Genomic DNA, 57671 nt, shown 5'->3' with positions numbered 1-57671 from the left:
AATATTGAATGGCTTGATTCTTATCCGGGTATTTTTCCGTATGTGCGCGGTGTCAAAGCCACTATGTATTCACAGCAACCTTGGACGATTCGTCAATATGCTGGCTTTTCAACGGCCGAAGAAAGCAATTCTTTTTATAAAGAATGTTTAAAGCACGGTCAAAAAGGCCTATCCATTGCGTTTGATTTGCCTACGCATCGTGGTTATGATTCGGATCATCCGCGTGTACAAGGCGATGTTGGGAAAGCGGGCGTTGCAATTGACTCAATTCTGGATATGAAGATCTTATTTAAAGACATTCCATTGGATCAAATGAGTGTATCCATGACCATGAATGGGGCTGTGCTCCCTGTTTTAGCTGCCTATATCGTGGCGGCAGAAGAGCAAGGTATAAAGAAAGACCAATTAACAGGTACAATTCAAAACGATATTTTAAAAGAATTTATGGTGCGTAACACCTATATTTATCCACCTATGCCAAGCATGCGTATTGTATCTGATATTATGGCTTATACAGCGGAATATATGCCTAAATTTAATTCAATTTCGATTTCTGGCTATCATATGCATGAAGCAGGGGCTACTGCCGTGCAAGAGCTTGCCTTCACGATTGCCGACGGCATTGAATATGCAAAAGCTGCTCAAAATCGCGGTATAGATATCGATACAATTGCGCCCCGATTTTCATTCTTTTTTGGCATTGGCATGCATTTTTTTATGGAAATTGCTAAATTGCGGGCTGCGCGTATTTTATGGGCGCAAGAAATGCAGCAATTGAATCCTAAAGATCCACGATCCTCTATTTTACGCATGCATTGTCAGACGTCAGGCGTTAGTCTCACAGCCCAAGATCCCTATAATAATATTATGCGCACAACAATTGAAGCGATGGCGGGTGTTTTAGGTGGCACGCAATCATTACATACCAATTCATTTGATGAAGCGCTTGCCTTGCCGACGCCCTTTTCAGCACGCATTGCACGTAATACGCAATTGATTTTACAGCATGAAGCGGGATTAACGCATGTTGTCGATCCTTTGGGTGGTTCCTATTACATCGAAAGCTTAACAAATAGCCTTGTGATAGAAGCACAGAAATTAATCAAAGAAATTAATGATATGGGCGGCATGACGAAAGCTGTCATTCAAGGTTATCCAAAATTATTGATCGAGGAAGCCGCCGCAAGAAAACAAGCTTTTATCGATGAAGGCAAAGATATTATTGTGGGCGTTAATAAATACAAAGTGGAAGAAGAGTCGAAAGTTGATTTGCTGAATATTAATCATCAAGATGTATTGAATACTCAATTGGAACGTCTCGCATTACTAAAAAAAGAGCGCAACCAAGTATTGGTAGATCAAACGCTTTTAGCGCTTGAAAATGGCGCTAAAGTTGAGAGCAGTAATTTGCTTGCGCTGTCTATTGAAGCCATCCGTGCGCGTGCGACCATTGGAGAGGTTTCAAATGCATTGGAGAAAGTATTTACGCGTCATAAAGCAATTATCAGAACAGCTGCGCATATTTATGGTGATGCATTGAAAGACAATAAAGAATTCCAGCACATTTTAGCCCGCGTCGTAGAATTTGAGCGTGAAGAAGGCAGACGTCCCCGAATTTTAGTCGCAAAATTAGGCCAAGATGGTCATGATCGGGGCGCTAAAATCATTGCAAGTGCATTTTCTGATATTGGTTTTGACGTGGATATGGGGCCGCTTTTTCAAACACCTGAAGAAGCTGCCCAAGATGCTATTGATCACGATGTGCATATGATTGGTGTATCCACACAAGCAGCAGGTCACAAAACACTTGTGCCGGAACTCATTGAATTGCTTAAGAAAAATGGACGAGTCGATATTTTAGTGATTTGCGGAGGCGTGATTCCACCCCAAGATTACGATTTTTTGTATCAAAAAGGGGTTAAGCTCATCTTTGGGCCTGGGACAACGATTATTGATTCGGCTTCGAAGATATTAGATCTTTTAAAGAGTAAAAAATAATATTTTAAAGTTTTTATTTATATAGTACAATTAAATTAAAAGAGAAATGGAGGAATCAAATGAAAATAATAATGGCTATTGCTTTAGTGGTTTTAGGGACATCTTTTAGTGCAAATGCTGAAAGAATGAATTTGAACCCAGAAGCTGTTGCAGCCCATATTGTGGCTTTAAATCAGCGGGCTGCAGAAAATGATACAAGGGCAGCACAAATTGCTCAACGTATTACGGAACTAAAAGCAGAAAAACTTGTAGAAGCTAGGAAAGCAGCACCAGGAAAACCGCAAGTCTCTCTAGATCGCGTTGACCCAGAAGCAGGTCCTATACATACAGCACGTCATAATGCTATTGCAGGCGAAATTTATGCTGCAACGAACGATAAAAATACAGCACAAAGAGCAGCGGATGAAGCGAGAAAGAGAATGAGAGATTTAAACAGTTACAACAAACATCATGAAAGGCTGGTTAAGCTTGACACCGATGCGAAGAATAATCCAAGAGGCATTAGTGAGCGCCCTATGCATGCGCGTGAAATTCATGCACTAGAGCAACACATACAAGACGTTAATCGTTATATCACAGAGAATAACTTACATACCCAATAATATTAGTTTGTTGGAAAAGTATAGATCGTCATTCATTTTATTGTGGTGAGTTTACGACTTTTTTATCTTTTGCTATGAAAAATAGGAGGAGTAAATGTTAAATTTTCACTCCTCTTTTTTCGTTATAATTTTTTTTTAATTAAGAGTATAGGCTCTCTATTTATTAACAGACTTATTTTAAATTTTTATTATTGAGGTTAATTAATCTGTTTCCTCAGCATTTATGTCTTTATTTATTAAAAAATAAACGAAGGATTTTTTGCCAAATCTTCCGTCATTTGTTTTATATTAGCGCGTTTTATATTTCTGTTTTTACTATCCTTTAAATCCTTGTATACTCAGGAAAGAAATTAAGATTCGGGTGTAAGGAATAAATATGAGACGATTCCCAGATGTAACTGTTGGCACAGCCCATTTTTCGACGCTTAAAACTTTTTTGGGCTATCTTTGGCCCAAAGACAATCCCAAAATTAAAACACGTGTTGTTCTTGCTTTTTCGTTTTTGTTTTTGGCAAAACTTGCTCATGTTATTGTACCTTTTGTTTATAAGGAAATCGTCGATTATTTTGCACCCGTAACAGGCGTCAAGCCTTTAGTTATTCCCGTTATTCTTATTGTGATTTATGGGCTCGTTCGTTTGTCGACATCATTTTTTACAGAATTACGTGATGTTACTTTTCGTTTTATAGAACAATGGATCACACGCTTTATGGGTTTGGCGGTTTTTAAACATCTGCACAAATTATCGTTACGTTTTCATTTGGATCGAAAGACGGGTGCTTTAAATCGCGCGATTGAACGTGGGATAAAAGGAATTGAATATTTAACTTTCTTTAGTACATTTAATATCCTGCCGACTTTATTAGAAATCATTCTTATTAGCGGCATTATAACCTTTATGTTTGGCTTTGCTTTTTCGCTCACCATCATTATTCCCTTGGTTTTATATATTATATTTACAGTTACTATTACCGAATGGCGCAATAAATTTCAGCGTGTGATGAATCAACAAGAAAATGATGCCAATGCCCATACAATTGATTCATTGTTGAACTATGAAACAGTTAAATATTTTTCGAATGAGGAAGCTGAAGAAAAACGTTTTGATGGCTTTTTAGAAAAATATCAAATTGCTGCTTTGTCTAATCAAAAATCCCTTTCAATTCTTAATTTTGGTCAAAGCGTTATTATTGTCTGTGGTATTACATTGGCGATGGTTCTCGCCAGTATTAAATTGTTAAATCAAACGATCACCATGGGTGATTTTGTGTTGATTAATACGTATTTATTCCAGCTTTATATTCCATTGAATTTTTTGGGGACAGCCTATCGAACAATTAAACAATCTTTGGTTAATCTTGAAGAAATGACATCATTGCTTCAAGTCTCGCAAGAAATAAAAGATCGCGATAATGCAATTGATTTGCCACCTTTAGGGGGTGAAATTAAATTTGAAAATGTATCTTTTCATTATGATCCAGACCGCGCGATTCTTAAAAATATTTCGTTTACGCTTCCTAAAGGTCAGACAATTGCGATTGTGGGCCCCAGTGGTGCGGGTAAATCAACGATTTCAAGGCTTATATTTCGATTTTATGATGTGACACAAGGATCTATTAAAATTGATGGGCAGGATATTCGTGATTTATCACAAAAATCTTTACGAAAAGCTATAGGAATTGTGCCACAAGATACTGTTTTATTTAATGATTCTATTTATTATAATATTGCTTACGGTAAAATTTTGGCGGATGCGTCTGAAATTCATCTTGCTGCAAAGCTTGCTCATATTGATCAATTTATTGAATCTTTGCCTCAAAAATATCAAACAATGGTGGGTGAACGAGGGTTAAAATTATCTGGTGGTGAAAAACAACGTGTAGCAATTGCGCGCGTTATTTTAAAAAACCCGATGATTCTTCTTTTTGATGAAGCAACTTCAGCGCTTGATTCAAAAACTGAAAAGGAAATTCAACATAATTTGAAAGAAATTTCAAAAGATAGAACAACATTGATTATAGCGCATCGTTTATCAACAATTATTGATGCTGATAAAATTATTGTACTTGATCACGGAGAAATTATTGAAGAAGGCACGCATCAAGAATTATTAGCCCTAGGTGGTCTATATGCAACGATGTGGGCAAGACAACAAGAATCATCAGGATTACGTGAAAAATTACAGGAAGTTGAGCAGGAAAGTCCGCTTGCATGATAGATCTGGATTCATTCATTCAGAAACTAAGATCATTTGATCGTGCTGGGATTGCACAAGCGATTACGCTTATTGAATCAAACAAAGAATCTGATCAAGATTTAGCAGATATCCTTTTTCAAAAGCTTTTACCAATTAAATCTGCATCTTATATTATAGGTGTTACGGGCGCACCAGGCGTTGGAAAATCTTGTTTTATAGATGTTTTTGGATCAAAATTGGCGGTACTCAACAAAAAAATCGCAATTCTTACCTATGATCCAAGTTCGATCCTTAGCGGAGGGTCATTATTGGGTGATAAAACGCGCATGATGCATTTGTCACAGCATAAAAATGTGTTTATTCGCCCATCACCATCTAAATCAACTTTAGGTGGATTAGGGCCTAAAACATTTGAAACCCTTCAATTATTTCAAGCACTTGGGTTTGATTATATTATCATTGAATCAGTGGGTGTTGGCCAATCTGAAATTGATTTAGCGTCTTTAGTTGATTGTTTTATTTTGCTTTTGGCCCCAGGGGGAGGGGATGATTTACAAGGTTTAAAAAAAGGCATTTTAGAATTTTGTGATATTTTATTGGTTAATAAAGCGGATCAGTCATTACGCGAAATGGCCGAACAAACGTTGCATGATTATACGTATGTTGCGAAAGCAAAAAAAATACCATTGCATCTTATTTCGGCTTTAGAGAATCAAGGAATTGATGACGTTATTGATATCATCAAACAGCAAAAACCAAAAAATCAAAAAAAACAAAAAGATTTTATTCGACATATTTTATTGGCGCAGATGATGGATTGTTTGGATAAAAAAATAAGTGACGATGATGTGCTTTCTAATGTGTTTAATAAGTATATTTTGTCTATTGAAAAAAACGCATTAACGCCACATCAGGTATTGAAAGATTTTTTGCCTAAAGTTATTGAATCATTGGGTATCATGAAGAAAAATAACTTGTCGTAAATTTTTCTTAAGAAATAATCAGTTTTAATCAAAAAAGGCTGGTCAAGCTGATTGTTTTTATGGTATAAAAATCTCGGATGGATGGCCGAGCGGTTGAAGGCACCGGTCTTGAAAACCGGCAGAGGTTTGCGCTTCTCGTGGGTTCGAATCCCACTCCATCCGCCAGTAAAAATATTTGTCACGTTATATACGTAAAGAAAATTACACAGTTCATAGTGCAAAAGACAAGAATAATATTCCCAAAAGATCGTAAGAAGCGTTTAATGTAATAAATTATGAATTGATAGTTCTTTGATTGATTGTATTGTTTTTTTAATAATTATCAGTGTGTTGTATTTTTCAAGCTGTTGGGGTCATGAAGTTTGAGATTTGTAATGTTTGAATGTTTTAAATATAAAGTTTACATTCCACTTATTCATCATCTGTTTTGTTATTCGTATACAAAAAAATTGGTCAAATATAGACTGAATTGGAGTTCAATTTAATGCAAAAAGATAATTCAATCGTTTCTCCAAGGGAGATCGACGAGATCACTTTAGCGCAAAAAAGCAATATAAAGCCTTTGTCTGGGAAGAGTGATGAAGCTTTAACGCGTGATTTTGGTTTGTCTAGGCATTCTAGGCTTGGATTTGCTATTGCTTTATTTCTTTCTGGTTGCGCTGCGCTTGCGTATCAAGTGGCTTGGCAACGCGCTTTGACTCAAATCATTGGCTCTGATGCCATTTCAATGGTTCTTGTTGTTACGATTTTCATGATTTGTCTTGGTGTTGGTTCGGAATTGGCGAAATTTCTGGTTGCCCGATCAGAAAGGCAAGCTTTAATATTATATATTCTTATTGAAACTGGGGTTGGTATTTATGGTGTTTTTTCAATTCCTTTATTGCGCACTGCTAATTTCGTCATGGGAGGTGGAGACTCTTTAGTCTTTGACTTTATGTTGAACTTGATATTGCTTGCTATACCTATTATTGGAATGGGGCTAACAACACCGTTAATTGTACATATAGCTAAGCAAAAACTACAAAATATCGGACGTACTGCAGGTGCACTTTATAGTTGGAATATAGCAGGTGCTGCAATTGGAGCTGTGTTAACAGGTTTAGTTTTTATGGAAGCGACTGGACTCATTGGAACAACACGCATAGCCGCAGCGCTTAATTTTGTTGCAGCTTTAATTGCGTTTGGGGCTCTTGCATCAACAAAAAAACATTCTAGTGCAAATGTGGCTCCCAAACTCGTGAAGACTTCTATTCCTTTGGGAGCCGCTACAGCGGCTGTGCTTTTTGGTTTTGGAACGCTTGCTATTCAGATGATATTTTTTCGTATTTTGTCTAGCTATTTGACGTTATCTACTATTGTATTTCCTGTTATGCTTTGCTCTTATCTTTGCTTGATGGCTTTTGGGCAGTGGGTTGGTGGACAATTAGCAGATAGGTATCATGATCGTCTTCCTTCGGTAGTTGTTTGTTTGTTTGCAATTGGAGCAATTTTATTTCTTGCAGCTCTTCGCTTTCCACCTGATTGGGCAGCACCATTACAAGCTTTACGGTTTTCTAGTTTTAATGGCCAGCTTATCGCTGCTGATTACCCTCAACTTGTTGGTGATCCTTCTCCTATAGTAGTATTTCTTTTTTCTTTGTTTTTAATGATAGCTGTTGTGCCTTGGTCTGGTCTCTTTCCTGTTATGTTTCGTCTTATTACCACTAGAGTCGAAGAGGCCGGAAATCGTTTTGCAAGAATGTATACTCTATATACGGTGGGTAATGTAGCAGGTGCCTTTCTTTGTGGTATATTATTCTTGTCTTTTTTTGGTACTGGTGGTAGCGCAACGGCTACTGTGTTGTTGGTTGGACTTGGGTGTTTTGTTTTGCTGCTGTCTAAGCGCATTTCTTATCAAATATCACGCTACACTTGGGGGATTTTTGTTTTAGGGACCACTACGGCAATATTGATGCCTCAAGATTATTATAAGACATTCAAGTTAGGTGGTTATTCGGTAACTGATGTTTTTGAGGGACGAACTGGAGTTGCAACAGTGGTGCCTACGTCACGCTTTTATACTATTATTGATATTAATCGGACGGCATCTGCGTCGGCATTGAATGCAGATCCAGTTCCTTCTGATATGTATCAAGCATGGCGCTGGAATCATACCGATCTTATGGCTTTAGATCCTACTTTTCGTCCAAAGACAATTCTTGTGATTGGAATTGGGCATGCATATTTAATCGATGCTATGCTAGATTTATCATTTGTAGAGAAGATTACAGTTGTTGATATTTCTTCTGAAATAGTAGAGGCTGTTAAAAAATATACTAAGAATTCTTCAAAGCGAATATTCAATGACCCGCGGGTTGAAATTGTGGTTGCAGATGGCCGACGCTATATTCAGTCCGCGATAAAACGGGGAGATAACTATGATCTTATTCAGAATAAAATCAATGAACCTTGGCATGCTGGGGGTGGGAATCTTTTCACTGAAGAGTTTTTCCGTGAGGAAAAAAAACTACTTAATTCAGGAGGGTATCTAAGTACGCGTCCATTAACGGGGCATCTTACAGATGGGTTGAAGATTTTTGGTAATGCGCTTTGGGCAGGTTATTATCACATGTATTTTAAGAATGGGCCTATTATCGAAGCAAGTTCAGCAATTATAACTTCAGATATCAAAACAGCTTGGTTTGCGGATCTTCCGGGGCGAGCTGCTCAAATAACTGAGGGTAGAGATAATCTTCGGGTGGTATATTTTTCTGAACTTCCAAAAGAGTTTGCTACTGATCCGAATACTGATGATAAACCAACATTTGAGTATTACTGGCTACGTCAATTATTAGGCAATTGGATTTCACCGCGTTTAAATTTGTGGGATATAGATCTAACCAAATATATTAAAGATGTACCTGTTTTAGTAAAGAATAGTTAATAAAGATTAACCTACGGAATAATCTTTAAAATGACGTAAAAATTACCTTGTAGATTGTTTTTCATCAATCTACCGGACAATTTTTATTCTTATGCTAGAAATTTGTCTCCCAACTTTGTTTTCTGGACTCGTTGAAGCGAAGCTTCATACGCCGATTCAGGATCCAAACAAAAAAACATGCTCGCAGAGCATGTCGTTCTTTTATTAAAAGTATGTCATGATATTCGATCATGATTATTATTTGGACCCTGAATCCTCATTCGAGCCCTTTGGGCTCTCATTGGTTCAGGGAAACAGTTGAGTTGTTGACAGGGTTCGAAAAATCATATTTTTTGTTCCGTAGATTGGCATGGCATACACTTATTCATTATATGCTACATGATTTTCAAATCAAATTTACCTACCTGAAAATATCAGTACACCACGTTTACCACCTGTCGATGGATTGTTTTGGATAAAGGTTAAATAGGGTAAATCTCTTAATCGATAGATAGCAAAAATGTAAGCGCCAGACATTGATAAAAGCGTTGAAAAGAAATAGCCATAACCATAAAAAGGAAAACCTAATTTAAGGCTAATAAATGAAAATACGGCATTTGAGAGGAAAAAGAAGAATTGTAATAATAACACTTCACGTTTCACTTCAAAGTAAATAAGAATAATGAGTATGTATAAGAATATTACTTGGAAAAGTGCACCTAAAACACCAATACGGAACATACCAATCTGAAGATAGTTCATGCGCAAAGCATCGATTAAATAAGGCGAAATAATAATTGTAATAATTGAGCAAGCGGCCTGTAATACAAAAAGATTTTTAGAATTTGTTTTGAGTACGCTTATGATTTCTTTATGGTTTTCTTTGATTTTAAAAAACGAACAATGTTTGATGATGTCTCGGTAATACGCAACATATTTTTCAAAAAAATTAGCTTCTAAAATCACGGTAAAGATAGAAATAGCAGGAATAATAGAAATATAGGCTAAAAACATTGCGCTGTCATAACCAGGATAAGCGATTAGATTATTGTCATAACGACGATGCTCTGGTGCGAACCACATAATCCATTTATCAACCCATGCACCTGCATTATAAAGAAAAATACCTAAGCCTAAATCCCAGTGTTTTTTAAAATAACCAAAATAGTTCTCTGGTATTCTAAAATGATAAGGATATTCAGCAAATATTTTGGTCGCAATGACGAATTGAATAAGGGCAAGTCCAATGGAAAAACCAAAAAGCATTCCATGGGCACCATAAGGGCCTGCTAAGTACCATGCGCCTAAAAAGGAAACAAGCATGCCAACAGCAAAAACAACTGAAATTGTAACGTAATCTTTAAGCGCTGTTAAAAAGACGCCAACAACAGCAATACCGCCCATTAAGCAAAAATTAATCACGGATAATAAAGCATAATCACTTGTCATTTTGGCATAACCAAAATAAAGCGGAACAGCAATGAGTGCACAAGCACCATAAACAAGTAAAAGTGATAGAAGAAGCACGCCAGGAATATCATCAACTTTTTTATCGTAGATACGATCAGATGTATATCGTGTTGCAATCACAGCGACGGGGCTTGAGACAAGAATAGCAAAGCAATTGTTATAAACGACAACAAGTCGAAAATTTTCGATTGCATCTACAGAGGATACCATTGTGCCGACAAGGTTTATTCCAAAAAGACAGATAACAGTGAAAAGCCAAGGGCCGGCCGCCGCAAAAGCTGAATAGCCAAAAGCTTGAACGACACCATTAATATCATCTTTTTGGACGAGTTTTCGAAGTGCAAAACCAATTCCAGCCATGTGTTCCTCCCTTTAGGGGTCTTTATGATTTAAGACGATATTGATCGTATAGGCTTCGATATTGTCGGTCGATATCTACTTTATTGTAATAAAGTCTAACGCGTTCTTTTATAGCGATCCTTGCAGTTTGCATAAGATGCTCATCTGTTAACAATTTATAAATAGCATGTGCAGCGTCAAGTGGATTGGAGAGTGACACAATGGCGCCGCCTGCGCCAAGATTGGGCTGCTCATTATCTCGGCCATAAATCATTTCACGGCAAGCACCAACATCTGTAGCGACAATAGGGACACCGGCTGCACCAGATTCTAGAATAACAAGGGGTTGCGCTTCTGAAATACTGGTTAAAACAATTAGGTCAATTTTACCAAGGTAATCGGTTAATTTAACGCGACCTGTAAATTTAATGCAATTGTGAAGTCCAAGCGAATCGATAAGAAGCATACATTCTTCGTAATAATCTTTATCTTCTTCAAAGGGCCCCATGATAAGCGCTTCTAAATCAGGAAGTTGACGGACAAGATTACCAACAGCACGTATATATGTTTTAATGTCTTTAATCGGCACAACGCGCCCGATAAGTGCAATAATGGGGTGATCTTGTTGGTCGCGTGGAATTGATGAAAATTTATTAAAGTCAATGCCATTGGGAATAAGGCGAGATTTTTGAGGAGGTGCACCATCTGCGATTTGAACTTGTCTGTTTCCTTCAAAAAGTGTAATAATTTCATTGCTTTGTGTATAGCATGCTTGTGCATAAGCATAAAATACATTCACCCAAATTTGATGAAGGCCATGATCTGTTTTGCCGATACCAAGACCAGATCCAGTATGATCATGCAGCCAATCAGCCATGGTGAGTTCTATGCGTCGTTCATTCGTATATATACCATGCTCGGTTAAGATAAGGGGACGTCCTGTTTCAATATGGATGCGTGCGCCTAAAATGCCGGCATAACCGGTTGCAACCGTGTGGTAAACGCTTGCCATTGGATAATCATCGATTAGAATTGAGTAAAGCCCGCCAACAAGTGCCCGCCAGGACCAAAAATAATCCAGGAAGGAACTACCAGGGACCCAATCAGAATACATTTCAGTCAGAGTATCCCACGCTTCATGTGAGTTGAGTAAAAAGTCGCTTCCTAAATGGTCTTTTAAAGGCGTAAAAACATCAACAAGTTTTTCGATTGCGTTCGTGCTTTCACCTTTTTGAAGGTTGTTTAAAAGAGGCTTTATAAAATTATAAAGTTCTTTCCCTTGTGCAATTTTAGGTGATCCTGGTTTTAGTTCTTGAAGATAGATATTTCGAAATTCAACAACATTTTGAGGCAAGTCATAACGCAATTCATGTGGGTAATTTCGGTCTGGAAGAAGTGCTACGATACCAAAATTTAGATCTGGGAATGAAAGTATCATTTCGTGAATCCAGGACGAAACACCACCTGCGACGTAAGGATAGGCACCCTCAACAAGAAAACATACATCAATGGGTTTAGCGGGTTGATAGCTCATGCAGGTTCACCTTGTAGAGTGCTAAGGTCAGGGTCGATATTGGAAGGGGTAGGCTTTATGGAATCTCCCATCCATAAGGTTATAAACTCTTTAACATTTTCTTGTAATTTAGTGAGATCAATTTTATCACGATGGTTTTGAATGAAATCTCTTAACGCGTCATACATCTTTAATTTAAAAAGACATTCAATAGTCCAAGCAAGGATTTCAGTGGTGTAAAGACCATCTTCAAGTATTTTTTTGAACCATTCATAGGCCTCTAATATTTTTCCTTGTTTTAAAAGCAATCTTCCTATGGCAAGAAGAACATGTCGATCATTATTTTTTATTTTATAGGCCTCTAAAAAATACATAAGTGATTTATTTTTTGTTTCTCTTTCGCGTTCTTTATCCATCAATCCTAAATTACCGTATTCATCAAATTGATCTGCAAGCTGGGCTGTTGATAAAAAGTTTTTGTTTTTTAAATAGTGTTCTTCTAGTTCGTGAAGTTTATTTACATATTTACGTTCAATGGCAGTAACAGCTGAAGCTGCTTGAACACGAACAACAGGATCCATATCTTTGAGTGCAATTTTGAGTGCTATTGCAAAAGAGGGATGAAAATTATGTGTGATAATTTGTATAGCTGCTTGTTTTTGTTTTGTATTGCCTTTTGAAATAATATCGATGAATGAAGAAACAGTGGCAGCTTCATCGGGTCTTTCTCGTCCTGATTTTAAATTGAGGTGAAGTTCATCAAAGGAAACAGTTATTGTATCGGGAAAAATAGACTTATACCATTCCATAAAGGACTGAGAGGATTTTTGAAAAACTACAAACATAATAACGGAAATAAAAGTACCAACGGCACCAAAAGGACCTAAAAAACAAGTGCTTAAAGTGAGCAACAAAGCAATGCGTAATCCAGAATGTTTATGATAACGTCTAATAACCCATAAAAAAAGTGCGCCAACAAGAAGAATATGACCTAACAATGTCAATAGGATGCCGATAACATCTTTGACAAGAAGGGTAAAAAGAACGCTTTCGATAATTGCTGATACAAGACCTATGAGAATAAGTTCAACTAACGCACTAAAATGGACAATATCTTGTGGACCAGATTCATCTGGTTCAGTCAGTCTAAATTTAATGGCCTCTTCGCGATATGATTCATACATTGCTTTGTCATAAGTTGTTTTTAAGATCTTCTTTTCGGCGCTTCTTTTTTCAAACCAACGAATTGTTGGGATTAAACAATTTTAGATGTAACGTTTAGGTCTTTAACATTTGAAGGATTGAGTACATCCAGCTCTTTCCAAGTATCGAGTTCGTTAAGTTTTAGAATTCGTTTTTCTTATATGAAGAAAATATACCTTCTTCATATTTTTTTAACTCAACTTCTGAACGGCGAAATTAAGATCCACATCCTTGATATCTTGCGTTTGGTTTTTCAAGAACTCTACTTTTAATTTGTCGACGACAACATTTGCGTTTTCAATGGGTGTTGCAGGTAAAAGAACAACAAAACTTTTATCTTTTTTATGACAATCAAAAGCAAGATCGATAGAACGTAAAACTTTTTCAACAGCTTTATTGATGGCTTCTGTCAGTGATGTTAATTGTTGCGATGTCAAGTTTGTTTGCTTGGGTGCTATAACCACCATCGTCATTGAAAAACCAACGCGTTTACCTAATGTACCTAAAAATTTGACAAGATAGCTCATAAAACCTTGCGATAGTAAATTACGTGTTGTATTCAAATAGCTATCACTTTGAATGGTTTGGATACGATGAATTTTACTGATTGAAACGCTAAGCCAATCACATAAAATTTTAAAATTTTCGACATTGGTAACGGTCAGTTCCAAAAAGGGAATTTGTTCAATTTTAAGCATGCCCACAACACGTCCTGCTTCTTTATCAAAAAGAGGTCCGGCGAGAACGCCTTCATTGCCCAATATTTGATGGTCTTGTGGATTTGCAACGCATAAAACGTTTTGTCTAAGAACGATGGATTGATAGAGATCATCATTAGGTCCAAAACTGGTTTTAAATTTGTCGGATTCTTGCCACCCTTCTTGTGATACGAGGGTCATTGTTTCAGGATTTTTTGCATCTTGTAGGTAAAGAGAGAATTTTTCAGGGGAGATAATATTTTTAATAAGTGATCCAATATTTTGATAAACTTCAGATTCATCCATACTTTCAACGGCTTTTGCAGATTCGTAAAGATAAATAACAGAACGCATATGCGTTGCAATGCGGTGTTCTAAGCTAAGTTTTACTTCATGAAGTCTATGATAAGCATCTGTTATTGTGTATATTTTTTCTTCTAGATCTTTTAAATTATATTCAAGCCTATCGCGCTCACGTATATGTCGCATTCGAAGTTCACCTAAAACGAGTGCAACAATAAACCATAAAACAGGTTGAACGATAATATTCGCAATATAAGCGTAAAGATCTTGGGACATTGCTTGCGCGGGTAAATTACCCAAAAGTAAAATAACAGCAGAGATCGTTGCCGTTAAAAGACCCACATTGGTACCATATTGCATGGTCATAATTAAGATGGGTAACCAGAATGGATGTGGAGACACCCCCCAAAATCGTTTGCCTTCAAAAAAAGTAAAATCTATTACTTCTAAAAGAAAGTAGAAGGCAAAAAGCTCAATATAAACAACAAGTCTAACGCCAAATAATTGCTTATCTTGAATACGGGTCAAAAGTGAAACTTTTGTTTCTTCTTGTTTTTGGGCTAATGCTCCGGCTTCTTGTGCCATTTTGACCCCCTATAATATGCTTAATATATTTAGTCGGGCAAGCGGTTATTCAGCTCGGTAACCATTTTAACGACAACACGTTGTGCTGTTTCGTTAGCACTATCACGGGTAAAAATACCACGACCAGTATCAGACGTGCTGCTTGCCCAAAGGACTTGACCGCTTGACCCTGAAACGAGCCTTGTGTTTATACCAACTGTTGGTTCTTCTTTGAGACCATGTTGATATCCAAATTCGGAAACGCTGCCAATAATCACAGCATGAACACCAAGGGCACGTGCAACTGCCTGTGCATAGGTTGTTTCGGTTAATTGTGCTGGATTTATTTTATTATTGGCCATCCACTTGCGGATACGACTCTGTTCAAGGATGCGGAAAATACCTTGGCGATAAAGTTCAGTCGTTAAAAGCTCGGATGCTATGATACCAGCATTGCGGTGTGTTGTTAAATTCTCAAAGGGGAGAATAGCAACTAACATTGCGCGTGTGGGAGCCGCATTATAATTGACAAAATTTTGATTATATCCACCACGACTACACGCAGATAAAATTAAAACGACAATGCCTAAAATTGCATGACGGAAGAGTGTTTTCACTTCTTGAATACGCATCTCTGAACCTTCTGTTTCACAGTCTTTTTAATATAAACTTATTTTGGCATAAAGCAAAAGGGAAGCATTTTGTTTTCAACATAGTCCTCCCAAAGTTTTTATATTTAAGACAATTGTTTTGTCCATTACGGCCTATTATGCCTTTAAATAATGTTACCTTAAAAATCTATTTACTAATAGATCTATTTCAGTAATAAAATTATTCAAAGGTTGTTTTATGTTACTAAAAACGCACAGTAAAACTAACACCTACTGAATTTACGTAGGCGCTGGAGCCCCTGGAGTTTAATATTTCACGATTTCCTTTTATGCCAAATTGAAAGTTTGGAATAGGTTCATAATAAAATGCAAGTCCCATTATGGGGCCGTGTGTTCCAAAACGATCAACACTATATCCGCCTACGGCTTCTCCAAAAATATAATCCGTGAGTAACGATCCAATACGGCTAGACAATATGTGTGCTTCTCTCGTTTGAATTGGAAGTATAGTATAGGGTGTTCCGTCTTCTGCAATTGCTCTTTTACGTTTTAATTTATACTCTGCAATCACAGCATAACCTACTGACAATGTTGGATTTTTTTCAAAGATTACATAATTTAAAGCACCATTTGTACGAATGGAGCTAGCAACATTTTGCTTATAGCGTAGATTAAAACGATTAAGAGAACCTGTTGCATCTAAGTAAAGACGCTCACCGAATTGTTGGTCATGCTCTAAGTTTACATTATCTACGCTTCCGCCATTAACTATTTGCTGAACATAGTTCCAATCATTGGCATGGTAATTGGCACCAATTCTGGTATTGGCATGTTTCCAACCGATTGTGTAAGCGGCGCCACCACCAATGCTTGAATTTTGAGCATATATACCAATTTGCGCTTTATCCATATTATCGAAATTATATGTTAATGCTGTAAAACCTTGGCGTCTGCTTCCTTCAAAATCAAGAAGTTGGCCTTTTCGATTGATAAGGCCTGCGTCTGTAAGAAAACGTTCTTCGTAGACGCTATCAATTTGTGCACTTGGACCTATAAGATATCGTCCACTTAATCTTCCAATATATTGCGTTTCGCCGCCTTCAACGTGCCACCATTCAGGTTCTAGTCTCGCATAAGAACCATATTCGTGATATTGAAATGCCTTGTTAAAAGCGACACCATATTCTTGTGGGTCAATGGAAAACATATTGTCGTAAACCATGATCGCTTTGCGCCAGCGTTTTATGTGGGCTTCTGTATCGCCGAGCCACCGCATGGCTTCAAGATTATCAGGTGCAGCATCAATAACTTCACTGAATTTGCTGCGTGCATCAAAATCGCGTTCAGCATTTAGTACTGCTTGTCCTGTGAGGCGATCTAATCGGATGTCAGGAGAAGCTGGAGTTAATGTTCTTGCGTCTAGTTCTTTTTCGGTCATAGGTGAATAGTAAAAATCAAGGATAGTGTGTGCCCCTTTATGCGTAATCTGGACTTTTGTGTCATGGGCTAATTTCATTACAAAACTGTCATAATATGCTGTAGAAGATGTAACCCATTGGGGTAGTGTTTTCCACAAATTGTTTAATTGAGGGTTGTTAATGGGTTGTGCAAAATTAAAAATCAATTGATCTTCAACACGTTCTATTACTGGTTTTAAATCTTTTGGCCATACTAAGCTGAGCTCAGCTCTATTGGGTGTTTTGTCAATTAATATTTCAGGTGTTATTTTGTTTGTGGGACTTTTATCTTTAAGAACTGTGATGATAATTGATCTGTCTAATCGTTCGACGATGAAGCTATTGTTTTGTTTTGCTTCGAAATAAAGACTTCTGGGGCTTTCTTGTCTTACAATTTGCAACCATTTTGGGGCTTCTTTGATAAGTCCTTTGATACGATCAGATTGAATAGGATTATTAAAATTAATCCATAGCTTATTATCGGTTGTTTTGTGACTAATTTCATAGGGTTCTTGGGAAATCAATCTTATTTCAAGACGGCTAGGTCTTGGAAGTGTTGTCACAAGAAAACCCTGAGGAGTATTTGAAAAACAAACTTCATGAATAAAATTTGAAATAAACAAAATGATTATTATGAGTGTAAAGCGACCAATTTTCATCTTTATAACCCTACTTTTTTAACTTCTTTTATCTCTCTTTAATAATTTCGAAGCCTAAAAATGGAGAAAATTTTCCCTTGAAAGCAACGTAAAGAGGTTTCACGCTTAATCGATATTGAGCACATTCTATGGCATCATATCATTGTTATTATCAATTAATATAAGAGCCTAGTCAGCTTGTAAAGAATGATCGTTTGCTAAAATTTTTCGTAGTTTCTCATATACATCTATTGCGTCATGAATGTAGTCATATATTTGATGTTTGCTTTGATAAGTATAGATCATTTGTTGTAGGTATTTAGCTTCTCCCTGTTACGGCCCGTGGGTTTTGCCGCGGGAAGTAGAGAGAGCGATTTTTAATAGAAAATACTGTATAGCACGTAGGAGGGGAACATTTAAAAGTGAATGTTGTAGTGAAATAACTTAAAAAAACTACATGTTGAAAAGCATTTTAAAATCAAATAGTTCGTCATTGCGAAGGGCGAAGCCCCGCGGCAATCTGCTTGAAAAATTGAGATCGCCACACCCCCTACAGGGGTTCGCGATGACGATGTCGGGCGGTTTGTCATTAGAAGATGCCTGGGTGCCTAGGTACGAGGGCGTACGGGGCAATCCACACTTTACTGCAGCATTCGCAAGTGTGGATTGCCACAAACAGCCTTGCGTGCCGCTCGGCTATTTTCGTGTGGGACGAGCTTGTGCTCATATTATTAAATCAAATGTCAACAGCTCTTAAGATAATACATTAATCCATATCCAACATATGTCGTGCCATCATATTCTTATTATTATCAAGGAGTATTAGCGCGTAATCTGCTTGTAAAGAACGATTGCTTGTCATATCTTTTCGCATATCTTCATATACATCTATCGCATCATCAATGAGACCATATCGTTGTTTGATGCCTGCTTTAACAAGCAATAAATCATTCGTTTTTTCTTTTTGATTGGTGATTATTTTTTGTGCTCTTGAATAAAAATAATCAGCATCAGATTTTCGATCAGTGAGCCATAGACATTCGCCTAAGAAATAATAAGCTTCAAAATCATTATTATCTTTGCCATATTTTCTTATATAGCTTCTTAGATATTGCTCTGCTTCAGAAAGGTTTTTTTGAATAAAAGCAGAAAATCCTATTCTTCTGAGTGCAATTCGATCAAGGTCACTTTTTTTGGAGTCATCTTTAGATATAACGCGTAGAAAACCATATTTAGCTGTTTTGATTACTTTTGCGTAACCAACACTTGCTGTTGCTTGTTCACTTAAATCAGAGGCAAGAATAGCAAGTTCTAATATGTTTTTAGGGTCTTGTTCAGCGCCAATTGCCTTTAATAAAAAGTCTTCCAGAAGTATAAATTTCTTTGCTTTATAAAGTGCCATGGCATAAGACATGACGACTTTATTGTCTGTTTTTAGAGGTTCAATATTTTTACTTTGTAAATATTTTAATGTTTCTTCGGGAGATACATAATCTGTTATGTAATTAAGCCAAAGACTAAAGTCATCCATATCTTTTTTTACAAATGATGCATCGGCACGACTAGAAAGAAATTTAAGGCTTTCAAGATTTTTGCCAACACCCCAAATGAACAAAAGGTCTTGTATGTCTTGGCTTTTAGCATTTTGGATTCGTGCAATATTCATAAAAATCTGTTCAGCTTCGGATTTCATGCCACCTTTAAGAAGTTCATGTGCTGCGTATCGACGCATAGGCAAAGGTGTGTCTTCCCTTATGCCCCATTCTTTAAGGAAAAGTCTTAATTCATCCATATTTTTGCGCTTTTTTAAGATATCAATATAGGAATAGCCCCAATTGCCACCTATTTTGAAAGCAAGGGTTTTAATATGTGGAAGAGCTACTTCTTGACCAGCGACATCAATTAAAACATATACAAATTCTTCTTTTTTCTTAAGATCAATATCTGCTTTATCAAGATATTCTAGAAGAAAATCACTGATTTCTTTTGTAGCGCCTGATTTCACGCCGGTATCAACGTAAAGTGCAACCCAACCTTCTCCCTTTGTGAGCGCTAGATCTTTTACATAAGGCATAGCAAGGGCATATTCTTTAAAATCAAGAATTGTATAGATGAAATCTTCGCGTCTGCCACCACCGCCTTCTGCTTCACGTTTTTTTTGATTTTCCATGAATTCTGATAAGGATTTGTCATCACCGGTTCTTTTGAGGCCAACAGCGTACATAGCTTCAGCTTCAGGATATGAAAAAACATGAGGTTTAATGTGTTGGACAGCTTCGACTGGTCGATTGGCGTATAAAAGTGAACGTCCCAAAAGCAATTCTTGAATTGTGCCGGGGAAAAGCTCATATAATTTTTCAGCTGTTAATACAGCTAAATCGTAATTCCCTGATTTTGCTGTAATGCGTTGAAGATCTTCAAGCGCAACAGGATCAAATCTTTTTTGTTGTAAAAACCATTCTTTAACTTTTTCGTTTTGATTGTCGCTTGCAGCCAACAAAGCCCAACCAGATTCCGACTCTGATTCAGGTTCAAGACTTTTATGTTTTTCAAAAAAAGAAAGACCATCATTAATTTTTTCAAGATTAATATAATCTTTAGCAAGAAGAATGTAATCACGCTCTTGTAATAAACGTGATTGAACATTCAATGCATTTTCAATTATGTCTATTCTGCTGATAGCTTCAGGTTTCATATCAATACGATAAAGTAAGTCTGAAAAACGAATGTTTTCTTCAATTGATATTTCTTTTGTTTTAAGAACGATATCAGCCCATTCTTTTGCTTTAGGCAAATTGTTGCCAGCATAATAAAGTTCTGCTGTAAATAAGGGTCTATTTTCAAGGAGGATTTTATCATATTGAGAAAGAACGAAATTTAAATATTCCTTATCACCATTTTGTGTCACTTGTTTAACAAGTCGTACTAAAAGCTCATCAGGTAATAATGTAATATCTTGGCGTTTGCTTTCGTCTGTAACGAAAGTTAAATCTTTTGCATTTAAGGATAAATCAACAAAGATTGGAAAAGCTTCTTGGGGTAATTTTCCTTTTGTACTGAAATCTTTGAGTTTTGTAAAAACATCTTGAATTTTGCCGCTATTATATTGATATTGAAGTAAAGTTACTTGAAAAGTAATGTCTTCTTTTGCATTGCCCTCCATGCTTTCAAGCAAGGTAAGCGCCATGCCGAGTTGCCCCTTTTGAGAAAAAATGTCGGCAATTCTTAATGCTGCTTGTGGCCAAGGATGAATGTCAAACCATTCTTTACTCCATTTATAAGCTTCATCTTGACGGTGCTTTGAAAGAAGGAGACTCATCATAAATTCAAGCGTATCAGGCGTAATTTTGGCAGGGAATTTTAAGCGATAATCGCCTAAAATAGCGATGGATTCATCAATTCTGTCTTTTCCCGCTAAAAGGTGAGCGACATAAACAAAATATTCAGGTTCGGGATCAGGATAAGCGATGAGTTGTTTTAATATTTCAATTTGCTTGTCGTATTCGCCGTTAAAGTTATAAATATCTGATAATTCTTTTAGTCTTTCTTTTGAAGGTGCAAATTTCACAACGTCTACAAGATTTCTAAGGTAATCGCCTGGACGTTGGGCATATTGGTAATAGGTACCAATTTGTTGACGTGCCTCAAGATGTTCTGGGTTTTCGGCAATAAATTGTTCTAATAGTTCAATCGCGCGGTTAATTTCGCCATATTGCACATAAAGATCTGTGAGCGCCTTAACGGGCTCAGGTTTTAGACGTCCTTTTTGAATGAGTTTTTCATAAATTTCAAGCGCTTCGCTGAATTCTTTATCTTTAATATACATCAATGCCCTTTCTTCTTCGGAAGGAAAAAGAACAATCGCTAAGCCTATACCAAAAAAAGCGACAAGGAATAAGGGGATTAATGTTTGGCGCATGTGAATTCTCCCACTAAAATTAAGGGTATATATGTTTTTTGGTTGTTTGCTTTTTCAGTCCAATTGCCTCTATTTTTAAAAACATTTAGAGGGCATAAGGGCGTAAGGCTTTTGAGCCAGGCACGCGTTTGATGTTTCATCTGTTTTCCTGCTGAGCAATTGTTTCTTTAGTTGTTTCTGGTGTCAAAATCAAAGAAATTGGTTCAATGCCTGATTCTTTTACAGAGATTTTAAGAATGCCATTTTTGTCTGTTTTGCTATTATATGAGAAAAGACGTGCATCTTTAGTATGGCCTTGAATCTGATAAGATCCCGGAAGCGGACAGTAAAAGGACATATCGCCTGGCCCATAACCTTGTGCAATAAAGGTTAATCCGTTTTCCTTAAAATCAACGTTCCACATACGCCATCTGCTGCTTATAAGATAAGGCTTTGAAGAAGTGCTCGGCTGTGCTGCAACTGAATCACGTTCTTTTAGTGCTATAATGGGTGTTTTATTTCTTTTATCCAAAGCGACGTATAAACTACCTTGTGCGTAAGTCTGACCGATGACACCACTTGATTTTTCCCAATCAATTTCTTTAAGACTTGCTTCATCAAAACGAATAGTATTAAGCGCAACGCGGTTTTTAACTTGCCATGTTTGATCGCCTAATTGTGTTAAATCGCCTTCAAAAAATCCATCCCCAATGGCTGCATAGTCCTTTGCGGTGATAGGAATTATTTCCTGCTGAAGAACGTAAGCAAAATTGTCAAGTAATGCACGTAATGAAGATATTTTTTCTGCAGAATACATGTGAAAATAAATGTTTAATGGCTTTAACCTTAGAGGTGTTCCTGTATGGTTGAATGTATTGACAAGATATTTAAATCCAAAAAAGCGTTTGGTCCAACCATCTGTGTATGTATTTTCATTGTTGTTAGATGAATAAATTTGCCATTCGTCTCCATCATCACGCCCGATAGGACTCACAAAAGCATAAGAAGGGTATTCTGAATCAAGACGACAATCTCCACCATTTAAGTTACGAATTTTTTGCTGGCGTAATGTATTAATGGCACCTTTGAAAGGCATGCAATCGCCTGACCATTGATATAGGCCGACTTTCTTACCCTCGGGTGCTAGAGCTTGAATGAATTTAACGGATCCCATTAACTCTTTTTCAAGATCAAATTTCCCAAAAAGATATGATCTAGGAAGGGAATAACCGTCTCCAATTTTATTGACAGTTTTTTCACGATTATGTTCAAATTCAAGTTGATTTTTAGAATCGCCAAATAGTTTTTTTTCTTTTTCTGCTGGATTTTCGTCATCATAAAATTTCCAATATAATGGATGTGTGTAAGTATGAGATCCAATGGCAATATTGTTGTAGGCAAAAATTTCCTTCGCTTGCTCTTGAAGTTCTTTTGAACCAAAGTAATCAACATCCAAATCTGCTGCAATGGGTGAAACAGTTAAGGGCAATTGTGGATATTTTTGAATGATTTCTTCTAATACCACTTGGGCACAATTTTTATTTTTTTCTTTATATCCAGGTACTTGTGAAACGCTTCGCCAGCCATCACCATCGATATGGTTATAATTAATGCGCTTGCCTGAATCAGTAGTTGTATCCAATTTTGGTAAAGTTTCTGTGGCAAAAGCTTTTTTGAAATAGTCAAACGGATTGATGCGCCATTGTACACTTCCTGTATTGTTTGTATAAAGATAATAGCCTCGTGCTGCATAGCCACCTTTATCGTTTAATGTAACGAGTACGGAGCTTAAAGAAGTTTCATCGCTTTCTTTTGTGGATAAAATAATATCAAGGTTTGGAGAAAGCGCATTAATAGAAATGAATGGATTTAAATCTTTAGATAACGAACGCTCAAATTCAATATGATTAGGATTATAAGGTTGATAATTAATATCATATGTAAATTCTTTTGTTTCTTTGCTCATGTGGAGCCCGAGATGTGCTAAAAAATTATTTATGAGTCTTATGGGTGTTTTTTCTTTTTTTAAGTTTTCATAGAAACCAAGATCGCCTAAAAGAACAAATTTTTTGCCAGACTCAACTTGTGCAGTGCTCCAATTCAGAAAATCAATCGGGTTGTTGATTTGATTTGTATCGAAATAAGCAAGAATTCCTCTAACATCACGCATTTTGTCTTCTGATGGCAATCCATCTTTTAAATTCCAATGTTTAACCCGAAGACCTAAATGGTGAAGGGGCATGTCTATGAATCGATGGATAGGATGGTAGGTAAGTTCGATGTTTTTTTCATTAAAGTAAAGCGATAATATAGTTCTTGGCACAAGGCTTGCATTATCTTTTACTTCTAGGTTTTGATTATTTTTTTGAATTTGATCTTTTGGGTCATTTTCAGTAATTGATAAGGGAGTTTCAAGCGCAATATTTGCAAAAGCACGTACAGCAAAAATACTAGCGAAAAAAAAACAGAGGATCGAAAACACGTAGGTCGCGATTACCCCTTTTTGGATAAGGGATAAAAGACCTGAATGGGTGACTCTTTCCTTTTTTTTGGCCTTTTCTTTGACCATTTTTATGCTTTGACTCATTCTGAGTTCCTCCTAGATGATATCCATTTCTGATATCTTTTTGGAAAGGTGTTTTATCAGTATAGTATGAAACAAGGATACTCAAAAGAAGATAATACTTGTATATTGTTGACCTAAAATTAACTTTTAATAAATATTAATTTTTGACCTACAAGATCTAGAGCGTTTTAGAATTATAAATCTAAAACACCTACAAGGGTTTGACATGTGTCTTATTGATTACATGGCGTTGATTTCTGAATTTTACGGTCAATGATATAAAATTTTTAAAAATTTATTGTGTGAAGCTGATATAAAGTTGAAGTGAATCTATAGCATTTTCAGGGATATCAAAACTTACAATGCCTTGCTTGTTTTGCGTTCCGTTATAGGTGAAATTTTTACCATTAATAGCTTTTCCTTGAAGACTATAAGTTCCTTGTTTTGGGCAGAACAATTTAATTTTACCTTCTCCATAACCATGTACTTTTAGATTAATACTATTATCGTCTTTAGGTTCAAAATTTGAAATAATCCAAGTGCTTTTATGAATATAAGGATGAGGTGTTAATTGAGGTGATGTAGGGATAATATCAGGTTCTTTGAGCGCAATAATAGGTTCTTTTATATTTTTATCAAGCGATACATAAAGACTTCCTTGCAAGTGATTATAACCAATGACGCCTTTTGATTGTACCCAATCAATTTCTAAAAGTGTTGCATAATCAAAACGGAATGTGTTTGCATTACCTCTATTGAGAACAAGCCATTTTTTATCCCCTAATTTTTGAAGCTCAGTTGAAAAGAAACCATTGGCAATTTTTGAAAATTGCTTTGCTGTAATTGATATTTTTTTTTGTTTGTCGATGTAATCGTAATTGTCTTTCAAGGCCTTTAGAGATGATGTTTTTTCAGCAGAATACATATGATAGTATAAATTAAACGGTTTTACTCTATAAGGTGTTTCTGTCCGTTCAAATGTATTGGTAAGGTAGCGATAGCCAAAAAATTTGTTGGTCCAATTATCAGTATAAGTATTCTCATTATTGCTGGAAGCGTAGATTTGCCATTCATTACCTTCATCACGACCAATAGGTCCTACAAATGCATAAGACGGAAATTCAGGATCGAACCTTGTATAGCCACCATTGATATTGTAAATGCCGTTTTTCTTTAAAATTTGTAAAGCACCTTCAAAGGCAACGCAATCACCAGACCATTGGAATAACGAAATTTTTTTGTTCGATGGAATGATCTTTTTAATAAAATTGATCGATCCCATTAATTCTTTTTCAATTTGGAACTCACCAAATAAATAAGATCGGGGTAATGAGTATCCATTACCTATTTTTTTGACGACTTCTTTGCGATTATGTTGATATTCAACTTGGTTTAAGGAGGCACCAAATAATTTTTTTTCTTTTGCATCAGCATCAGGAACATCATAAAATTTCCAATCTAATGGATGTGTGTAGCTATGAGAACCGGCAGATATATGAGGGTATAAAAAAATGTTTTTAGCTTGTTCAATAAGTGCAGGTGTTCCGAAATAAGTAGGATCGAGATCAGCTACAATGGGTGCAATCGTTAGTGGCAAATGGGGATATTTTTTAATAATTTCTTCTTCGATGACTTGTGTGCAATTATATTGTTTTTCTGCATATTTAGGTGTTTGAGAAATACTGCGCCAACCATCGCCGTCAATATGGGCATAAAAAATGCGATTGCCAAACAAAGTTGTTGTATCAGGTTTTATAATTTCATCTGTTGCAAAAGCTTTGCGAAAAAAATCAAAAGGATTAATGCGCCATTGTGTTATGCCTTTTGATGTTTCAAAACGATTATAACCAGAGGCCGCATATCCTCCATTTTCATTTGTACAAACGAGTATTGAAGAAGATGTTTGATTTGGTGTCGTAGCTGATAAAATGACGTCAACGCGAGAGGTTAATTTAGTGAGTGATATATAAGGTTCTAAATTGCTTGATAATTTATGTTCAAATTCAATGCGTGCAGGATCATATGGGTCATATTTCACATTATATGTTTCATTGCTGTTTTTTATACCAAGTTGCAATCCTAAATAATTAAAAAAACTATTGATAAGATGGGCAGGGGTTTCAATTTCTTTTTTATTTTGAAAAAAACCAATTGCACCTAATAAAACAATTTTTTTGCCATTTTTCATATGCGGCATTATCCAGTCAAGAAATGAGGTAGGATCTGCTAATTCATTGGCATCAAAATGTATTAATATGCCTCGAATTTCTTCCATATCAATGTGTTCAGGAAAGCCTTTGGCTAAATTCCAGTGCTTGACACGCAAGCCTAAATGGTTAAGGGGCATATCAAAGGTGATATGAATGGGATGGTATTGAATTTCATTATTTTGATCACCTAAATAAAGGCTTAAAATGGTACGCTGAATTTTTTGTTCAGGTTGTTTGGGGGTAGGTTGAATTAATGTAGGTTGTTCTAAAATGGGATTTTGTTGTGGGGTATCTATGGCGTGTTGAATTTTTTGTTCAGGTTGCTTAGGTGTTGGTTGTATTAAAGTAGGTTGGTCTAAAATGATTTTTTGTTGGATGGCATCTTTTGCCTGTGTTGTAGAAAATATAAGGGAATAGAGTAATATTAATATTACTTTTTTTATATCGCAGTTTTTGGTGAACATAGCCCCACATTTTTTTTTGTTTTCTATGATAATGATAAATCGTAATAGTAAAATTGCCTATTTATTTTTACACGCTTGATCGCATGGGGGGGCTACTGATGTAATTCGTTTTTAGGATGTTTTTTAAAAAAACAGGGTGAATTTAATTTGATGTGTTAAAATCGACCCTATTTTCTGAGTGCATATTATGTGTTGTCTGCCTCATCGCCTTCGATTTTAGAAATTTCTTCTAAGGATATGATGTTATCATTTTTCAAATCAATTTCGTGCAAAAGCTCATCCTTGTCTTTGGGTGGAGAAGAATGGATAAGTTTGTGGCCAACTTCGTCTATTTCTGTTTTAATTTTATTCCATTTTTCTTTTGCTTTTTCAAAAGCTTTTTGAAAATCCTGGTCAACTTTATAACGTTCGTCAAAATCTCTTACCAGTTCAGGGTTTTCAACAAAAAAGCTCCGCATTGATCTTAAAAAAGCAAGAGATTCTCTTTTATCACTACGCTGACCATAATAGGTAGATAATTTTAAAAGACATTCTTTATAACTTTCAAGTAAATTGTTCGAAAAATTCATGTTTAAACTAGGCTCAAAATATCGAGAAATAGGGTATGCCTGATCATGCTGCATAAAATCTTGTGTAAAATATACCCAGGCCTCATAATCACGTTCAAGACCTTTCCTCAGTTGATCATTAATTGATTTTCTTCTTATTATATATCCAAGTGAAGAAGGATCATTTTTTAGAAGATAAAAAGTAAGAAAAATGTTTTTTAGCGCTTCTTCATCTATGGAATTATTTTTCTCGTATTCCTGTTCGTAGACTTCCGCTAAAAACAATTTTTCGGCAGTTGCTGATATATCATTTTCATAAGATTTGATCCATCCTATTAAATTAATATGATCGGATAGGATGTTTTCGTGCACAATTTCATCTTTTTTCATAAAATCAAGTATCACCTTGCTATATGTTAAAAGCTCTTTAATGTTGTTAGGTGCGTAATGGCCAGTGTTAGTCAAATCATTACTAAGTCCTTCTAATCCTGCTTGTTTTCCTAAAGAAATTCCAGAATAGGTAAACCAAGATTTAACGAGGTGTTCTTTTTTTTCTTTTTTCATTTTTTTATAAAAATTTGTCCAATCGCGCATATTAACATTGTTATCATGTGCGTTCCCTAAGACAAGGAAAGGATCTTCAATTTTGTTTGGATTTGGTTGAAGAATATATTTACGATTCAAAATATCCCATTTTTCGTTTTTACCTATAGACAACCAACCATTATGGGAAATATATCCATCCCATGTATTGGGGTAGTTTTGTGCTTGAAGCAAAGATACAAATCCACCAAAGCTTCCTCCAGAAAGATATTTAGGAACATTTTTAAAGCTTAATAGACGATTATCAATGGATTCAGGATTATTATTTAATGCTTTCCAAAAATGTTGAATACAATATTGCAGCATATTCATTGTTTCTTCAGTCATTTGCCTTTGATGTGTATCGCCTAAAAAATCAGGTAAATTTAATTTAATAATCATTGTATTGTGCCGTGCAAGATAAGCTTCATGGTTATATAAAGATGACGGTCTGTATGCATTTTTAATACGTTCCTCTTTGGTAAGGCCTCCATAAACTTGCACTTGAATGGCTTCTATATGGTTCGTATCTTCTGGAAAATATATTGTGTATCCAATAGGATATGTTTTGCCATCAAGGGGGTATTCAACATATAAAGGATTCCCATTTTCAAATGGAACGTTAATCTGAATTCCTTCATTGTAAACACCTTGATGAGAAATAATTAAAGGTGCGTTAAATGGTAAAAAATCATTTGAGTATTGTATATCCTTATTATTCGTTTTGGATCGTAAATATTTATAAAAATTTTCATAGGTAGCATCAAATAAATTTGATGCTAATTCATCGCTGGATGTTTCTCTTACACTTTTCGTGTACGATAGCAACAAATTGGACTTATGCACAAAACGATAAGCATTTGTATTATTGGCAAAAATTATGCCTTTTTTAAGCAAATCTTGCAAAGCAGAATATATAGACCTATAAATTGTTTCATTACTCAAAAGAAACATTTCAGGCTCGGTAAGGAATGAAAAATTGTAAAGCAGGCCTTGATTTAGGGATTTCAAAAAAAGATCTTGATTTTCATTTTTATATGATTTTATAAATTGAGAAATAATTTCCGATATAAAAGTACTATCAAAAGAAAATGAATCTTTTTGAGGTATAACTGCAAATTCAAAAAAATCCTGATAATTTTTATACAATACAACAGGCTCTATGATTTTATTTAATTGTTCAGATATTTTACTTTTTAGCCACGTATTAACTAGATGGTCATTGAATAGGCTGTTATAAATTTCTGTATTTATAATTTTTAATTCTGTATATATTTTAGCCGTTTGGTTGAGAGTGTTTTTCATGCCTCCAAGTTGATCTAAGGAAAAAGTATTGAAATGATTTTCCTTCAAATATGTATTTGAAATAAAGAATAATTTGTAAAATAAAGATTTACTAATTTCATTCGATTTCATTTTTTCATCTAAAATAGTAAAAAAATCAAAACACTCAAAAGGATTTTTTTTATAAATAGTATTTTTAAAAATTAAATCAATAGCTTCATTTTTAAGATTTTTATTATTGTTGTTTGTATCGTAAAATTTATTAAATATTGTTTTTAAAATTATAATATCTGCAAAATTTTCATATTTACTTTCACTAAGATTGTAAATATCATTTTTTCTTTCTAAAAATATTTTGATGGTATCAATATTCTTTATATCGTCTAAGTATGAATCTAGAAATTGCTGAAATTGAGGCAGTATTTTTCCTATTCTTGGTTTATGATATAAAAAATTTTTTTTATATAAATAAAGAAAGTAATTTAATAAATTTTGATTGGAATTAGAAAATGTAATTTTATTATTCCATATTTTTGTTATCAGGTTTTCATCAATATCGTTATTTTCTTTGTGTTTTAGTAAGATACCAAACGCCTCATTAAGTTCTTTTGCGTGCATATCTCTTAGACTTGCTTCTTTAATAATAAATTCTTTTGCGTGTGCTAATGCATCGTTTTCTAGCGCAAGAGGAGCTATGTCTACATTTTGAACTTGTGAAGCATTAACGGCGCTTGGCATCATGCTCGCTGTAAGCAACAAAGACACCATAACAATGCAAAGTGCTTTACTAGAACATTTTAAGCTGCTGAAATTAAATATGTATTTTGTGCTCACGATAAAGCCCTAATTATTGATTGATAATTAAATTGTATAAAATAAAAATTAATTAAGTATTAATAGGACGAAAGAATACATTATGTTTTAAATTTTATAAAGTCGCATAAAAGTTTTGGGTGAATATAAGTTTTGAATGTATTAATTTTTTATGATTCTAACTATAATTGGTTCATTTTTAGAAATAAGTTCATTTATTTCTAATATATTGTTTTTTTGAATAGAAACTTCTTTTTTTGTTTCTGGTCCATTGTCTTTAACGATAAGGTTGCAGCTTCCTTCATGGGGTACAATCCACTTTATTTTTGATGAACCAAAGCCACAAGTTTTAAATTCTAAGGAATCTTTATCAATTTTAACGTCCCATATTTCCCAGTTTGACTCGCGTAAATAGGGTATTGCAGAAAGAGGGGGCGCATCAAAAGTTTTCGATTTCACAAGCGAAATAATAGGTGTGTTTTCGGTTTTGTCCAAGAATAGATAAAGGCTGCCTTGAAAATGTTTGCCGCCGATAATACCCTTTGATTTGCTAAAATCAATCCATAAATCAGTGGCATCATCAAATCTTATGGTTTGCAGATTGCCTCTGTTTTGAATTTGCCAAGAAAAAGGTGCTATTTTTAAAAATTTGGTTGTATAAAAACCTTCAGCTATTTCAGCATAATGGGTTGCGTGAATAGGGATAATGTTTTGTGTTCGTGCATATTTTAAATTGCCCAAAAGTGCATTTAAGGCTGCATCATTTTCGCCAGAATACATATGATAATAAATATTAAAGGGTTTAACGCGTATCGGAAATTCAGTATTTTCAAGTGTGTGTTTTAAATATTTAAAGCCGAAATAAGGTCCTGTCCAATTATTGGTATAGGTATTTTCATTGCTATTGGCAGCGTAAATTTGTTGCTCTTGTCCAATTGTATGGCCAATGGGGGCAACATTTGAATAAGATGGATATTCTTCATCGAAACGGCTATCGCCACCATTCATATTTAAGAATTTTCCTTTTCGAAGAATGGTCAAAGCATTTTCAAAGGGTTCACAATCGCCTGACCACTGAAGTAATTTCAAATTCTTACCAGGTGGTAAAAATTTTTTAATAAATTCAGCGGCACCAATCATTTCATTTTTAAGATTAAAAGCTTTTTCAAGAAAAGCGCGTGGTAATGCATAACCAGCTATTTTTGTTGAATCACTTGCTTTTTTAACGTTATAACTTTGAACTTTACCAGATCCAAACTCTTTTTTCTCACGTTCAATAACATTGGGGTTATTGTAATAAGCCCAATAAAGAGGATGACTATAGGTGTGTGACCCTGCTTCGACATGGGCTTCAGCAAATATTTTTTTTGCTATTTCTTGATCGGCAATTGTTCCATGCCATTCAGGATCAAGATCGGCTGCGATGGGGGCAATAGTGACGGGTAAATCAGGGTAATCTTGAATCGCTTTTTTAAGAATAACTTCAGCACATGTTATTTGTTTGTGCTTAAATTCCGTAGTGTAAGAAATGCTTTGCCATCCATCTCCATCAATATGGCTAAAATAAATACGTTGGCCATTCAAAGTTGTCACATCTGGTTTGGGGAGTGTTTGTGTTTCAAAAACGTGTTTTAAAAAATAAAAGGGATTGGTATGCCAGCGCGCTAAAGATGTTTCGGGGTTGATGTTTATCATAACGCCATCAACTGCAAATCCGCCATTAGACGTAACAAAAACAGCAGGTAAGGGTGGTTCATTATCTTTTTCAGACGAAATTGCTAATAATGTTGTAGATTTCGTATCGTTGATACGAAAAAAGGGGAGTCCTGTTGGTTTTTGAGTAAGCCTTTGTTCAAACTCAGTTTCTGTTTGATTTTTTGAAATAAAATTAACATCGTAAGAAATGTTTTGCCATCTTTGAATGAATTCAAATCCAATTGATTTTGCCAACATATTTAATTCGTATAAAGGCGTTATGTTTTTATTTTTATCGCGTTCACATCCGATTAATCCAATAATTAGAAATTTTAATCCTGAATCAACAGAATTTTTTGCCCATTGTATATAGTTTTTTGGATTTTCCATGTCATCAGATAAATACCAGCTGATGATGCCTTTTAGGTCAGTATATTTTTTAAGATCTGGTAATCTTTCTTCTATATTCCAATAGACAACTTTAAGGCCTAAATGATTTAGGGGCATTTCTAAAAATCGATGAAGGGGATGATGTGCAATGCCAGTAGGTGTTTCAGATGCTTTGTAAAGTGCAATAATTGTTCTTTTTTCAAGTAAATAACTGGCGTTTTCAGAAGGAATTGCTGAGCAAGGAAGGGTAAAATACATTATTAAAATGAGCAAAATAATTTTTCGTATCATGAATTATCTTCTTGTTTTAAGGGTTGGTTTTCAACTTTAACAATTTTTACTTTTTCTTGAGCAATTGATAAGAAATGAAGAGGGATTGTTAAAATATGGTCTTGTGAAAGTTGAAATTCTCCAATTTTTCGTTCAGTGTTTTGAATGAAAGTTACGTTATAGGTGCCTTTTTCAGGACAATACCATTTCATTTCACCTGATCCAAATCCATTAAGATTAAATTCAAATGCGTTTCGATTGGTTGAAAAATCAGAAATTTGCCAATGCGCATCTAAAAGATAAGGTGATTCAGCGGGTGGAGGCGCGTCAATCTGATCGTTATTTTCTAAACTAACAATGGGCGTTTCAACTTTTGGATCAAGGCTGATATAAAGACTTCCGTAAATATGTTTGGCGCCCAAAATACCTTTTGATTTTTTAAAATCTACTTTTGATAGACTTGCATTATCAAAGCGAATTGTTTGAAGTGTGTGACGGTTTTTGATTTCCCATGTTAGTGTATCAATAAGATTGAATTGAGTTGTATAAAATCCTTGAACAATTTGAACATAATCGCTTGCAAAAATAGGATTAACATTAGCATATTTAATATAATCAAGGAGTTCTTCGATGGCTGCCATTGATGATTTTTTTTGTCCAGAAAAGGCTGAATAGTATAAATTAATTGGTTTAAGCCGAATGGGCCTGTCTGTGTTTAGTAAGGTAGATGTTAGGAATTTTAGGCCAAAAAAGCGTTCTCGCCATCCAAAAGTGTAACTGTTTTCATTGCTACCAGAGGCATAAACTTGCAAATAAGGACCAATCTGTCTTGTCATTGGGGAAAGTGATGAATAAGACGGGTATTCAGCATCATAACGATTACGACCCCCGTTTAAATTTAATATTTGAAGTTCATCGAGTCGTTTTAGATCCTCCATATTAGGCAAGCAATTACCAGGCCAAAGGAAGAGTTTAACATTTTTTGAACTTGGAAGAAAATTTTTCAAATAATCAATTGATCCTTTAAATTCTTTTTCATGTTCGTACGGTTGATTCAAATATAATCTGCGCATGATACCGCGGTCTAAATCCTTTTTTTCTTCTGCAAGGCTTCTTTGTTTGAGGTAATAATTAGTATTTTCGGGAAAGCTATATGAATGTGAGGCTACTTCAATATGTGGCAATGCAAAAATTTTTTTAGCTATTTCTTGATTTTTTTTTGTACCCACCCAGGATAAGTCTAAATCAGCAATAATAGGACCAATTGTTACCGGTAGTTCAGGATGTTTGGAAAGGATGTCTTCGTAAATAACTTCAATGGCGCTTAGACCATTTTTATGATGATGCACGATTTCACTTTTATTTCTCCACCCTAGTCCATTGATATGATTATAAAAAATACGATTGCCGCATAAGGTTGTTGTATCAGCTTTGGGGAGATCGTCACTTTTTAAAATTTCACGAAAAAAAGCAAAAGGATTAATATACCATTGTGAAATAATTTTAGAATCAATATCTTTTTGTTGTGTTAAGGGGGATTCTTCAGCTAAATAAAGAAAATACCCTTCAGTTGCAATGCCGCCTTTAGGTGTGACTATAATAAGATCGGAAACAAGGCCATCTTTGAGTTCTGCTGAAAGAATGGAATGTCCGCCAGTGCTTATGCTATTTTGAAGATTAAATCCTTTTTGAATCATATCTAATTTGCGTTCAAAATTAATTATTTCAGGATTGTTATTTGTAATTTTTTGAATTTGGTGTGGATTTACCCAGATTTCTTTTCTCTCTACACCCAAGGTTTTAAGAAGGATGTTTAGGGAAACAAGAGAAGTTGGTTTTTTTTCTAAATTTTCTTCAGCACCAATATTGCCGAGAATAATAAATTTAAATCCTTTTTCAATGGCATTTGTTGCCCACTTAATATAGTCGAGTGGATTTTTCAATTTTCCGTTTAAAAACCAGGTTATAATGGCTCTGCAATCGTTTATATCATTTAAATGAGGAAGTCCTTTATCGATATCCCAGTATTTTAATACAAAACCTAAATGATTGAGGGGTAATTCTGCATAAAGATGAAGTGGATGAAAAGCTATATCATCAGATTCAGATCCAGAATAGAGCGCCAAAATATGTCTTTTAACATTACTTGACGCATTAAAAGATAATGTAATAAGCAAAAACAAATTAAGAATTAAAAAACTTTTTTGTTTTTTACCATAAAACATTTTCTATTTTGGTTCAGTTGTTAGATGATCTAATTTAAGAACAGAAACAAAAGGTTCGAATCCATTGGCACGTTGTATATTATATATTTTTTTAATTTCTTCGGATTCTTCGGGGTTCCAATAATCAAGAGACATGACACGTATTTTTGGAAAAGATTTTTTAAAATTTTGTAATTTACTTACCAGGTCTCGATAGTCATTTTCGTTCACTTTTTGGTATTTTTTATTGGTAAAATCATAGGATGAATACATGGATTCTCCTAAAACCATTGTAATATGCTCACCTAATTCAGGAAGAATTTCAAAAGCACGATTTACCATGATGGGTATTTGAGGATAATGATAGCGTATTGCCTTAATGAGCGTTACAGAGGCATCGCGCATTCCCTTAAATTTTTCTGGATCCTGTCTTTCGAGTTCAATTGGATTGTCTAGTGTATCAATAAAAACGCCATGAAATCCCTTATGTAGCAATTGAGGAATTAATTCTTCAATGACACGTTTAGCCCAAAATTTATTACGCACATCAACGAAATAGCTACCAGGCCAATTTTTATTTTCGTCTAAAAGAAGATTTTCAGATTTAACAGCGCGATAATAAGGTCGAATTTTTTCAATTTCACCAAGACTTAGATAACCTAATAATGTTTTTCCTCTGTCGGAAAGTGGCTTTAGTTGGGGGTGATCTTGTGAATCAAAAACAATTAAATCATAAGGGTCAAATGAAGAAAGAGGTACTTTGTCAGCGTAATAAGCAGCCCATGGTTTTTGAAGTACGATTGGCTTTGCAGAGGCACCGATGGCGACACCAACAGATTTTGTGTTTTCGCTTTCTTCTTCAGCATAAGAAAGAGATGGGGATAAAAATAAACATAGGGCTAAAAGGCACGTGATTTTTTTGAACATTTAATTTTTTCCTCGATCTTTTTTTATAGGCGACGTTGATTTTTATCATACTATTTTTTAGGCGTTTTGCAAAATATCAAAAAAAATTAAAAAACCCTCTTGCAAAGATTGGAAGATAGGCTATTATGCCTACACGATATGACACCTAAGCGGGCGTAGCTCAGGGGTAGAGTGCAACCTTGCCAAGGTTGATGTCGTGGGTTCGAATCCCATCGCCCGCTCCAAATTAAGATAATTTTATTATTTTCTGTAGCAATAATCCCTCCCCCTTAAAATTCAAATGTCTAATTGCCAAGATTATGAGGCAAAGTCTAGGAAGATTGAGAACCGAAACGGAATGTACCTTTTTGTACATGAGTATCGGAATCGGAAATATGACGACGAATTTGCCCATAGGCTTGGCAATTACTTGTTTTGAATTATTTTAAGGATAACATAAACTGGTATCCCTAATAAAATAACCATAAATCCCCAAAAAACACTTGTCTGTCCAGCACCTATGATTGCCCAAAATGAATAGGCAAATCCTAAAACAGCGATCGTTAAATACGACACAAAAGACGCTTTTGAAAATTCTTTTTTCTTTTTAACAAAAAGATAAAGAGCAGCCATGGATGAAAAAATATAAGGTAAAAGCATATTCAAAGTTGCCAAAAGAACAAGAAATTTAAATTGATCTTTCAAAGATTCGCTAAAATTCATCACCAGCAATAAGGAAATCAATAAGCTTGAAATCATAAGACCAAAAATAGGCACTTTCGCTTTTGAAACTTTGCCAAAAATTGCCGGAAATAGTTTATCAGCGGCTGCAGCTTTAGGTACTTCGCCTTGAATGAGGATCCATCCATTTAATGCACCCATGGATGAAATAACAGCGCTTACGGCCACAATAACGGCTGCATAATGACCCCAAATTTTTTCAGCGGCATCAACAAAAGGTGCGTGTGAATGAAGAAGTGTTGTGCTGCCTAAAATGCCTAAAACAGCGCTTGTGCTTAAAATGTAAACAATGGCTGCAATAAAAGTACCCGTAAGGGTTGCCAAAGGAATGATTTTTTTAGGGTTTTGAACATGTTCGGCAGGAATTGTGGCGGCTTCAACGCCAATGAATGACCATAACGTTAAGGCGCCAGCCATCATAATGGCTGAAAAATCTGGAAGATCCGTTGGATTAAAAGGCACAAAATTATTGAAATCAATATAAAAAATTCCAACAAACCCTAATAAAATAAGTGGAATGAGTTTTAAAATAGAGGTCACCAATTGAACAATACCCGCTTGTTTAACGCCAATAGCATTAATAGCTGTGAATAACCATAACATTCCAAAAGTAACTAAAAATCCCATCATATTGGATTCTTTTAGAATAGGGAAAAAGTAGGATAAATAACTGACGAGTGCGATAGAAATAGCAGCATTGCCGATCCAAACAGAAATCCAATATGTCCAGGCGATTTCAAAACCCATAAAATCACCAAAAACTTCATGCACAAAGGCATAAGGTCCACCTGCTTTTGGGTGAAGGTTTGAAAGACGTGCAAAAAGCAAAGCGAGTATTATGGCGCCACAGGCAGAAATAAGCCACCCAAACAAGGAAATGCCACCAAAGATCGCAAGGGATGCAGGTAATAAATAAACGCCAGAACCAATCATATTACCGGTAACAAGAGAGGTTGTGCGCCAAAATCCAAGAGGTTTTACGGGTGTCACATTTTGTTGAGAAGACATTATTAAATCCAAGTTGTATATTAACCTCGCAATATATCAATTGTTTTTATGCGCTGCAATGATTCATCTTCTGGTATTTGTTCTGTAAATTGCTTTTAGATTTTTTTTGTTATATTCTGACGCAAGAATCAATTCAACTTACAGGTAAATAGATGAAAAAAATCGCTTTATTTTCATTATGTAATGCGCTCATTGCGCCTGCATTAATGGCAGAAACTGCTAAATTAGAGCCAACAACAATTATGGGGCCTGCACATTTATCTGGTGAAGATAAAGGCTCTTTAAAAGTGATGGGGCCTACAAAACTTAAAAAAATGAACGTTGAATCATTGGACATTATGGGGCCACTTGATTTTGAGGATCTTAAAGTAAAGGGTAATTCAAAAATTATGGGGCCAGTTGAAGGCAAAGATGGCCAATTTGCATCATTTCATGTAACAGGGCCTCTTAAAGCTGAAAAATTTACATCTGATAATTTTACAGCAATAGGACCTATAGACCTTGAAAAATCACAAATAAAAGGTGACGTTGATATAATTGGACCTTTTTCTGCTGAAGATTCAAGTTTTCAAAAGATTACGATTACTATGGATAAAGCAGAGCTTAAAGATTCGACATCTAAAGCAATTTATGTCCGTAAGAATAATCCAGAAAAAGTTCAAAAATTGAAATTAAAGGGCAAAACTGTCATTGATGGTAATATTGAATTTGAATCTGGAAAAGGTATTGTTAAGGCTGATAAAGACGTTGTCATTAAAGGCGAAATTAAAGGTGCTGAATTAAAGCGGAAGTAGTTTTAGATTATTTGGGTCTATGTTGGGCCAATCTACGGGACAAAAAAATAACTTTGGTTAAAACCTGCCAAACATCCAGTCGTTTCCCTGAACAAGCGAGAAGCGAAGCTTCGAGCACGGATTCAGGGTCCAATTAACAATCATGATCGTAGATCATGACGTTATTTAAATAATTTTGCCATGCTCTTTGAGCATGTATTTCGTTATGGATCCTGAATCTGCCTTCGAAGCTTCGCTTCAAGGCGTTCAGGAAAACAAAGGTGTGTGGCCAAATTTCTAGCCTAAAAATAAAAATTGTCCCGTAGATTGATGTTGGACAGGTTTGGTGAAAATTTGCCCAGGTAAATATTTATCATTTGTCCCTTTTAAGAAGTTTGGTAATTTAAAGAAAAGAAGCCGATCGTCTAATGTATCGGAATAAACATAATGTTTGGTTAGGGGGCGGTATGAATCAATTTCATAATATTCTATTCGTAAGCAACGGTCTTGCAGATGAAACAGAATCCTTAAAACAAGTGCTGAGTCTTGCGCGAAATAATAATGCAACGCTGAATGTGTTGATTGTTTGCTTAGAATTTTCTGATTTAATGACAGTGTATAAAGATAAGTTCGAGGCATCACTGAAAACGCAACTTCAACAATCCATTCAATCGGCCCGTGACACATTGAATTTAAGTGAGACAGATCTACCTATAAACATTCAAGTAGAGAGTGGTAGTATACCGGCAATACGTATTGTTCGTCAGGTGTTGAAGCATTCATATGATCTTATTGTTAAGAATGCAGCGCAAAAAGAAGACGGCATTGGATTTACAGCAATTGATATGGAATTGTTAAGGAAGTGTCCGTGTCCAGTATGGTTGTGCCGTCCGATCGAGCGGCATAGAGATAATATTCATGTAGCAGTCGCCATTGATCCAATAAGTGATGAAAAAGCGGGGCATGATTTGTCGATTCGTTTGCTCGAAATTTCACGTTCTTTAGCAGATAATTGTGATAATAAATTGAATATTATTTCTTGTTGGGATCATGAGCTTGAGGGGTTTTTAAGAAATAATATGTGGATCGATATTCCAGATAACGCATTATCTAAAAGTGTAGAGGATGTGCGGGATAAACATTATATTGCTTTGGAAGAATTGATTAAAAAATCGAACATTAGCGGTAATATACAAGTGCATCATGTGAGGGGTGCGCCTCAAAGAATGATACCGCAATTTGTCGATGATTTAAAAATTGATATTCTTGTCATGGGGACAGTGGCACGCACAGGCATAGACGGTTTTATTTGTGGGAATACAGCTGAAAATACATTGCAAAAACTGAAATGTTCTTTGTTGGCATTAAAACCAAATGGTTTTGTTTCTCCTATAAAGGCATTTTAGATGTACGTAAAATCTAGCATATTCAATAGTGTTCTTATGAATTATGTTTTAATTATTTTTTGAGGATATTCTATGCTAGTCTTTTGATATGCAGAAGATAAACAAGAATGGTCCCATGAAAAAAATTCTTCCTTTTATTAAAATAATTGCCATCGTTTTTGTGTGTGCTGCAATTGTTTTTTACCTTTTAAAACCATCGATTCAGATATTTGGTTTTCCTTTTTTCGATATCCCTCTTAAATTATCTCTTATTGTTATTGGTGGCATCCTTTTTGTTCGAATTATATTGGATCTATTTAAAGGCAATTTTGGGGCGGATTTGCTCGCAGCACTCGCGCTTATAACATCCTTTCTAATGCACGAATATCTTGCTGGCTCAATCATTGTGTTAATGCTTTTGGGTGGTGAATTTTTAGAGGAATATGCCAAACGAAAAGCGTCTAATGTGTTGAAAGCATTATCAAATCGGATGCCGAATATAGCGCATATTAAAATTGATGAACATATTGAAGAGCATCCTATCAATCATATTAAAATTGGCGATAAAGTCGTTATTTTTCCGCATGAAACCTGTCCTGTGGATGGTATTGTCGTCGATGGCCATGGATCAATGGACGAGTCATATTTAACGGGGGAGCCTTATCGTGTGTCGAAGGCGCCAGGATCGAATGTGTTGTCCGGTGCTGTGAATGGGGAAGCTGTTATTACAATTCAAGCAGAGCGTTTGCCTAAAGATTCAAGATACGCAACGATTATGAAAGTGATGCAGGCTGCAGAAGAAAAAAGACCGCATATGAGGCGGGTAGGCGATAAAATAGGCGCGTTTTATGCGCCAATTGCATTGTTGGTGGCTGCTTTAGCCTGGGTCTTGTCGGGTGATCCTACGCGTTTTCTAACAGTGCTTGTTATTGCAACACCTTGTCCATTATTGATAGGTATACCTATTGCCATTATAAGCGCTATTTCGATTGCTGCACGTAAAGGTATTATTATTAAAGATCCAGGCGTGCTGGAAAATTTGCCACTATGTAGAACGGCTATTTTTGATAAAACAGGAACATTGACTTATGGGCGGCCAGAGGTCCAAAATATTATTGCTTTCAATGATTTTACGCCTCATAAAATTATTCAGTTGGCAGCAAGTTTAGAGCGTTATTCGAAACATCCATTGGCGAGCGCTATTTTACGTAAAGCCAAAGATGAAAAACTAGCCTTACGTGAAGCGCAAGAAGTTTCAGAAAAACCTGGATCGGGTCTTAAAGGAAAAATTGGGGATGATTTTATTTGGGTAACCAATCGCCAAAAATTGATAGCGCGTTTCCCTGATGAAGCCCAATTTTTACCTGCGCAAACATTGGGGCTTGAATGTATTTTTCTTGTCAATGATAAGGTTGCAGGCATATTTCAATTGCGTGATAAGCCACGGGCTGATGGTCACGCTTTTATTGAGCATTTGGGACCAGCGCATCTGTTTGATAAAATTATGCTTGTGTCAGGCGATCGTGAATCAGAAGTAAAATATTTGGCAGAGCAATTAGGTATTACCGAGGTATTTGCGTCGCAATCGCCTGAAGAAAAATTACATATTGTTGAAGACGAAGTTAAAAAAGCGCCAACATTGTTTATGGGAGATGGGATCAATGATGCGCCTGCTTTAGCTGTGGCAACAGTAGGTCTTGCTTTTGGGCAGCAAAGTGCTGTGACGGGGGAGGCGGCAGGTGCTGTTATTCTTGAAAACACATTGATTAAAGTTGATGAATTATTACATTTAAGTATTGATTTGCGCAAAATCGTTTTGCAGACAGCGATCGGTGGGATGGTATTGAGTTTGATCGGTGTTGGATTTGCAGCTTTTGGCTTTTTGACACCCGTTTGGGGCGCAATTATTCAAGAAGTTATTGATGTATTGGCTATTTTAAATGCATTAAGACTTATTTGGAAAAGTAATATTAAGACAGATGTAAATGAATATATTTAGTTTTACTAACTTAATTATTTTAGGTAATTATTTCTAGTCAGTCTTATTGACCTTTTTTTAATTTTAATTTATATTATTGGATATTATATTTTTTTTAAAATTAGGTTTTTTATGTTTAAAATAAAGATGTATTTTTTATTATGCTATTTTTTTATGCCTTTAAATGTATTTTGTTCGACTTTTGAAGAGCAAAAGAATTTTATTGATGCACAGCTTGAAACTAATATTCACGATCAAATTGAACAAATATATAATTACACAATCGAATGTGTTGATAAAAAGGGAGGCATATACGCAGAAGCTCAAGAAGTTATAAAGACTAAAGATGCAACTAAAATAGATTATTCGCGCCGTTTTCTAATTATTTTAGGAGGGCTTTACGCGCTTGAAAAATTGAGTCAAATCGAAAACCCAACACATGAAACGATTTATAATATGGGTGAGGTGTCCGCAGCTTTACTTTCGTCAGAATTATTTTCTAAAAAATTCAAATACGATTTAAATCCTACCCATGAAGTATATAAAGCTTCCTTAAGACAGATTGAAGATTTATTAGAATATAGTTTGCTGTTAGAGTGCGACTACAATTTTTTGGAATCAGACGATGATTTGGAATGGATTGCAGAAAAAAAGAAAAAGGCTGAGAGTAGATTATATGTTAAATGTAAAGCGGCATTAACGTGTAGATATTTTAGACCTATGATGATGATGGGTAAGAATTCAATTTTTCAGCTTGAAACCTATTTATATGCCTTAAGTAAGGGTTGCGTTCTTTATGGATTGTCAGATGAAGAAAATAGTGCACATGGTGGTTTATTTAAGGCGCCTATTGAGCTTTTTATTCATGATCAGTCACATTATGCAGGGCTTTTAGCGGATCGTGCAAAATGCACTGAAGAGGTTTATAAAAAATCAGCTGTTTGCATTATCAACATAGCGTCAATTTTTTATCAGTTTATAAGTATTGATAAAATATTTGGTTCTTCAGGAAGAGATTACAATAGAGCGTTATTGGCTGCATTTTATTTACTTCACGAAAATATAATTGAATCTATACCGGCGCGTTTGCTAAAGGCAGCATCATTAAATTATCTGATTATGGGTTTAGAAATTAAAATGATTCAAACGCTTGAAGCATTTTTAAATATTTCTATGATGGCGTTTGATCCTTCATTAGATGTGGATGAATCATCTTCAGATTTTGATGTTAAATTAGCCAGTGATTTTCCTTCTGAGCTTGTGCGTGTCTTTCCTGAATTGGAACAAGAAATATATGGAAAAGAAGATCGAGATAGAAGTCTTTTTTATGATGCAAAAAGAACATTAAGACATCATTCATCTAATATCGCGTGGTTTGTTAAATTTATTAGGTATAGATTGTAAAATTTGGTTAATTTTTTCTAATTAAAACAATTTAATAGTTAGTTGTTACTTTTGTTTGTAAAATTAATGTTTACTTTCTTTTAAAATTATGTAAAATTGTTTATATTTAAAATTTTAAAGAGGTTTATTATGAGAGTGTTAATTTTATTAACAGGTTTGTTTTTTTCTATGCAAAATAATTGCGTAGGTGTTTTATATGATTCAAATTCAATTGACAAAAATTATGAATTGAAAACAACACCAAATTATGTTGTGTTTGGAAAAGAATATGAGAATTCTGCTATAAAAAATGTAGCAAATGATGATTTGTTAGAATTATTAAAAGAAAAAATACACCATAGATCAAGTGCGTTAGGAAAATATCCAAATACTTGTAAAGGCAATATAACTTTTTTTTATGATGTGGGTGGTAAAAAATATCACCAGAAATTTGAAGTTAAAAATAATTTTGTTAGTGGTGGTCATTTCTTCACAAAGAAAGATTTAGGATTTAAGCAGGAAAATCGTTTTTTAACGGCTTATGATTTAGTAGAAGCTTACTTAGGTCCTGATGAATCTGAAGGAATTAGCGATATTCCTGGAAAAGAGAGGGGGTTAGTACTTGGTCATTGCCTTGAAGATCTTATAAGGGAAGAAATATCAGGTGGTGCATGGAGAGATAATTGTTCTCATTCGGAAGCTTTGTTTTTTCTACAATTTAAACAAAACCTTAAGGTTTTTTTTAAAGCTTTAAAACATAAAATTACGATCACTGGATGTGTTATTAATATATCAAGTAATTATGATCCTTGTTTTGGATGTTTAAAATTAAGCCAAGGCTTTCAATGGAATTTGAAACATTTTATAGAAGAATTAAACAATCCGAATCTTGAAATAGCTGATGATTTTGGAACTTTGTGTTTGATTTATGGTCAAAAAGAGAGTGCTCATCCGATAGATTACGAAAACTATGAATATTCTAGAAAAGTAAGAACAAAAAATGAACCTGCAATTCTTGAGCCAGGACAACATAAATTTGTTCAAGTGATGTTACGTTAGTTTTTATATAGTGTTTTTTGTTAATTGGGAATCACTTATTGCTCATGTATAGTCGATAGACATTAAGGAGGATATCGTGTCATGCATTACTCATGTATATAGCGATGCACTGCGTTCGTTGTTCTTTGTCTACTTCTCAAGTTTATTGACTATATTTTCTTCTAATTCAGCAAAGGCAATCCTAGGATTGCCTTTATTTCCAAAAGTTATTATTTCACTTGGTAGCTAACGTAATTTTGACGTTCTTTAGGCAATAGACTTCTTGGGTTCCACTTATTGTCGATGGTTAATTTTGTGGGACCTGTTTCAGCAATCGAACGCCAAGAAACAAACTTGAAGTTTGAATTACCTGTTTTGTTGGAAATGCTATCATGAGCAATAAAGGCACCATCGGGGAAAAGTGGCCCAAGATTTGCGCTTGTGACATCAATGCCGTCCGTTAATTCTGTGCCATCTATTTTGCCATTAGAAACGATTTTAAAGGTTTTAACGTAATCATTGTTTTCGCCTCTATTATAGACAACATATTCTGAACTACCTTGGCTAGAGGCTAATAAATAGCCTTTGCCGTCTTGTGTATAGTAAATTGATAGACCTTCAAGATCGGGCTGTGAAATATAATCGCCACCAACTTTATCAATAAGACGTGTACCTTTGGTTAAAGGATCAAGTGACATTTTCCAAATACCAACTTTTTCTTCGCCTATGTAAAAGTGACCGTATTCATCGTCAACAGTACAACCTTCAACTTGAGTGTTAAATTTTGCTTTGCGGACAAGTTTTGCATCAATTTTATGATCTGCAGTTGCGAACAACTCATATTGCTCGACATGACCTTCGCGCGAATTTACAAAAGCATAATATTTATCACTCGCTTTATCATAACCCAGACAATAACCATAGACTTCAATGCCTGTTTTAATCGGACGTGCAGCAACATTAATGAGGTTGTTGTTTTTCTGATCAACAGCGTAGATAGAAAGCGTGTTATCCATTTGATTGCTAGATGAAACGATATCAACAATGCGATCGCCAAGATTGAAACCATAACGAATATCAACGTTGTTTTGAGATCCAATTTCTAAGAATTTAAGATTTTTGCCTCTTAAATCATAAATATTGAGACCACCTGTTTCTTCGCGGCCAATCTTTTTATCAAAACTATGACGTAATTTATTACTTCCCACAATAAAGCTTTTGGCGGGTTCCGTTGGATGTATCCAAAAAGCAATATCATCCACATGGTCTTTGGGGCGACCTACATCAACAGAAAAATCTGTTTCTGTATTAGGGCAAACAAGATTAGGCAGATTTGTTTCGTAGATTTGTCCTTTTTCGTCAGAACTTAAAAGAATCATAGGGGCATTTTGATTAAAGGCTTGTTTGGCACGTGCGACTTCAAAGGGTGTTTGCGTACGTGATAATGATACACCATTACGTGCGGGTTCAGGAATGAGGGGGCTTGCACCAACATATTGCGGTGCCAAATTTTGGGATGTGGATTGTCCGAAAAATAAGTAAGAGGGGTCAGACACAAGATATAAAGAAGGATTACGTGTTACGTCGCCTTCTTTGGGTAAATTTGCGTAAGGTTCACTTACCCATTTGCCATTTGTAAGTCTTTTAGCATAGGCGAATGCTTTTGTTCTATTTTTTTCATAGTTTTTACCAGTTTCAACTATTTTTTTGGTGCCAACATACACAATGCCTTCATTGTTAGAAACAAGGTGTAGGCAATTGCAATGTTGGTCATTCTCGCCTACTGGAACAGATTCGGCTTTGTTCCAAATATTGATGGGTTTGTTTTGAGCATGTTGTCGAAAAAAAACACCATTTTCAGATGAATATAATATGCCAATGTTTTCTTTATGTTTTGAAATGCCATTAAGGAACAATGCTTTTTCATTTGGGGCACTTACTTGGAAAGGATCGGACCAATTTTTACCTGCGGATTTTGTCTGCGTGAATATTTTTCCATCAGATAAGTAAGCAATCCAGATATTTCCTGCCACGTCAGTTTCAATCAATGAGGTATTGCTAGATGCTGCAAGTGCGATTTTTTCCTTTTGGGAAACAGCATATTGATTGTTGTTTTTGCTATAGGTCAATTGAAGATAGGTTAATTCTTGGTTGTTTGGAAAAATGGCTTCAATGGTTTGAGGTGTTGTCGCAATATCGGCAATCCCTTTAAGGTCTGCAAGTTCATTATTCATATTGCTTGCTTGTTGCCAACCATTATTTGTACGTTCCCAAAGGGTTTGACCGTCTTTATGAGGGAAAATACCCCACCATTTGTCCTCAGCAAAAAAAAGTTGTGATTGAGGTGTCGATCGTGCAGGGAAGGGTGATTCTACCTGAAAAACTGGTTTTGAATAAGCATTAACATCTTGATAAAAAACAAAAGATATAATTAAAAAAGCAAAAGATCTTAAAAAATGATGCTTTATCATAGATGTTCCTCCCTATTTTATTTTTTGTTTATTGTATAGAAAAAACAAAAAGTGAAAAGATAGGGATGTTGTCTTAAAATTTACGGACTCAATCAATTTTTTCAATGGCATGTTTTTTTTGTTGTGTGTAAGAAATTAAGTGTTTTTTACTTATATATTTTTAATAAAAAATCGTGTATAAGATTTTATTGTAAAAAATTAAATAGGAAATCATGATGAAAAAAATAGGAATTTATTGTATGAGAAAAAATAGTAAAATATTTTGCTTATTATTTTTATTGATTACACTACCAAAATTTGTTTTTGCTGTATCATTGTTTGATGATTGTGCTTTTATAGAGTATAAAGATATTCTTGATATTCAAAAAAATGGAAACTTATTAAAGCATACAACTAGTTATACTGAAAAAACATCTTATTATTTGTTAATAATACCTGATGTTATTCAACAATGCTTGCATGAAAAAATTTATATTGAGAAGGGTAAAAAAAATGATAGAGGATATGTTTTTGTTGTAAAAAGAACATATTCGGGGTCTGAGATTGGCACTTTTGAACTTGTAAAATTAAAGAATACGTATTTTGAATTTTTTGATTTTGAGACGATTAAAGTAATATTGGGTGAATTGTTACAAAAATCAGAAAAAGAATTGATTGAGTTATGTATCCAACATAGTGAAAAAAATGGAAGAACGGGTAAGAATTTACCACTACAATATTATTTAGCTTTAGATATTCTTTCAGAAGATTACAAAAGTGATGATGCTACAGAAAAATTAAAACAGTTTCAGATTGAAGCAAGTGCACATCAAGAATATGTGCTTGGTGGATCTTTTGAAATGAATAAAGGCATTAGATTGCTTTTGAAAAAATATAAGATGCCTGAAAAAAAACCAATCAAAGTAAAATATTTTGGCATGGAAGCTCCCAAAAATGAATTTGTATTAATGAAAGAAAAAATTGATCAATTTTATGATAATTCTTTAAATAATGGGGCTGTTTTACCTTATGCATATTATAAATTGCTTAAAGATGTAAAAAAAGAATGCTATCAATGGGAAAGAATGCTTAAAGAAGCGGCAGATCTTGCTATTAAAACGCCTGATTTTACGATGGGTGGTTCTTTAGAGGCCAATAAAAAAATTCGCGACCTTTTATGGGAAGTGATTTCAAGAAAATTAGATGTCTATCATTTGCTTGATGAAATGGAAGAGGATGAAGATGCTTGTGAAGAAATGAATACAATTATAGATCTTTTGAATCATCCTTTTTATAAAAAATATGCAATGAAATTACTCTCACAAAATGCCAATCAAATGTTTGAAAGTTGGGTGGGTAATCCTTTTGTTGATAATGAAAATGGTTCGTTTTATAATTTTTCTAAATTTTCTAAATTAGTACTTCTTTTGTTACCTTACCTTGATAAGCCAGAACAGTCGCCTGTTTCAGCAGAAGATTATTGCTTGCTTGTTTATCATGCGATTGTGACGCAAAATAACGCGCAAATTGAAAATCTTAGAAAATTAGCAGAGGATACATTTGCAAAATTGGAAAATATTGGGGCTGAGCATTTTGATATTGAAAACCTTGATCATCACAAATGTTTAAATATCTTGGTCGAACTTTCACCTATTGTCCCAGAACATAAATTTACGTTGCTTTTTTATAGTCTTTTTTATGCGCATGATGATAAATATAGATCTGTTTATAATTTCTTCATGCATATCTTTAATTATGTGAAGAAAAAACCAGATGTAATTTTGGGTCAAAATGCTGACGAGAATACAGCAATTCGTACAATCGTAAACGAAGTAATGCGTGAGTATGATGGTGATCACTATAGCGATGATGAGGTTCATGTGGATTCAAATGATTCGGACGAAGATAAATCTGATGAAGATGATGTTGGTGACGTGAATTCAAATATTTCAGATGCTGAAAAATCTGATGAAGAAAAAGATTAAGGATTGATTATCAATGCCTATGTGCCACACATAAGTCGGCACATATCATTCCCGTGAATATAAACGCCACCTCTTCCTACGTCCCGCGACTTGTTCGCGGGATCTAGGCGATCTTTTCAAAAGTCAATATTGTATAAATTGGACAATGATTATCTTCTTTATTTACTTTCTGGATCCCGCGAACAAGTCGCGGGACGTAGGAGGTGGGTGAATAATTGTTATTATTATCAATATTTTAATTTACTTGTGGGTAATGATATGAAGTCGGCACGCAGCTGATCCGCCTTCATTCATCCGATACCAGTGTTTTGGATTGATATTTATTCCACATTTCATCAATTTTAGTCATGAAGCCGTCTTCATTAAAGCTTAAAATAGCCATGGTTGCATGTGGTTCTAATTTATCAGTGTACCATTTGAAATAAATAACACATTTATTTTCCATGGCGGTCGGTAAGATGTTAAGGGGTTCAATTGTCCAACACCCAAGAAAATCAAATGCTTTTTGAAGTTGTGCAACATGTCCATCAAATGTATTTAACAGCAATGTGCCGTTTTCAATTTTTTCACAATCTGGGTGGAAAATCCCAGGCATTTTTGAAGCGAATTCCTCGCCTTTGCCGATGGAGCTCATGAACTGGATGTAATTTTCACCAAGCTCTTTTAATTTGTCTGCATTAAGTGCCCATGAGGCATTTGAAATTGTGATGCAGATTACGAGCATAGAAAGTGTTTTGAGTAATCTTTTCAAGATGTTTTTCCTTAGAAAATTGTGTTTGGTTGTTTTGAAAATGAGTATCAAATTTTATATGAGTCGTCAAATAAAAGAATGCGTAAATTTTTTTATCTCTATGAATTTTAAAACAATTTTACAACAAAAAAATATAGATGTTTGCCTGTGTGTTTCAATTTATTGATGTATTGCATAAAAATTTTTAACATATTTTAAATCAAAAAAATAATCGAGAGAGGATGCTATGTTTCACAAAATTTTTATAAATGCTTCACTTTTAAGCATTTTGCTGTTCGGATCTGTTTATGCTGTTCAGACTGTTGGGGAAGATGTTCAGGACTTATCTGAAAGTCAGATTGTGGCTAATAACGAGATAAATGACAATATTATTGACCAAGAGGACAATGGTGATAATTCGCTGATTGTAGTTGCATCTGATGAAATTGATGAAAATGAGAATATCAGTTTGAATATCGAGGAAAGCGAAGAAGTTCGTTATGTGGAAGAAGGGCCTTTTGTTCATTTTTCAAAAAAATCGGATCAAGAATTTTTCAAAGGATTTAAGATACGTGAATTTAGTACAAGTGAAAATGGTGGTATAAAAGAAATAGATAATATTATTTATCTGTATGCTTTTGATTTGGAAGATCAACCTAGTTATGGGGCAGCTGCAGCATGTGAATCCATGGATAATGTAAAGTTGAAATTTACAGGTCTAAAAACACCTCTAGGTGATAAGTGCTTTAGAGCTACATATCATATATTTACGAATGACAATAAATTTGATGAAGATGTGTATTTATTTGTTTCAACAAAATCGCCCGTTATAAGAACTGTTTTAAAAGATTGTGTTTTTTCTTTTGCAGAATTGTCTGAAAATAATGAATTTTTCTGGCGATCTGCGAGTCATAATAAAGTTTTTAAATGTTCTGTTGATGGTTCGTATCAAAGTCTTTTTAAGATGATATCGAAGCTTACTAATGAAAATTATGAGTTAAAGATACCCAATTATACTTATCCAAATCAGAGCTTTTATGAGGGTAAGTTATATTCAAATGGGGAGCTCAAGAGACCATTTACAATTCGTATTAAATCTATAAATTGATCATTAAAAGCCTCCTTTTGGGGAGGCTTTTTTTATTAGATTTAAAACGTTTGGAAATAGCACCCCCGCGAAAGCGAGGGCTTAGGTTATTAAAGTATTATCTTAGAAACATTTTGCAATCGTTTCACCAATTAATGCGGGTGAGTTGACTACTTTTACGCCAGCAGCGCGTAATGCCTCGATCTTACTTTCAGCTGTTCCTTTGCCTCCAGAAATGATAGCACCTGCGTGGCCCATACGGCGACCTGCAGGGGCTGAAATCCCAGCAATAAAGGACACTATTGGTTTTTTTGTTTTGGATTGCTTGATGAAATCTGCTGCTTGCTCTTCAGCATCGCCACCAATTTCACCAATCATGACAATGCCATGTGTTTCTGGATCTTTGATGAAAAGGTCGAGAATATCAACAAAGTTAGATCCAGGAATAGGATCGCCCCCAATGCCGACACATGTCGATTGGCCGAGCCCTACATCTGTTACTTGTTGCACCGCTTCATAAGTCAGCGTCCCTGAACGGGACACAATACCGATTTTGCCAGCTCTGTGAATATGACCAGGCATGATGCCAATTTTACATTGATCAGGTGTAATAACGCCTGGACAATTGGGTCCTATTAAAATGGAACCGGTATTTTGAATCGCGCGTTTAACCCGAACCATATCAATGGTCGGAATGCCTTCTGTGATGCAAATGATAAGGGCGATACCCGCGTCAATTGCTTCCAAAATAGCATCGGCTGCGAATGGTGGTGGTACATAGATAACGGTTGCATTGGCGCCTGTTGTGATGGTTGCTTCTTCAACAGTATTGAAAACGGGCAGGTTTAAATGAGTCGTGCCGCCTTTACCAGGTGTCACGCCGCCAACCATTTTCGTACCATAGGCGATGGCTTGTTCGGAATGAAATGTACCTTGCGCGCCAGTGAAGCCCTGGCAGATAACTTTAGTGTTTTGGTTAATAAGAATAGCCATTATGCAGCCTCCTTCACGGCGGTTACAATTTGTTGGGCAGCGTCGGCTAATGTTTCAGCTGATAAAATTGGAAGGCCTGATTGTTGTAATATTTTGCGTCCCATATCCACATTCGTGCCTTGAAGGCGCACAACGAGTGGTACATGAAGGCTGATTTCGCGCGCTGCAGCTACAATGCCTTCGGCAATGACGTCACAACGCATGATGCCACCAAAAATATTGACAAGAATGGCTTCAACATTGGGGTCAGACAAAATAAGTTTAAAAGCTGTTGTGACGCGTTCTTTCGTCGCACTTCCGCCAACATCCAAGAAATTCGCAGGCGCACCATTGTTAAGCTTGATCATATCCATTGTTGCCATGGCAAGCCCTGCGCCATTGACCATACAGCCAATATTGCCATCGAGTTTGATATAGTTAAGATTTGAATTGCTGGCTTCGATCTCCATGGGATCTTCTTCATCAAGATCACGCATATCGAGTACTTCTTTTTGACGATACAGCGCATTTTCATCAAAATTCATTTTAGCATCAAGGGCGATAAGATCGCCTTTTTCCGTTAAAACGAGCGGATTGATCTCAATCAAGCTTGCATCTAATTCGTTAAAGGCTTGGTAAAGGCCATGAATTATTTTCACGAATTGGTTTACTTGACTGGATGTTAAGCCTAATTTGAACCCGACTTTACGTGCATAATAAGGTTGAAATCCTTGAATAGGATCAAAAGCTTGTCGAATAATTTTTTCAGGATGTTTACTTGCTACTTCTTCAATCTCAACGCCACCTTCAGAAGAGGCTATAAGCGTCACATGGCTTGAATTGCGGTCAATAAGCATGCTGAGGTAATATTGTTTTTGGTAAGGCGAACCTTCTTCGATGTAAACGCGTCTGACTTCTTTGCCTTTGGGGCCAGTTTGAGGCGTAACTAGTTTCATTCCAATCATTTGTTTGGTGAAAGCTTGAACATCGTCAATTGTTTTGGCAAGTTTAATGCCGCCACCTTTGCCACGCCCACCTGCATGGATTTGGGCTTTAACAACCCATAAATTGCCACTTATTTCTTGGGCTGCTTTATGTGCTTCTTGAGGTGTGTAAGCGATTTGACCCTTTAAAATGGGGACGCCATAGCGGGCAAGAAGCCTTTTAGCTTGATACTCATGTATATTCATGAACGTTTTTCCTATGCAACATTTTTTAGTTTTTGAAGTGTCGAAATCAACTGACGAACAGCGTCAACAGATTGATTAAATTGTGTTTTTTCTTGGTCGTTAAGCTGTATTTCAATAATACGTTCAACGCCTTTTGAGCCAATAACAGCAGGTACACCGACGTAAAGATCTTTAACACCAAATTCACCGTTTAGATAGGCTGCGCATGGTAAAATACGTTTTTTATCTTTAAGGAATGATTCTGCCATTTGAATCGCCGCAGATGCTGGGGCATAAAAAGCGGAACCTGTTTTAAGAAGCCCTACAATTTCAGCGCCGCCATCACGCGTGCGTTGAATAATTTGGTCTAATTTTTGTTGGCTCAGCCATCCCATTTTAACAACATCCGTTAATGGAATGCCAGAAACCGTTGAATAGCGGGTAAGGGGAAGCATTGTGTCGCCATGGCCACCTAAGACAAAAGCGGAGACATCCTCAACAGCGATATGAAGTTCTTCAGCGATGAAATAACGGAAACGTGCAGAATCTAAAACGCCAGCCATGCCAACGACCATATGGGGGGGGAGGCCGCTTTCTTGTTGCATGACAAGAACCATAGCATCCAGTGGATTGGTAACAACAATCACAAAAGCTTTTGGGCAATGTGCTTTGATGTTATGCGCGACATCACCGATGATTTGAGCGTTTGTTTTCAAAAGATCATCGCGTGACATGCCGGGCTTGCGGGCAAGGCCTGCAGTGACGATGACGACATCCGAATTTTTAAGATCAGCGTAATCATTAGATCCTTTAAAGGTTGCATCAAAATTTTCAATAGGCATGGATTCTGCGAGATCAAGTGCTTTGCCTTGAGGTACGCCATCGACGACATCAATGAGTGTGATGTCACCTAATTGTTTGAGTCCGATAAGAAAAGCAAGTGTGCCGCCGATATTACCAGCGCCGACGAGGGAGATTTTTTTACGTGTCATGAAAGTGGCCCTTTCTCGTTTATTTTGGATAAGTTTATTTTTGGTTTTGTTTTAGAGCTCTAAAAAGATATCGCTTCTATTTTCTGACTAAATGAGATAAGGGGCAAGCATTAATTTGTATGGTAATGAATTTTTAAAGAGCGGTGCATTTTTGGGTGACGTAATTTTGTTAGCTGTTTTATTACTTTTCGTTTTCAAGAGCTTAATGTGAAGAATTTTTTGTATGTATTGTTTGTAAAATTAATTACAGAAGAATTCATGTAAACTTAAATATAAATATTAAATTTTTATTGTAAATATGATCTATATGTGCTAAATTGAATAATATTAAAATATTTTATTACAATTTGTGGAGTTTATTATGAGAATGTTAAGAAATTTATTGTGCACAGGTTTGTTTTTGCTTGCTGCGAATCATTTAAATGCAGTTGGTGGTGAAGGTGAGACTTCTATTGTTAGTTCTTCTTCTGGAATACAAACTGAATCCAAGGCACAGACCGACATAAGTCAAGAAGTAGCTATAATTAAAAAAATCGAAATTTTGGATTCTAGAAGTCCTTTTTTTGATTCGATCATTATTTCACCAGTTGATGCAGCTTTGCCAGCTATAAGTGGTCTTCTGGATGGCTTTTCCGTTAATTTTTTTCTCGATCAATATCAAGCAAAGCCAGGAAATAAACTAATATTTGGTTGTGTTGAACCATTAGAGATGGATCAAGAAAAATTAAGTTCTTTTTCTGATGACAAAAAAGCAAGGTTGATTTTGTCTAAAGATCTTTTAAAAGGATTTTTTCCTGATGAAAAAAAAATATATACTTTTAATGAAGTAAAAACTGTTATTAATCAATCAATAGATAAATGTTCTTTAGAAGAAATATTAATCCTAGCGCGTTCTTTTAGGCATATAAAGAGAGGTATTGAAAAATATCCTAATCAATTGGGTGATTACATTGCTGAATATACTTTAATTAAAGCAATAAAAAAACATGAAGCAGATAATATAATGAATGAAGAAAAACGAAAATGGTTTTCTGATGCTTTATATGAATTGTCTCAAACATATTCTCATTTAATTGATTATGAGAAAATTGTATTTGATGAGTATAATTCTGGTCCTTTGACAATTAATTCAACATACATTGACAGTCAAAAAGGTAGATTGAGAGCAATACCTGATTTTCAATTAAACGGTACATATGTTCAATTTGAAAATGTTGTGTTTCATAAATTGAATTTGTTAAAATGTTCATTAATCTATAATAACAAAAATTTAAATGCTGTTAATAGATTGTTGGAATATATGTATCATGATATTGAAAATACGATGGTACATTATGTTTCGTTTGATAATGCATTTTACAATTCATTGATTAATGATTTTAGATGTCTTGATTTAGATGTAATGCAATATTTATATACATCGTGTCTTACGATTTTGGGTGATAAAGATGTTGTAAGGGTGCCTTACAAAACTATTATTGTTGTAAATAAGCTTTCGGATAATTATAGAAAGCTAAAATTACAAGAAATAGAAGATCTTAAAGCACTGCGGAAAGCAGCAGAGAGTAAAAAACTTGATGTGCCTGTTAGGAATAAGCGAAGTCATGATGTTTCTACTGCAAGCGATCAAAATATAACAATTGATAATTCGTTCAAACGAGGTAAATATACTGACGAATAATTTATAACTTTGAATGCACAGCAAGGGAAACTGTTTTTTACGTAAATCAATTTCTCTTGCTATTTTTATTATTAAAAGCTATATCATTGTATGATTAAATACAAAGATGGATAGTTTGATGAAAATTAATGTTAATATGGGTAGTAGTAAGTTGAAATTAATTTTAATTTTAATCATAATAAATTTGGTTGGCAATTGTTATGCCGTTATTGATTATCCTGATACAAAATCTTTATTAGTTGGTTTTTGTAAAAATGCTTACAATAGGGAGTTGATTTCTCCTACAATGGAATTTCAACGAAAAAAGGTCAATGCAGCATTTGAGATTTCAGCCCAGCATGATAATGTTTTAGTAAATGAAGATTATTATTTGTATAAAACGAACGCATTTAATATTTATGTCCCTAGTGTTTTGTATAGTGAGTTTTGGAAAATCATCACGAATAAATCAGTATTAGATGATGACTTTATAGAAAAAAATACAAAAAATGATAAATATTCTTATGTAATGTATTTAACAAATATTGACAAAGTAATATTTATTGAAAAAAATTATTGAATTATTTGTTTATTAACATAAGATATTTTTTTAATTGTTAGAAGTATTATACGTTTTTTTATGGCGTATTGTAATTAGGCATAATATTTCGTTGGATATAAAAGAATACTTTCCAAAGATATTTAAAATCGTTTAATTTCAAACATATATATCTCTGTTTAATGCTTATGTATAAATGAGCATTATATGTCAGTTCTTTCTTGCGTAAGTTAATGCGCTTTTTCTAAATTTCAGTTTTTTGACGGATCGATTAGAGGTTTGCGTATAGTTCACTTGTTTGCATAAGAAGCAAGGTTGATGAGACCTGCTACGTATATCTATATATGAGCATGAACTCTAGAATTAAAATAACTTATTTAAAGCTATCGACACTAAAGAAAAACAAAGGGATTTCACCGTCATGAATCATCGCTCATTTTTAGGGCGGTATGATGATCAAGTCTGACAATCAACCAATCAACACATATAAGAGCATCACTATTTTTGGATTGTTATGCAGCAACGATGGAAACTCAAGCTTTTATATAAAGTTAAATTGCCAATTTTCCAATAAACATATCGAATCTAGAAAATTGATGCGTTCAATAATTTGAAGTAGGAAGAGGATATGGACGATATTAGGCTTCTTTCGAAAGTGGCTGGTGTGAGGCGAGTGATAGAAGGTTCGGCACGGAAGGGCGTTCTGTATTCTTCATATATGAGGACTTGAGTACTGAAACGACGCATCAATTGGCCAGAGTAGTAGAGTTTCGAAAGAAGTCTATTGATCATACTGGAAGTGATGAGGGCCTTAGAGCATCTATGAAATAAGAGGCTTTAGAAAATATAGAAAAAACATAAGAAAGCATTAGATATTCATAATCTAGATAGAAATTAACCATTATTAAAATGAAAATTTAGTGCGATAAATCACTTCATTATTTAATACTTGATTGCATTTCGAATCTGTGGGTATAATGAATACTGGAAGTAGAGTTTTTTATGGTTCAAGCAGCGTTTCTTTCGTTTCCTTTCCAAAATTTTAAATTAAAAAATGGCGGAAATCCTAGGAAAAATGAAATAAAACAACTTTTTTTAAAAATAATTAAAAAAAGGGCTTGCACGAAGTTCGAAACTCTATTATAAACATCTTTACCGCAACGAAGCAGACCGAAACGGTTCGCAGAAAAAAGCGGGAGACCTGACAAAAATCGGGCACTGATCATAGACAAGTAGAAATAAAAAGAGAGATGTCCTGGTGAAGGGGTGAGTTAAATAAGAAAACTTGCTCATGAACTTGGATAGATCGAAAGATGTAAAACAAGTAATTCATGGTAAAAAATTTACAATGATGCGCGGTTAAACATTAACGGAAGTTCGATATGACGTAAGTCATGTTGGATGGAAGTCGAAGATAGATTGTTACGCAAGTGATGGTTGATTTTTGGTTTAAACGAAGTTGTTGTAAACATGCAATATATGAGCAAGTGTTTGGGAAATGTTAATCTTTTGAAGAGTTTAATATTAGCCCAGGATTAAATTTGAGAGTTTGATCCTGGCTCAGAACGAACGCTGGCGGCACGCTTAACACATGCAAGTCGAACGGATTTTAAGCTTCGGTTTAAAGTTAGTGGCGAACGGGTGAGTAACACGTGGGAACCTACCCTGCAGTAGGGGATAACTTTGGGAAACTAAAGCTAATACCTTATGCGCCCTTAGGGGGAAAGGATCGTAATTTGCAATTTACAGTTTTCAGTTTTCAATGTTTTGAGTTTAATAGAACGGTCGGCTAATCGTTATGTTAAATTAAAAAGGTTGAAGATTGTAAACTGTAAATTGTAGGTGAGATTCGCTGTAGGATGGGCCCGCGCAAGATTAGGTAGTTGGTGAGGTAATGGCTCACCAAGCCTACGATCTTTAGCTGGTCTGAGAGGATGGTCAGCCACACTGGGACTGAGACACGGCCCAGACTCCTACGGGAGGCAGCAGTGGGGAATATTGGACAATGGGGGCAACCCTGATCCAGCGATGCCGCGTGAGTGAAGAAGGCCTTCGGGTTGTAAAGCTCTTTTGGCAGGGAAGATAATGACGGTACCTGCAGAATAAGCCCCGGCAAACTTCGTGCCAGCAGCCGCGGTAATACGAAGGGGGCAAGTGTTATTCTGTTATACTGGGCGTAAAGGGTTCGTAGACGACTTATTTAGACTTATATTAAAAGCTTAAAGCATAACTTTAAAACCTTATAAGTACTAATAGGTTGGAGTTAATCAGTGATACATGGTACTTTAAATGAAGGGTTAAAATCTGTTGATATTAAAAGGAACGCCAATTTGTGAAAACTATTATTTTTGTCAGAACTGACGTTGAGGGACGAAAGCATGGGGAGCAAACTGGATTAGATACCCAGGTAGTCCATGCTATCAAAGATGAGTATTAAATTTTTATTTTTATTA

At 35.2% G+C, this 57671-nt stretch carries 34 protein-coding genes, 2 tRNA genes and 1 rRNA gene (1 of these 37 running past the window's edge); 17 read left to right on the top strand and 20 right to left on the bottom strand.

Translation table 11 applies throughout. The features are described 5' to 3' along the window. The 6 genes from scpA to Q8L85_03490 form a co-directional block, all read left to right on the top strand. Positions 1–1998 carry the 3' portion of a methylmalonyl-CoA mutase gene (gene scpA, locus Q8L85_03515; protein MDP1723748.1) on the top strand. Its footprint begins 129 nt before the window's first position, so the window shows 1998 of its 2127 coding nt (coding positions 130–2127); its start codon lies off the left edge, out of view; it ends in the stop codon at positions 1996–1998. A 59-nt stretch (positions 1999–2057) separates the two neighbouring features. Then, the gene (locus tag Q8L85_03510; protein MDP1723747.1) at positions 2058–2600 is read left to right on the top strand and encodes a hypothetical protein; all 543 of its coding nucleotides are present in this window, start codon (positions 2058–2060) and stop codon (positions 2598–2600) included. Positions 2601–2976: 376 nt separating this feature from the next. Beyond that, positions 2977–4815, top strand: a complete 1839-nt coding sequence (locus Q8L85_03505) for an ABC transporter ATP-binding protein/permease (GenBank protein ID MDP1723746.1) — start codon at positions 2977–2979, stop codon at positions 4813–4815. Beyond that, positions 4812–5780, top strand: coding sequence for a methylmalonyl Co-A mutase-associated GTPase MeaB (locus Q8L85_03500; protein ID MDP1723745.1), 969 nt, complete (start codon positions 4812–4814; stop codon positions 5778–5780). Before Q8L85_03505 ends, Q8L85_03500 begins: the two co-directional genes overlap by 4 nt. Positions 5781–5855: 75 nt before the next feature. After that, a tRNA-Ser gene (locus Q8L85_03495) sits at positions 5856–5945 on the top strand. Between the two features lie 319 nt (positions 5946–6264). Then, positions 6265–8703: a hypothetical protein gene (locus tag Q8L85_03490; protein MDP1723744.1), complete on the top strand. Its 2439-nt coding sequence runs from the start codon at positions 6265–6267 to the stop codon at positions 8701–8703. 396 nt (positions 8704–9099) lie between these two features. Here Q8L85_03490 and pelG read toward each other — a convergent pair whose 3' ends face one another. The 14 genes from pelG to Q8L85_03420 form a co-directional block, all read right to left on the bottom strand. Then, the gene (gene pelG / locus Q8L85_03485; GenBank protein ID MDP1723743.1) at positions 9100–10512 is read right to left on the bottom strand and encodes an exopolysaccharide Pel transporter PelG; all 1413 of its coding nucleotides are present in this window, start codon (positions 10510–10512) and stop codon (positions 9100–9102) included. Positions 10513–10534: 22 nt separating this feature from the next. Further along, positions 10535–12025 carry a GT4 family glycosyltransferase PelF gene (pelF, locus tag Q8L85_03480; protein MDP1723742.1) on the bottom strand — a complete coding sequence of 497 codons (1491 nt, stop codon included), beginning with the start codon at positions 12023–12025 and terminating at the stop codon, positions 10535–10537. Continuing rightward, positions 12022–13188 (bottom strand): hypothetical protein, encoded by a 1167-nt coding sequence (locus tag Q8L85_03475; protein ID MDP1723741.1) that lies wholly within the window; start codon positions 13186–13188, stop codon positions 12022–12024. Before Q8L85_03475 ends, pelF begins: the two co-directional genes overlap by 4 nt. 210 nt (positions 13189–13398) lie before the next feature. Continuing rightward, positions 13399–14793: a GAF domain-containing protein gene (locus Q8L85_03470; protein MDP1723740.1), complete on the bottom strand. Its 1395-nt coding sequence runs from the start codon at positions 14791–14793 to the stop codon at positions 13399–13401. A 29-nt stretch (positions 14794–14822) separates the two neighbouring features. After that, a complete protein-coding gene (locus Q8L85_03465) occupies positions 14823–15404 on the bottom strand; it encodes a CsgG/HfaB family protein (GenBank protein ID MDP1723739.1) in 582 nt (193 codons plus the stop codon). A 223-nt stretch (positions 15405–15627) separates the two neighbouring features. After that, positions 15628–17499 (bottom strand): hypothetical protein, encoded by a 1872-nt coding sequence (locus Q8L85_03460; protein MDP1723738.1) that lies wholly within the window; start codon positions 17497–17499, stop codon positions 15628–15630. 745 nt (positions 17500–18244) lie between these two features. Then, the gene (locus Q8L85_03455) at positions 18245–21397 is read right to left on the bottom strand and encodes a tetratricopeptide repeat protein (GenBank protein MDP1723737.1); all 3153 of its coding nucleotides are present in this window, start codon (positions 21395–21397) and stop codon (positions 18245–18247) included. After that, positions 21382–21537 carry a hypothetical protein gene (locus tag Q8L85_03450; GenBank protein ID MDP1723736.1) on the bottom strand — a complete coding sequence of 52 codons (156 nt, stop codon included), beginning with the start codon at positions 21535–21537 and terminating at the stop codon, positions 21382–21384. Before Q8L85_03450 ends, Q8L85_03455 begins: the two co-directional genes overlap by 16 nt. Then, positions 21534–23963 (bottom strand): hypothetical protein, encoded by a 2430-nt coding sequence (locus Q8L85_03445; protein ID MDP1723735.1) that lies wholly within the window; start codon positions 23961–23963, stop codon positions 21534–21536. The genes Q8L85_03450 and Q8L85_03445 overlap by 4 nt, the downstream gene beginning before the upstream one ends. A gap of 274 nt (positions 23964–24237) precedes the next feature. Next, entirely contained in the window at positions 24238–26616 is a 2379-nt protein-coding gene (locus Q8L85_03440) for a hypothetical protein (GenBank protein ID MDP1723734.1), read from the bottom strand. A 185-nt stretch (positions 26617–26801) separates the two neighbouring features. Then, positions 26802–29864, bottom strand: coding sequence for a hypothetical protein (locus Q8L85_03435; GenBank protein ID MDP1723733.1), 3063 nt, complete (start codon positions 29862–29864; stop codon positions 26802–26804). A gap of 141 nt (positions 29865–30005) precedes the next feature. Beyond that, positions 30006–32219 (bottom strand): hypothetical protein, encoded by a 2214-nt coding sequence (locus tag Q8L85_03430; GenBank protein MDP1723732.1) that lies wholly within the window; start codon positions 32217–32219, stop codon positions 30006–30008. Further along, on the bottom strand, positions 32216–34423 hold the full coding sequence (locus Q8L85_03425; GenBank protein ID MDP1723731.1) for a hypothetical protein: 2208 nt from the start codon (positions 34421–34423) through the stop codon (positions 32216–32218). The genes Q8L85_03430 and Q8L85_03425 overlap by 4 nt, the downstream gene beginning before the upstream one ends. 3 nt (positions 34424–34426) lie before the next feature. Next, the gene (locus tag Q8L85_03420) at positions 34427–35329 is read right to left on the bottom strand and encodes an endo alpha-1,4 polygalactosaminidase (GenBank protein MDP1723730.1); all 903 of its coding nucleotides are present in this window, start codon (positions 35327–35329) and stop codon (positions 34427–34429) included. 149 nt (positions 35330–35478) lie between these two features. On the opposite strand from Q8L85_03420, the gene Q8L85_03415 reads away from it, so the two are divergent. Beyond that, positions 35479–35553 (top strand) — tRNA-Gly (locus Q8L85_03415). A gap of 181 nt (positions 35554–35734) precedes the next feature. Here Q8L85_03415 and Q8L85_03410 read toward each other — a convergent pair. Continuing rightward, a complete protein-coding gene (locus Q8L85_03410; GenBank protein MDP1723729.1) occupies positions 35735–37057 on the bottom strand; it encodes an amino acid permease in 1323 nt (440 codons plus the stop codon). A gap of 152 nt (positions 37058–37209) precedes the next feature. Here Q8L85_03410 and Q8L85_03405 point away from each other — a divergent pair, with 152 nt between their 5' ends. From Q8L85_03405 to Q8L85_03385, 5 genes are all read left to right on the top strand, one after another. After that, positions 37210–37851, top strand: coding sequence for a hypothetical protein (locus Q8L85_03405; protein ID MDP1723728.1), 642 nt, complete (start codon positions 37210–37212; stop codon positions 37849–37851). Between the two features lie 446 nt (positions 37852–38297). Next, the gene (locus Q8L85_03400) at positions 38298–39236 is read left to right on the top strand and encodes a universal stress protein (GenBank protein MDP1723727.1); all 939 of its coding nucleotides are present in this window, start codon (positions 38298–38300) and stop codon (positions 39234–39236) included. A gap of 115 nt (positions 39237–39351) precedes the next feature. After that, complete coding sequence (locus Q8L85_03395; protein MDP1723726.1) at positions 39352–41214, top strand: heavy metal translocating P-type ATPase; 1863 nt, start codon at positions 39352–39354, stop codon at positions 41212–41214. A gap of 111 nt (positions 41215–41325) precedes the next feature. Beyond that, a complete protein-coding gene (locus Q8L85_03390) occupies positions 41326–42597 on the top strand; it encodes a hypothetical protein (GenBank protein ID MDP1723725.1) in 1272 nt (423 codons plus the stop codon). A gap of 129 nt (positions 42598–42726) precedes the next feature. Further along, complete coding sequence (locus Q8L85_03385; GenBank protein MDP1723724.1) at positions 42727–43635, top strand: hypothetical protein; 909 nt, start codon at positions 42727–42729, stop codon at positions 43633–43635. 209 nt (positions 43636–43844) lie between these two features. Here the strand turns inward: Q8L85_03385 and Q8L85_03380 are convergent, their stop codons facing one another. Beyond that, positions 43845–46085, bottom strand: a complete 2241-nt coding sequence (locus tag Q8L85_03380; protein ID MDP1723723.1) for a phytase — start codon at positions 46083–46085, stop codon at positions 43845–43847. A gap of 239 nt (positions 46086–46324) precedes the next feature. Here Q8L85_03380 and Q8L85_03375 point away from each other — a divergent pair, with 239 nt between their 5' ends. Continuing rightward, complete coding sequence (locus Q8L85_03375) at positions 46325–48049, top strand: hypothetical protein (protein MDP1723722.1); 1725 nt, start codon at positions 46325–46327, stop codon at positions 48047–48049. A gap of 286 nt (positions 48050–48335) precedes the next feature. Here the strand turns inward: Q8L85_03375 and Q8L85_03370 are convergent, their stop codons facing one another. After that, positions 48336–48800, bottom strand: coding sequence for a hypothetical protein (locus Q8L85_03370; GenBank protein MDP1723721.1), 465 nt, complete (start codon positions 48798–48800; stop codon positions 48336–48338). A gap of 226 nt (positions 48801–49026) precedes the next feature. Here Q8L85_03370 and Q8L85_03365 point away from each other — a divergent pair, with 226 nt between their 5' ends. Beyond that, positions 49027–49887, top strand: a complete 861-nt coding sequence (locus tag Q8L85_03365; GenBank protein MDP1723720.1) for a hypothetical protein — start codon at positions 49027–49029, stop codon at positions 49885–49887. A 102-nt stretch (positions 49888–49989) separates the two neighbouring features. Here Q8L85_03365 and sucD read toward each other — a convergent pair whose 3' ends face one another. From sucD to mdh, 3 genes are read right to left on the bottom strand one after another with little or no spacing between them, the layout of a single operon-like run. After that, positions 49990–50859 (bottom strand): succinate--CoA ligase subunit alpha, encoded by an 870-nt coding sequence (gene sucD, locus Q8L85_03360; protein ID MDP1723719.1) that lies wholly within the window; start codon positions 50857–50859, stop codon positions 49990–49992. Beyond that, on the bottom strand, positions 50859–52028 hold the full coding sequence (sucC, locus tag Q8L85_03355) for an ADP-forming succinate--CoA ligase subunit beta (protein MDP1723718.1): 1170 nt from the start codon (positions 52026–52028) through the stop codon (positions 50859–50861). The genes sucD and sucC overlap by 1 nt, the downstream gene beginning before the upstream one ends. Before the next feature lie 11 nt (positions 52029–52039). Beyond that, a complete protein-coding gene (gene mdh / locus Q8L85_03350; GenBank protein ID MDP1723717.1) occupies positions 52040–52999 on the bottom strand; it encodes a malate dehydrogenase in 960 nt (319 codons plus the stop codon). Between the two features lie 361 nt (positions 53000–53360). On the opposite strand from mdh, the gene Q8L85_03345 reads away from it, so the two are divergent. From Q8L85_03345 to Q8L85_03335, 3 genes are all read left to right on the top strand, one after another. Continuing rightward, positions 53361–54680: a hypothetical protein gene (locus Q8L85_03345; protein MDP1723716.1), complete on the top strand. Its 1320-nt coding sequence runs from the start codon at positions 53361–53363 to the stop codon at positions 54678–54680. 118 nt (positions 54681–54798) lie between these two features. After that, positions 54799–55239: a hypothetical protein gene (locus Q8L85_03340; protein ID MDP1723715.1), complete on the top strand. Its 441-nt coding sequence runs from the start codon at positions 54799–54801 to the stop codon at positions 55237–55239. A gap of 1516 nt (positions 55240–56755) precedes the next feature. Beyond that, positions 56756–57671 (top strand): 16S ribosomal RNA (locus Q8L85_03335); the annotation flags it as partial.

The sequence above is a fragment of the Alphaproteobacteria bacterium genome (assembly GCA_030680745.1).
Lineage (GTDB): Bacteria > Pseudomonadota > Alphaproteobacteria > JAUXUR01 > JAUXUR01 > JAUXUR01.
This window is presented reverse-complemented; position numbering and strand designations above follow the sequence as displayed.

Excerpts from the sequence above, each read along its gene's own strand:
- Q8L85_03510 (MDP1723747.1), top strand. The coding sequence starts at position 2,058 with ATGAAAATAATAATGGCTATTGCTTTAGTGGTTTTAGGGACATCTTTT.
- Q8L85_03505 (MDP1723746.1), top strand. The coding sequence starts at position 2,977 with ATGAGACGATTCCCAGATGTAACTGTTGGCACAGCCCATTTTTCGACG.
- Q8L85_03500 (MDP1723745.1), top strand. The coding sequence starts at position 4,812 with ATGATAGATCTGGATTCATTCATTCAGAAACTAAGATCATTTGATCGT.
- Q8L85_03490 (MDP1723744.1), top strand. The coding sequence starts at position 6,265 with ATGCAAAAAGATAATTCAATCGTTTCTCCAAGGGAGATCGACGAGATC.
- pelG (MDP1723743.1), bottom strand. The coding sequence starts at position 10,512 with ATGGCTGGAATTGGTTTTGCACTTCGAAAACTCGTCCAAAAAGATGAT.
- pelF (MDP1723742.1), bottom strand. The coding sequence starts at position 12,025 with ATGAGCTATCAACCCGCTAAACCCATTGATGTATGTTTTCTTGTTGAG.
- Q8L85_03475 (MDP1723741.1), bottom strand. The coding sequence starts at position 13,188 with ATGTATGAATCATATCGCGAAGAGGCCATTAAATTTAGACTGACTGAA.
- Q8L85_03470 (MDP1723740.1), bottom strand. The coding sequence starts at position 14,793 with ATGGCACAAGAAGCCGGAGCATTAGCCCAAAAACAAGAAGAAACAAAA.
- Q8L85_03465 (MDP1723739.1), bottom strand. The coding sequence starts at position 15,404 with ATGCGTATTCAAGAAGTGAAAACACTCTTCCGTCATGCAATTTTAGGC.
- Q8L85_03460 (MDP1723738.1), bottom strand. The coding sequence starts at position 17,499 with ATGAAAATTGGTCGCTTTACACTCATAATAATCATTTTGTTTATTTCA.
- Q8L85_03455 (MDP1723737.1), bottom strand. The coding sequence starts at position 21,397 with ATGCGCCAAACATTAATCCCCTTATTCCTTGTCGCTTTTTTTGGTATA.
- Q8L85_03450 (MDP1723736.1), bottom strand. The coding sequence starts at position 21,537 with ATGAAACATCAAACGCGTGCCTGGCTCAAAAGCCTTACGCCCTTATGC.
- Q8L85_03445 (MDP1723735.1), bottom strand. The coding sequence starts at position 23,963 with ATGAGTCAAAGCATAAAAATGGTCAAAGAAAAGGCCAAAAAAAAGGAA.
- Q8L85_03440 (MDP1723734.1), bottom strand. The coding sequence starts at position 26,616 with ATGTTCACCAAAAACTGCGATATAAAAAAAGTAATATTAATATTACTC.
- Q8L85_03430 (MDP1723732.1), bottom strand. The coding sequence starts at position 32,219 with ATGATACGAAAAATTATTTTGCTCATTTTAATAATGTATTTTACCCTT.
- Q8L85_03425 (MDP1723731.1), bottom strand. The coding sequence starts at position 34,423 with ATGTTTTATGGTAAAAAACAAAAAAGTTTTTTAATTCTTAATTTGTTT.
- Q8L85_03420 (MDP1723730.1), bottom strand. The coding sequence starts at position 35,329 with ATGTTCAAAAAAATCACGTGCCTTTTAGCCCTATGTTTATTTTTATCC.
- Q8L85_03410 (MDP1723729.1), bottom strand. The coding sequence starts at position 37,057 with ATGTCTTCTCAACAAAATGTGACACCCGTAAAACCTCTTGGATTTTGG.
- Q8L85_03405 (MDP1723728.1), top strand. The coding sequence starts at position 37,210 with ATGAAAAAAATCGCTTTATTTTCATTATGTAATGCGCTCATTGCGCCT.
- Q8L85_03400 (MDP1723727.1), top strand. The coding sequence starts at position 38,298 with ATGAATCAATTTCATAATATTCTATTCGTAAGCAACGGTCTTGCAGAT.
- Q8L85_03395 (MDP1723726.1), top strand. The coding sequence starts at position 39,352 with ATGAAAAAAATTCTTCCTTTTATTAAAATAATTGCCATCGTTTTTGTG.
- Q8L85_03390 (MDP1723725.1), top strand. The coding sequence starts at position 41,326 with ATGTTTAAAATAAAGATGTATTTTTTATTATGCTATTTTTTTATGCCT.
- Q8L85_03385 (MDP1723724.1), top strand. The coding sequence starts at position 42,727 with ATGAGAGTGTTAATTTTATTAACAGGTTTGTTTTTTTCTATGCAAAAT.
- Q8L85_03380 (MDP1723723.1), bottom strand. The coding sequence starts at position 46,085 with ATGATAAAGCATCATTTTTTAAGATCTTTTGCTTTTTTAATTATATCT.
- Q8L85_03375 (MDP1723722.1), top strand. The coding sequence starts at position 46,325 with ATGAGAAAAAATAGTAAAATATTTTGCTTATTATTTTTATTGATTACA.
- Q8L85_03365 (MDP1723720.1), top strand. The coding sequence starts at position 49,027 with ATGTTTCACAAAATTTTTATAAATGCTTCACTTTTAAGCATTTTGCTG.
- sucD (MDP1723719.1), bottom strand. The coding sequence starts at position 50,859 with ATGGCTATTCTTATTAACCAAAACACTAAAGTTATCTGCCAGGGCTTC.
- sucC (MDP1723718.1), bottom strand. The coding sequence starts at position 52,028 with ATGAATATACATGAGTATCAAGCTAAAAGGCTTCTTGCCCGCTATGGC.
- mdh (MDP1723717.1), bottom strand. The coding sequence starts at position 52,999 with ATGACACGTAAAAAAATCTCCCTCGTCGGCGCTGGTAATATCGGCGGC.
- Q8L85_03345 (MDP1723716.1), top strand. The coding sequence starts at position 53,361 with ATGAGAATGTTAAGAAATTTATTGTGCACAGGTTTGTTTTTGCTTGCT.
- Q8L85_03340 (MDP1723715.1), top strand. The coding sequence starts at position 54,799 with ATGAAAATTAATGTTAATATGGGTAGTAGTAAGTTGAAATTAATTTTA.